Raw genomic sequence first — 56,649 nt, 5'->3', positions numbered from 1 at the left:
GAGATCGGCCAGCTCGAGCGAGGTTGTCGGGGTCTTGCCCGCCCACGTGCGGCCGAGCACTCCCCGCACGTCGGGGTACACATAGAACGCTCCGTGCGGTGTCGGCACGGTGAACCCGTCGATCTTCGACAGCTCGGCCACGATCAGCCGACGACGCCGGTCGAACGCCTGGCGGAACTGCTCCGGCTCGTCCTGCGGTCCGGTCAGGGCCGCGATCGCGGCGCGCTGGGCGATGTTGTTCACGTTGCTGCACAGGTGCGACTGCAGGTTGCCGGCGAGCTTGATGGCCTCGCGCGGACCGACCATCCACCCCAGACGCCACCCGGTCATCGCGTAGGTCTTGGCGACGCCGTTGACCAGGATCGTCTGTGCGGCCACGTCAGGGGCGGCCTCCACGATCGAGGTGGCGGCCACCCCGTCATAGGTGAGGTTCTGGTAGATCTCATCGGAGATCACCCAGATTCCGTGCTCGAGGGCCCACTCGCCGATCGCGCGCGTCTCGTCGCGGGTGTACACCGAGCCGGTCGGGTTGGATGGCGAGACGAACACCAGCGCGGTGGTGCGCTCGGTGCGCGCGGCCTCGAGCTGGTCGACGGTGACCTTGTAGTCCTGGTCGGCACCGGCGAACACCTCGACCGGGACGCCGTCGGCCAGGCGGATCGCCTCGGGATAGGTCGTCCAGTACGGCGCCGGCAGCAGCACCTCGTCGCCGGGGTTCACGACGGCCTGGAAGGCCTGGTAAACGGCCTGCTTGCCGCCGTTGGTGACGATGATCTGAGAGGCGTCGACGGCAAGGCCCGAATCGCGCAGCGTCTTGGCGGCGATCGCCGCGCGCAGTTCGGGCAGGCCGGCCGCGGGCGTGTAGCGGAAGTTCTTGGGGTCGCGCAGCGCGTCGGCTGCGGCATCCACGACGAACTGCGGGGTCGCGAAGTCGGGCTCGCCGGCGGCATACGAGATGACGGGCTTGCCTTCGGCTTTGAGAGCCTTGGCCTTCGCGTCCACCTTCAGCGTCGCGGACTCGGCGATGGCACTGAGTTTTCTTGAGAGCGAGTACTTGCGGGACAGGGGTGCGCGTTCGGTCACGCGTCCAGCGTACTCGCCGCGCGCCGTCGTCGTCAGCCGCGCAGAGGCGGGATGCCGCCTCTCACACGGCAGATTTCCGTACCTGACACTGAGTCTCGCGTAGACTGGCGCGCAGTCCCATACCTGAGGAGTCCGCCATGGCCGCCGAGACCGCCTATGTTCCCCCCGTCGCCGACTACGCGTTCCTGTATCGCGACGCGTTCGGTCTTGATCTGGTCGCCCGCGCGACCGGCGGCGAGCTGACCGCCGATGACGCCGTGGAGATCATCAGCGGCGCGGGCGAGTTCGCCGCATCGGTGCTCGCACCTCTTCAGACCGTGGGCGACCGCGAGGGTGCGCGCCTCGTCGACGGCGCCGTGCGTCTGCCCGACGGGTACGCCGAGGCGTACCGCGCGTTCGTCGAGGCGGGCTGGGTCACCGCCGAAGCGCCGGTCTCAGCCGGCGGCGACGGTCTGCCGGGGGTGGTCCGGGCGGGGCTGGGCGAGCTGTGGAACGGGTCGAACGCCGCGTTCGCGCTGTGCTGGCTGCTGACTGCCGGGCAGATCCATGCGCTGGATGCTGCAGCATCCGACGCTCTGCGCGAGACGTATCTGAGCAAGCTCGTGTCGGGGGAGTGGACCGGGACGATGAACCTCACCGAACCCGACGCGGGCACGGACCTCGGCGCCATCCGCACGGTCGCGGCCCCGCGCGGCGACGGCACCTGGTCGATCAAAGGGCAGAAGATCTTCATCACGTGGGGTGACCACGACATCGCCGAGAACATCGTGCATCTCGTGCTCGCGCGCACTCCCGACGCTCCGGCCGGCGCGAAGGGCCTGTCGCTGTTCGTCGCCCCGCGTCTGCTCGTGAACGAGGACGGCACGCTGGGAGAGCGCAACGCGATCGAGACCGTCGCGATCGAGCACAAGCTCGGCATCCACGGCAGCCCCACCTGCGTGCTCTCCTATGAGGATGCGACCGGCTACCTCGTCGGCGAAGTCGGCGGCGGACTTGCCGGGATGTTCGTCATGATGAATTCCGCGCGCACCGGCATGGGGTTCCAAGCCACCGGCATCGCCGACCGCGCCTACCAGCAGGCCGCAGCCTATGCCGCGCAGCGCCTGCAGGGTGCCGTCATGGACCGCCCCGCGGGCACCCCGATCGCCGAGCACCCGGACGTGCGGCGTCTGCTGCTGTCGATGCAGAGCCAGATCTTCGCGATGCGCGCCCTGGGCGTGTACGTCGGCGACCTGTTCGACCGAGAGCAGACGGCACTGGCCGAGTTCTTCGTGCCCATTCTGAAGGGCTGGACGACCGAAGATGCGGTGACCGTCACCAGCGAGGCCCTCCAGGTGCACGGCGGCATGGGCTTCATCGAAGAGACCGGCGCCGCCCAGCACTACCGCGACGCGCGCATCATGCCGATCTACGAGGGCACGACCGCCATCCAGTCCAACGACCTGGTCGGTCGCAAGGTGATCCGCGACGGCGGGGCGACCGCCGAGGCGCTGTTCGCGCAGATCGAGGCGACCGTGGAGACACTGCGCGGCCTCGAGCATCCCGTGGCCGCCCGCACAGCCGAACGCGTCGCACGGGCCGTCGAGGCATCCCGTCGCGCCACCGCGGACCTGCTCGCCTTCGGCTCCGGCCGCGACGCCTACGCGGTCAGCGTGCCGTACCTCATGCAGCTGGGCACCCTCGCCGGTGGGTGGATGCACGCGCTGGCCGTGGCGGCCGTGCTCGCCCATGGCACGCTGACCGACGAGGATGCTGCGCGCCTCGCGTCGGCGGACTTCTACGGCGCACACCACCTGCCGCGTGTGCACATGCTCGCCGAGACGGTGGCCGGGGGCGAGATCGTCTGATCCGCGTTGCCGTCCCGTGTCGCGTGGGATAGGCTCCGCGGAAATCGAGGAGGCGGCATGCGCGCGCTGCGGGCCACGCGGGGGTCGGCGCTGGGGCTGACGGCACGGCTGACGCTGGCCTTGGCGCTGGGTGCTGCCGCGCTGCTGCTCGCGGGATGCGCGGGAACAGTCGTGCCTCCGGGCGCCACCGAGAGGCCCGCGAGCCCCACGGCGAGTCCGTTCGCCGAGATCACGTGCGACCCGGCGGCTGCAGGCTCTGCCGCCACACGTGCACCGGTCGGATTCGACCCTGTCGTCGTGGTGCGCTGCAACGGGTTCGCACAGCACGACGATGTGCGCGGCACGTGGTCGGGCACGCAGCTGACGAGCTTCGAGGGCGACCTCGAGCCGCTGCTGACGGCGCTTGCGGCGCCCGACGCGCCCCGCACGAGCGGCGCCTGCTCGGCGATCGGATTCGCCGGCCCGATCCTGTGGCTGGGCGACGGCGCGGACCGATTCATCCCGGTCGCCTACCCAGTCGACGAATGCGGGATGCCTCGCACCGACGCCGTGTTCGCAGCGCTTTCGACCTTGACCGTTGCGGGAGAGGAATTCAGACCGCGCGACCTGGTCGACTCGTCGGCCGCGCGCGCAGCCGGATGCCCCTCGACCGGTCAGATGCTCAAGGCTCTGGGCGCGGTCGCGACCACTCCGCGGCTTCCCGCACCGGGTCCGTTGACGGTGTGCCGGTATGAGGCCGAGTCGATGCCGTCCGAGGCGCCGGAAGCCTCGAGCTCCGCGCCCGCGTTCGTCGACGCTCGCACTCTTGACGCCGCGGCGGCCCGCGCGGTGCTGGCTGCAGCATCCACCGCGACGCCGGCACCGGCGTGCGGCGCCGAGGCATCCCGCATCGTCGCCCTCGTGCCGGCCGCAGCGCACGACCACCCGATCATCGTGGAACTCGATGGATGCCGCCATTTCAGCGACCTCGACTACCGCGCGTTCGAAGTGCCTGACGCGTTGATCGGGCTGTTGAAGGGGTGAGCGGCTGACGCCGTGGCGTGGTGGCCGGCTGATGTACCACGCACGGTTGACGGGCCACGTACGGCTGGCGTGCCATGCGCGGCCCGGCGCGGCGCGGTGTTCAGAAGGGTGGGTCGTCGCTGGGGTCGGAGGAACCGCGGGGTGTCGCTGCGGGTTGTGCCGGGGGTTCGGGGAGCCCGAGTTTGTCGTGGAGGAGTCGGCGGAACGCGTCGTTGGGGTTCGTGGTGTGGTGTCCGGTGGGGTACCGGATCTGGATGGTGCCGTCATCGCGCCGGTGATGTTCCAAGAGGGTGACGTCTTTGAGTGTGTGGTCGGGGTCGCAGAGGGGGTCGAGGTTGGTGATGTCGGTGGTGCCGCGGGCGGGGCCGTGGTAGGCGCAGTGGTGGTCGATGTCGGCGTTCAGGGCGAGGCGGTGGCAGCCGTCGCGCAGGCAGGTGCCGAAGGTGAGGGCCAGCCACGCGCGTTGCGCGGCCGTGGCTGTGCGGGATCGGCGGTCCATGTCCAGGATGACCCCGGTGACCGGGTCGGTGATCACCCGGGTGAATACGCCGGCCTCCAGCAGGATCTGCCGTGCGGTGGCGTCGTCGATGGTGCCCTGCCCGGGGATCAGGCAGTCCCGGTTCAGATCCAGCCCCGCGGGCGGTGCGGTCCCGGTCCCGGCCTTGGTGTTGCGGGGGCGGACGGTGCTCTGGGCTGTCGGGGTGAGTTTGTTCAGCGGGATGGTGACGAACACTTTCGTTGTCACGATCGGGTGGTCGGTGTCTTCCCGGGTGAGCAGGGCGGTGGCCAGGTCCGCGCGGATCTGTTCCCGGGTGCGTCCGTCCCGTTCCCGCTCGGTCATGTTCTTGGCGGTCGCGGTCAGGGAATGGTCGATGGCGTGCGCGGTGCGGGTGGGCATCAGCAGGTGCAGCCACGACATCCCATCATCGGCGTCTTCGACGTACACGCAGCGTTTCGCGTGCGCGTCGGTGTGCCGGTCGGTGCGGGTGCGGGCGGTGAGCTGGTCGGCCAGCTCCCTCGCTTTGCGTTTCGTGTAGGACGCGGAGGCGCCCACCCCGACCTTCGTCATCACCTCGTCGAAGATGGTCAGCAGGTCGGGGCAGGCGGCGAACGCGTCGGCCTGGGCGAGCATGCCGTTCACGTGCGCGATCGTAAGCAGGCCCTCCCGGGCCGCGTGCCACGCGCGGGGCAGGTCCTGCCGGGCACGGTCGGCGGTCCCGGCCAGGGACCGGACCCGGTGTTCGGTCAGACACAGTCGGGACGCGGCCTCCCCGGCCGCGCACCGCACCGCGAGCTCGCCTTCCCCGCCCAGCAGCCCGACCGGGTCACGCCGCCGGGTGCGGTCCAGTCTCTTGCCCAGCGGATCATCCGCGTCCACGTCCGCCCGAACATAGACCTCCGGGTTGTTCCGCGCGAACGCGAGCGCATCGGCGAGCGCCTCACACCGGGCCGCGTCCCGCCGGTTCGACTCGTACTGGACCGCCTCGGCATCCTCGAACAACGCATTGAGCACGAACACGTCGTCCACGCGTACGGTGTCGGTGTGCTCGAGAAGATCCATACCCGAAGACTAGCACAAAGCTACGACATCAAGAAGAGGATAGATTCGAATATCTGTCATTCTCACTCGCGCAGCAGGGCCGGGCCGAAACACCGTCCGGCCCGGCCCTGCGCACGCATCACGTCGCGCGCCTCAGTCCGCTCCCGCGCGACTCACGCGCCCCGCTCGACGAGATGCCGCGAGTAGGCGACGGTCGTCAGGAACGGCGGGAACTCGTCGCGCAGCGCCACGTCGCGGAACACGTCTGCGGCGTCGTCGAAGCGGTCGCCGTCGAACCGGTCCGCCGACGAGAGCACGTCGTCGACCAGCTGCGACACCCACGCGCGCGTGATCGGAGTGGCCTCGGCGGTCTCGCGCTCCTGATGGATCCACTGCCAGATCTGCGACCGAGAGATCTCGGCGGTCGCGGCATCCTCCATGAGGTTGTCGATCGCGACCGCCCCCTGTCCGCGCAGCCACGCCTCGATGTAGCGGATGCCGACCGACACGTTGCCCTGCACTCCCGCCTCGGTGATGGGGCGTCCGATGTGCAGGTCGAGCAGCTGCCGCGCCTGGACCGACACGTCCTCGCGAAGCCGGTCCACCTGGTTCGGCCGGTCGCCCAGCACGGCGTCGAACTCGACCTGCGCTGCCGGGATCAGGTCGGGGTGGGCCACCCAGGTGCCGTCGAAGCCGTCGCCGGCCTCGCGCTTCTTGTCGGCGGTCACCTTCTCGAGCGCCCGGGTGGTGATCTCCGGGTCGCGCCGGTTCGGGATGAACGCGCTCATGCCGCCGATGGCATACGCTCCGCGACGGTGGCAGGTCTGCACGAGCAGTTCGGTGTATGCGCGCATGAACGGCACGGTCATGGTCACCTCGCTGCGATCGGGCAGCACGAATCGCGCACCGCGGCCGCGGTAGTTCTTGATGATGGAGAAGATGTAGTCCCAGCGCCCCGCGTTCAGGCCCGCGCAGTGATCGCGCAGCGCATAGAGGATCTCTTCCATCTCGAACGCCGCCGGCAGCGTCTCGATCAGCACCGTCGCCCGGATCGTGCCGTGCGCGAGCTGGGAGTACTGCTCGCTGAAGGTGAACACGTCGTCCCACAGCTGCGCCTCTTCGGCGCTCTCGAGCTTGGGCAGGTAGAAGTAGGGACCCGCGCCGCCGTCGATGAGCGCCTGCGCGTTGTGGAAGAAGTACAGCCCGAAGTCGACCAGCGATCCCGATGCCGGCTGTGTGCGTCCGGCACGGTCGGTGAAGCGCATGTGCTCTTCGGGCAGGTGCCAGCCGCGCGGCCGCATCACGATCGTGGGCGTGTGCTCGGCGGTCACCCGGTACTGCTTGCCGTCGGCGTTGGTGTGGCTGAGCTGCCCGCGGATCGCGTCGAACAGCGACAGCTGCCCCTCGATCACGTTGCGCCAGGTGGGGCTGGTGGCATCCTCCTGGTCGGCCAGCCACACCCGTGCACCGGAGTTGAGGGCGTTGATGGTCATCTTCGGATCGGTGGGTCCGGTGATCTCCACGCGCCGGTCTTCGAGCCCGGGCCCCGCTCCCGCGACGCGCCATGCGGGGTCCTCGCGGATGTGCGCCGTGTCGGAGCGGAAGTGCGGATCGTGTCCGTTGCCGATCTCGAAGCGGCGGCGCATGCGCTCGGCCAGCCGGTCGTGGCGCCGGTTGTCGAACCGGTCGTGCAGCGCGGTCAGGAACGCGAGCGCTTCGGGGGTCAGGATCCGCTCGTAGCCCTCGCGCTGCGGGCCGTCGACGATCAGTTCGGGCTGGTGGGTGGTGGTGGGGATGGGAGAGGTGGTGGGCGGTGCGCCCGTCGTGATGGTCATCATGTGCTCCTGCGGAAGAAGAGAGAAGGGTCGGATGCCTCGGCCCGAGGGATTCGGCGGGGCCGAGGCATCCGTGACCGGGGTCTCCGGTCGGTCTGGAGGGTCCGTGTCGGACCGGGCTGTGCGGGGCCGGGGCGGGGGACGGTCGCTCGGCGCGGCCGCCTCCGCACGACCGCTCAGTGGAACTGCGCGGCCTCGGTCGAGCCGGCCAAGGCCAGGGTCGCGCTGACCGGGTTCAGCGCGGTGGAGACCGCGTCGAAGTAGCCGGTGCCCGCCTCACGCTGGTGCTTGGTGGCGGTGTACCCGTCGGCCTCGGAGGCGAACTCGGCCTCCTGCAGCTCGACATAGGCGCTCATGGCGCGCTGGGCGTACCCCCGGGCCAGATCGAACATCGAGTGGTTCAGGGCGTGGAAGCCGGCCAGCGTGATGAACTGGAACGCGTAGCCCAGCTCGGCCAGCTCGGCCTGGAACGTCGCGATCTGCGCGTCGTCCAGGTGCCGCTTCCAGTTGAAGCTCGGCGAGCAGTTGTACGCGAGCTTCTTGCCGGGGAACTCGGCGTGGATCGCGGTGGCGAACTCGCGCGCCAGTTCGATGTCGGGCTCGCCGGTCTCCACCCAGAGCAGGTCGGCGTACGGTGCGAACGCCAGCCCGCGGGAGATGACCGGCTCGATGCCCGGCCGCACCCGGTAGAAACCCTCGGCCGTGCGCTCGCCGGTGAGGAACGGCCGGTCGCGCTCATCGACGTCGCTGGTGAGCAGGTCGGCGGCCAGTGAATCGGTGCGGGCGATCTGGATCGTGGGAACACCGGCCACGTCGGCGGCCAGTCGTGCCGCGTTCAGGGTGCGGATGTGCTGCTGGGTGGGCACCAGGACCTTGCCGCCGAGGTGGCCGCACTTCTTCTCGCTGGCCAGCTGGTCTTCCCAGTGGATGCCGGCGGCTCCGGCCTGGATCATCGACAGCGCCAGCTCGTACGCGTTCAGCGGACCGCCGAAGCCGGCCTCGGCGTCGGCGACGATCGGGGCGATCCAGTCGCGGGTGACGTCGCCCTCGGCGACTTCGAGCTGGTCCTGACGCAGCAGGGCGTTGTTGATGCGGCGCACCACCTGGGGCACCGAGTTGGCCGGATACAGCGACTGGTCGGGGTAGGTCTGCCCCGCCAGGTTCGCGTCGGCAGCGACCTGCCAGCCCGACAGGTAGATGGCCTTCAGCCCGGCGCGCACCTGCTGCACGGCCTGGCCGCCCGTATAGGCCCCGAGTGCGCGGACGTAGTCCTCGGTGTGGATGAGGTTCCACAGCGTCTCGGCTCCGCGGCGGGCCAGCGTGCTCTCTTCGCGCACCGAGCCGCGCAGCCGGATGACGTCTTCGGCGGTGTATGTGCGCTGGATGCCGTCCCAGCGCGGGTCGGTGTCCCACAGCTCCTGCAGCTGGGCCGCGGTCTGGACCTGGTCGCCGGCGCGGAGGGGCTGGGGGGTGACGTTCGGGGTCATGGCGTTCTCCTGACGGTGTCGGCGGATGCCGGGGGTCCGGCGTGTGACTCCACTCTGAGTGAAGGTCAAGGGTCGCTTCGACGGATTTGGACGTGAAGTTCGAGCGAATTTCTGTTTTTGTGAGAAGATCGCCAGATGACCGTCGCCGCTGAGCCCGAAAGCACCCCGTTCGTCACCGACGATGAGGGGGTGGATGCTCTGACCATCGGCCGTCGGATCCGCCAGGTGCGCACGGCCCGGGGGATGACCCTCGAAGAACTCGCGGCGGCCGTCTCGCGTGCGCCGAGCCAGCTCTCCATGATCGAGAACGGGCGGCGCGAGCCGAAGCTGACCCAGCTGCAGGCGATCGCCCGGGCGCTGGGCACGACGCTGGAGGCGCTGCTGGAGGCCGAGCCCCTCGACGAGCGCTCCGCGATGGAGATCGCCCTCGAGCGCGCGATGAGCGGGCAGACCTTCCGCACGCTGGGCATCGCGCCCTTCCGCATCGGACGGTCGGTTCCCGACGGCGTCCTGCGCGCCATGCTGGCGCTGCAGGGCGAGATCGACCGGCTCAAGGATGAGCGGTCGGCGACGCCCGAAGAGGCACGTCGGGCCAACCTCGACCTGCGCCGGCTCATGCGCACGCAGAGCAACTACTTTCCCGAGCTCGAGGCACAGGCCCGCGCCATCCTGGACGCCGTCGGTCACCCCGGGGGACCTCTGACGCAGCGCACGGCCTCCGACATCGCGGCGCACCTGGGGTTCACCCTGCACTATGTGCCCGACCTGCCCACCACCACGCGCAGCGTGGCCGACCTGCGCAATGGGCGGCTGTACCTGTCGAGCAGCCTGACGGCGAAGGGAGACTCGCGCACCGCGGTGCTGCAGGCGCTGTCGAGCCGGATCCTCGGGCACGCCGAACCCACCAGCTACGCCGAGTTCCTGCGCCAGCGCGTGGAAGCGAACTACCTGACCGGGGCGCTCCTGATCCCCGGGGCGCACGCAGTGCCCGTGCTGCAGGATGCGAAGAAGGAGCGGTCGATCTCGATCGAAGACCTGCGCGATGTGTACTCGGTGTCATATGAGACGGCCGCGCACCGGTTCACGAACCTCGCCACCGTTCACCTCGGCATCCCGGTGCACTTCCTCAAGGTGCACGAATCGGGCACCATCACCAAGGCGTACGAGAACGACGACGTGAATTTCCCGACCGACCGGCTCGGCTCGATCGAGGGCCAGATGTGCTGCCGCAAGTGGACCAGCCGCGAGGTGTTCGACATCCCCGACCGGTTCAACCCCTACTACCAGTACACCGACACCGGAAGCGGCACCTACTGGTGCACCGCACGCGTGCAGAACTCGAGTGAGGGCGCGCACTCGGTGTCGGTGGGGGTGCGCTTCGACGACACGAAGTGGTTCCTCGGGCGCGACACCACCAACCGCGGCGTCTCCAAGCACGCCTCCGAAGTGTGCTGCCGACGCGCGCCGGCCGAGCTCGAAGACGCCTGGCGCGGCAGTTCGTGGCCGAACGTGGCCACGCCCCGCACGCTGCTGGCGACCCTGCCCACCGGCGCGTTCCCCGGCATCGACGCCACCGACGTCTACGAGTTCTTGCAGGCGCACGCCCCGGCGTGACCTGTGCGCTCCGTGTGGCGGCGCGATCTACTTGGCCACGAGGGTCGTCTCGAACGCATACATGTCAGGCCGGTAGCAGTGCCGGCCGAACTCGATCGCGTGGCCCGACCCGTCGTAGGCGACGCGCTCCATGGTCAGCACGGGTCCGCCCTCGGCGATCTCGAGCAGCTTCGCTTCGTCGCCCCGGGCGCCGCGCGCGCCGATGCGCTGTTTGGCGACCCGGATCGCGACGCCGCGTGCGCGCAGGAGCTGATAGAGCCCGCGCTCCTCGAGCTGTTCTGTCGTGATGTCGGCGAACTCGACGGGCAGGAAGTTCTCCATGACCGCGACAGGGACGGCGTCGGTGCTGCGCTGTCGGCGCAGGTGGAGGACATCGGACCCGGAGGGGATCGCCAGGCCCTCGGCGACCCTGCCCGGTGCCGGCACGATCTTCTGCTCGAGCACGCGCGTGCCGGGAGTGTGGTGCGTGCTCTGCAGGTCCTCGTACAGGCTCGTCAGCTCGACCTGTCGTGTCACGCCGCTGCTGCCCTGAACGACCTGGGTGCCGATGCCGCGCCGCCGCACGAGCAGTCCCTTCTCGACCAGTTCCTGGATGGCGCGGCGCACTGTCGGCCGCGAGAGTCCCAGACGTTCGGCGATCGCGATCTCGTTCTCCAGGCGTGCGCCGGCGGGGAGGAGTGCCGATCGAATGGCGGATTCCAGCCGGCTCGAGATCTGGAAATACAGCGGGACGGGACCGGTGCGGTCGAGATCGGCGAACAGCTCGTCGGGCCACTGGCTCTTCTCTCGTGCCATGTGCGGGGTCAGCCCCTTCCTGCCATTGTGATAATGTCAGGACATAGTCAATCACAGGTCGGCTGCCGACTGTCCACTGAACGAGTGCGTGGAGCTCAACCGAAATGGCGTATGACCTGCTCGCGATCGGGCGTCTCGGCGCCGACATCTACCCCTTGCAAGACGGTGTCGGCCTGGAGGACGTCGAGACGTTCGGCAAGTTCCTCGGCGGCAGTGCGGCGAACGTGACCGTCGCCGCCGCACGGCATGGCCGTCGTGCGGCGCTCATCTCCGGCGTGGGGGACGATCCTTTCGGCCGATACCTGCTGCGAGAACTGACCCGGCTGGGAGTCGAGAACCGCTATGTGCGCACCGACCCGGTGTATCCGACGCCGGTGACGTTCTGCGAGATCTTTCCGCCTGATCGCTTCCCGCTCTACTTCTACCGCGAGCCGATGGCGCCCGATCTGGGCGTCGTGGCCGAAGAGCTGGACGCGGATGCCGTCCGGGATGCACGGGTGTTCTGGTTCACCGTCACGGGGCTGACGAAGCAGCCCAGCCGCGCCGCCCACCACGCGGCGCTCAAGGCTCGTGGTCGGCGCGAGCACACCGTCGTCGACCTCGATTACCGGCCCATGTTCTGGGAGTCGCCTGCCGAGGCATCTGCGCAGATCGCCCGCGTTCTTGACCACGTGACGGTCGCCGTCGGCAATCGAGAGGAATGTGAGGTCGCCGTCGGCGAGACCGATCCGCAGCGTGCCGCCGATGCGCTCATCGAGCGCGGCGTCGAGCTTGCCATCGTCAAGCAGGGGCCGCGCGGAGTGCTGGCCAAGACCCGAGAGCAGAGCGTGGAGGTGCCGGCGTATCCGGTGCGGGTCGTCAACGGCCTCGGCGCCGGCGACGCCTTCGGTGGCGCGCTGGTGCACGGCCTTCTGGAGGGGTGGGATCTCGAGCGCATCCTGCGCTTCGCCAACATCGCCGGTGCCATCGTCGCCTCCCGTCGCGAATGCTCCACAGCCATGCCCACCACGACCGAGGTCGAGGCGATCCTCGGTGGGGTGCACTGACATGCGGGATGGCGTCATCAACGCCGAGCGGTTCGCACAGCTGCGCGAGCTTCGCGCCACGCGCCCCGATCGCATCGCGGCAGCGCTTGTCGGCAGGGCGCGGCGCGACCTGCTGCGCGGAGACGGCCGACTGTTCATCGTCGCGGCCGATCACCCGGCGCGAGGAGCCCTGGCCGTCGGGTGCCACCGGACAGCGATGGCCGATCGGTATGACCTGCTCGAACGTCTGGCGATCGCGCTCAGCCGCCCGGGCGTGGACGGCGTGCTCGGCACCCCCGACATCGTCGACGACCTCGTGACCCTCGGGCTGCTGGAGGACAAGATCGTCGTCGGGTCGATGAACCGCGGCGGCCTGCACGGTGCGGCCTTCGAGATGGACGACAGGTTCACCGGCTACGACGTGGAGACCATGGTCGACTCGGGCATCGACGTCGCCAAGACGCTGCTGCGCGTCAACCTCGCCGATGCGGGCACGGCATCCACGCTGCAGAGCACTGCCGCCGTCGTCACTCAGGCAGCGCACGCGCGCCTGCCCATCATGCTCGAGCCCTTCATCAGCAGATGGGTCGATGGCCGCATCGTCAACGACCTGTCCACCGATGCCGTGATCCTCTCGATCGCGATCGCGTCGGGCCTGGGCGCCAGCAGCGCGTACACGTGGATGAAGCTGCCGGTCGTCGACGACATGGAGCGCGTCATGGCGGCGACCACGCTGCCGGTGCTGCTGCTCGGCGGAGACGCGGGCGACGATCTCGACGACACCTTCGCCGCGTGGGAGGCCGCACTGGCGCTGCCGGGCGTTCGGGGCCTGACCGTGGGGCGCACGCTGTTGTATCCGCGCGACGGCGACGTGGCCGCCGCGGTGGATGCAGCGGCAGCGCTCGTGCACGGCGAGATGCGCACCGGCACCGGAGAGCACCGAGCCGACTCGCAGACCGGACCGATCACGAAGGAACGAGTATGACCAGCACTCTGCCTGCCACCGACGCCACGATGCGCGCGGTCGTCAAGACCGGACCGGGACCCGAGAACGTTGTCGTCTCGACGGTGCCCGTGCCGCAGACTCCCGCGGGATTCGCCCGCGTGCACGTGATCGCCACCGGCATCTGCGGCACAGACGTCCACGTCGCGCACGATGAGTACGGCTATGAGGCCCCCGTGGTCATGGGACACGAGATCCTCGGGCGCGTCGCCGCGGTCGGCAGCGAGACGGATGCCGGCTGGGTCGGCACGCGGGTCGCCTGCGAGACGTACTTCTCGGCGTGCGAGAGATGCGACATGTGCCGGGCCGGACGCCGCAACCTGTGCACGCGGCGGCGCTCTCTCGGCTCGTTCGAGGACGGCGGCTTCGCCGAGCAGGTGGTGCTGCCCACGATGAATCTGCACGCGCTGCCCGAATGGCTCGGCGAATTCGACGGGGCGCTGTCGGAACCGCTCGCCTGTGTGGCGCAGTGCCTGATGGACCCGCCGGTGGTCGCCGCCGGTGACCGGGTGCTGGTGACCGGACCGGGAGCGATGGGGCAGCTGGCCGCGCAGGTCGCGAGCGCGCACGGCGGTCACGTGACGCTGTCGGGACTGGCCCGTGACGCCGAGCGGCTTCAGATCGCGCAGTCCCTGGGCATTCAGGTGACGACCGAACCGGTGGAGGAGGGCGCATTCGACGTCGTGCTGGAATGCTCGGGGAGTGCCGCCGGAGCCGCGACAGCGTTTCGGGCCGCACGGCGACGCGCGCGTTATGTGCAGATAGGCATCTTCGGTCGGGAGGTGTCGCTGCCCTTCGACGAGGTGCTCTACAAGGAGCTGACGGTCACGAGCGGATTCGCCTCGACCCCCACGTCGTGGCGACACGCGATGACGCTCATCGAACAGCAGCGCGTCCAGCTCGGCCCGCTGGTGACCCGACGTGTCGAGTTGGAAGACTTCGCGGCCGCGCTGCAGGCTGCCCAGTCGGGCGAAGGACTGAAGACGGTCGTCGTGCCGTCGCGCGCCTGACCGGGGCCCGGACGGAAGTATTGATGTCGAAGAGCGAGGAGATCTCATGGCAAAACCCCTGCGCGTGACCTGGATCATCGGCGCGACGTCGGGCGTCGGCCGGGCGTCGGCGCTTGCGCTGGCCGGCGCGGACCGGCACCTGGTGCTCAGCGGGCGTCGCGAAGCCGAATTGAGAGCGGTCGCCGACGAGGTGGCTTCGCTCGGCGGATCCGCGGACGTGCTCGCCGTCGACGCCTCGGACCAGAAGGCGATGGATGCCGCGACCCGGGCGGTCGCCACCGATCACGGCGACGTGGCAGAACTGCTCTTCTCGGCAGGGCTGAACGTTCCGAAACGCGCGTGGGCCGGGCTGCGGATGCCGGAGTTCCAGGCCGTCGTGGCGACGAACCTCACGGCCGCCGCCGGCGCCATCGCGGGAGTCCTGCCCGGGATGCGGCGGCGCGGCGCCGGGCGGGTCGTGGTGGTCTCGTCGTGGGCGGGGTGGACGTACGGGCGCGGCGCCGGCGTGGCCTATTCTGCGAGCAAGACAGCGCTGAAGTCGCTCACGGAGTCGTTGAACGATCAGGAGGGACCCGGTGGCGTCAGCGCGTGCCTGCTGTGCCCCGGTGACATCGACACTCCGCTGATCGACAATCGACCGGTCGTTCCGACGCGGGAGCAGCGAGACAAGATGCTCACCCCCGAAGACGTGGCGCGAGCGGTGCGATTCGTGTTCGAGATGCCCCGTCACGTCGCGATCAACGAGCTGGTCATCTCGCCGATCGAGAGCCACTCATACGGGCGGTGACGCCGGCGGGGGAGTGACGGCATCCACTTCTTTGAGCGTTTCGATGATGATCTCCCGCGCGAGCTCGGCCGCGCGCTCCGGGTCGCGCGCGTCGAGTGCGTCGGCGAGCGCGATGTGACGGTGCAGTGAGGCACGGGCCAGCCCCTGCGGGGAGTAGACCAGGGGGTTCGTCTCGCCGCGGATGCGCAGCAGCGCGGTCACCGTCTCGGCGAACTGGGCGAGCACGGCGTTCTCCGACCCTTCGAGCATGAGCCGATGCACCTCTTGATCGGCGCGGAAGTACGCGAAGGTGTCGTGGGCGTCCAGGGCGGTCTTCATCCGCGCGGCGGCGTCCTTCATCGCCGCCGCTGCGGCATCCGTTCTCCGCGTGGCCGCGAAGTACGCCGCCGCATGCTCGATCCCCAGGCGCAGCTCGAGAAGCTCTCGCATCTGTGTGAGCCGGTCGGGGCTCTGACCGCGCCAGCGGATGATGTACGGGCTCAGGAAGTCCCAGTTCGAGCGCGGGAGCACGCGCGTGCCTCGCTGCGGCCTGGACTGGATCAATCCGAGTGAGCTCAGGGTGCGCAGGCCTTCTCGCACGACCGGGCGGGAGATGTTCAGGCGCTCGCAGACCTGCTCGGCGAAGATCGTGTCGCCCACGGCGAGTTCGCCGTTGATGATGCGCTGCCCGATGTCTTCGACCACGCGCGAGTGCAGGTCGCCGCCACTGCTGGACCCTGCGCGCATCACGCGGGCGGACGGTCCGTGGCGTGGCGTCGACGGCACAGTTGCCCCAGTTTCAGCGGTTGACATCGGACAGAGCATATGCCTCATGCGGCAGCTGCGTGGCGAGCTTGCCCCCGCTGATGTCGATCAGGGCTCCGGTGATGTACGACGCGCGGTCGGAGGAGAGGAAGCAGACCAGGTTCGCGATGTCTTCCGGGCGACCCCAGCGGTGAAGCGTCAGAGTGCTCAGCAGCTCCTCCTGCTCCTGAGCGGGCCGTTCGGTGAAGTGGTTCATCTCGGTGGGGATCATCCCCGGCGCGTACGCGTTCACTGTGATCTCCCACGGCCCGAGCTCTCCGGCCAGCCCGCGTGTGAGCTGGACGACTGCGGCCTTCGAAGCGGCATAGACCACGCCGCCCACACGCGGGACGATCGCCGCGAACGAGGCGGCGTTGATGATCCGTCCCGACCGCTGCCGCTTCATCACCGGGATCACCGCCTTGCACATGAGGAAGGTGCCCTTCACGTTCACGTCCTGGACGAGGTCCCACCGCGCTTCGGCGACGGTCTCGATGACGCCCTCGTCGACCACTCCGGCGTTGTTGACCAGGATGTCGATGCGTCCGAGTGCCGCGACGGCATCGGCGATGACCGTGTCGATGCGGGCGGCGTCGCGGATGTCGCACGCGTAAGTGCGGGCCCGCGGGTCTATCTCGTGCAGATCGTGCGCGGTCGAGGCGAGCGCGGCTTCGGTGACGTCCAGCGCCACCACGATCACGCCTTCGCGAGCGAGGGACAGGCAGATCTCCTTGCCGATGCCGCGAGCGGCCCCGGTGACGATCGCCACCTTCTCGCTCAGGTCGATGTGCATGGCGCCACTCCTTCTCGGGCGATGCGGATGATCGTTATCTTGCCGTTATCGCCGATGATTCGTATGACTTATATGCTACCAACGAGGAGTCACCCTGTAAACGCGCTGTGCGCGCTCCTCCAGAACGCTGAAGGAAAGGTTGTGCAATGAAGCCCCATACCCTGATGAGGATCGCAGCGGTGGCCACCGCCACGCTGCTGACGGCCGGAATGGTCTCCGCGTGCAGCAGTGGCGGAGGCGGCGACAAGGCCGAATCCACGACGCTGAACGTCACCTTGGCCAACCACGTGTGGACGGACTCGCTGAAGAAGCGCATTCCCGACTTCGAGAAGGAGACCGGCCTGAAGGTCGTGGTCAACCAGCTCAGTGAGGATCAGCTCGCCGACAGCTACAAGGTGAAGCTGAACGCGGGGTCCGCCGACGTGGACGTGATGATGTATCGTCCGCTGCAGGTCGGCAAGCTGTTCGCGGCGAGCCACTATTTCGTGGATCTGACCAAGCACGTCTCCGACGATGCCACCTGGAACTGGAGCGACTTCCAGCCAGGACCGGTGAGCATCACGACGTACCAGGACAAGGTCGTCGGCGTGCCGATCGTCACCGAGAACGAGATCCTCTACTACCGCAAGGACCTGCTGCAGAAGGCGGGGCTGAGCGTCCCGACGACGATGGACGAGCTGCAGGCGGCGGCCAAGAAGATCAAGGAGCAGAATCCGGGAGTGGCCGGCTTCGTCTCGCGCACGCAGGCCTCGGCCGGTGTGACGCAGTTCTCCGGCTTCCTCTACAGCTTCGGCGGCGACTGGATGGATGCCGATGGCACGTCGACCGTCGGAACGGATGCCGCCAAGAAGGCCTACGCGTACTACGGCGGACTGCTGCGCGACTACGGTCCCGCGCAGGTGAACACCGACATGAGCTGGCCCGAGGCGATGGCGCTGTTCCAGCAGGGCAAGGCCGCCTTCGAGACGGATGCCTCCAGCCTGTACGACAACCTTGCCAACCCCGAGAAGTCCAAGGTGTCCGACCAGGTCGGCTACGCCGCGTTCCCGGCCGGCCCGGCCGGATCCAAGCCGTACAACGTCGCGGCATGGGCACTGGGCATCAACTCCGCCTCGAAGAACCAGGACAATGCCTGGAAGTTCATCAAGTGGGCCACCAGCCCCGAGATGACGCTGGCGCTGCAGGAGGAGGGCAACTCCGGTGCCCGCACGTCGGTGTGGGAGAACCCCGCCGCGACGGCCAAGTTCCCCGCCGAGCTGGTGAAGGCGATCGCTGAGAACGGCAAGAACGGCATCGGCTACGACCGCCCGCTGGTTCTGTCCGTCGCGCAGGCTCGTGAGATCGTCGGCGCGCCGTTCGTGGCGGCGATCACCGGTGGCGACTCGAATGCCGCCGCCGACAAGGCGAACACCGAGTTCCAGTCCCTGCTGGACTCCGAGAAGAAGTAGTCGGCCCAGTCTCGGTCAGGGCGAGGCGACGATCATTCGTCGCCTCGCCCCGACCGGAGACGGTTGCGATGGCAGGTGGTGCTATGACCGTTACATCCCCCCCTCGGCTCTCCCGACGGGAGACCGTGTCGCGGTGGGCGAATGATCACCGCAAGTGGTTGTTCGCCTCCCCGGCGATGATCTTCACGATCCTGTTGATCGCCTTCCCCCTGGGATGGACGATCTACCTCAGCTTCACCGACTCATTCGGCTCGGTGCGTGCGCCGTTCGACTTCGTCGGATTCGACAACTACGTGACGGCCCTCACCGACACGTCGCGGTTCTGGCCCGCCGTGCTGCGCACGCTGATCTTCACCGTCGGCGCGCTCGCCTTCGAGCTCGTCGCCGGCATGGCCATCGCACTGCTGCTCTGGCGCCCGTTCAAGGGACAGGCCTGGGTGCGTGTGGTCGTGCTGCTGCCGTTCGTGGCCACGCCAGTGGCGATCGCGATGATGTGGCGGCTGATCTTCGACCCGAACATCGGATTCGCCAACCAGGTGCTGGGATGGATCGGCATCCCTCCCCAGCCGTGGTTCTCCAGTCCCGAGACGACGCTGCCATCGCTGATCTTCGTGGATGTGTGGGAGTTCACGCCCATGATCGCCATCGTGCTGCTGGCAGGTCTCACGGCTTTGTCGGACGAGCCCGATGAGGCGGCACGGATCGACGGCGCGAACGCATGGCAGCGCTTCTGGCTGGTCACGCTTCCGCTGATGCGCCCGGTCGTGCTGGTGGCGATCATGCTGCGTGCGATCGACGCGCTGAAGACGTTCGACCTGCTCTACACCGTCAAGGGCCAGGGCGGAGGGTCGTTCCACGAGGCCGAGACGCTGAACATCTACGCGTACACGCTGAGCTTCCAATACAACAGCTTCGGGCTGGCCTCTGCCGTGCTGATCCTTTTCTTCCTGATGGTGCTGCTGTCGATGTGGTTGCTGACCCTGCGGCGAAAGGAGCGTACGAAGTGAGCACGACGACAGCCCCGGTGATCCGCCGCCGGCGCAAGAAGACCGCGTACCAGTCGTTCCGCGTCGTGATGCTTGTGCTGGTGGTCGTCACGTTCGTGGTGCCGCTGCTGTGGATGGTGGCCGCATCCTTCAAGAGCAACGTCGACATCCAGGACACCAGCCGACCGTTCACGTTCGTGCCGAACCTCGACAATTACGCCGAGGTGTTCGGCAACGACAACTATCTGCAGTTCGTCTTCAACAGCTTCATCATCGCGCTGTGCGCGGTGGTGATATCGCTGCTGCTCGGCGTGCCCGCCGCCTACGCGATGAGCCGGTTCAGCATGCAGAAGTCGGCGCTGGTCGTGCTGCTGGCACGCATCATCCCCGGTATCAGCCTGCTGGTGCCGTGGTATTACGTCTTCGCGAACCTCGGATGGGTGGGCAGCTACGGGGTGATGATCCTCTCGCACATGTTCATCCTGATCCCGGTGATCGTCTACATCCTGATGTCGTTCTTCGACTCCATGCCCCTGGAGCTGGAAGAGGCGGCACTGGTGGACGGGCTGACCCCGATCGGCGCGTTCTGGCGGATCCTGCTGCCGCTGTCGGTGCCCGGTGTGGCCACCGCGGCAATCCTCGCGTTCATCTTCTCGTGGAACAACTTCATGTTCGCCCTGGTGCTGACCGGCGCGCAGACGCGCACCCTCCCGGTGGCGGTGTTCGACTTCGTGTCCTACGCCAGCATCGACTGGGGCGCCATCATGGCCGCCTCCACGATCATGACGCTGCCCATCATCGTCATCGCGCTGTTCGCACAGCGCTACATCGTCTCCGGCCTCACCGCCGGTGCGACGAAGGGATGACGATGATCATCGACAAGGCCGAGGTCATCGTCACCAGTCCCGACCGCAACTTCGTGACACTGAAGCTCACGACCGACGACGGCCTGACCGGGTTGGGCGATGCGACGCTGAACGGCCGTGAGCTGGCGGTGGTCGCGTATCTGTCCGAGCATGTGGTGCCGCTGCTGGTCGGCCGAGACGCTGCGCAGATCGAGGACACGTGGCAGTTCCTGTACCGCTCGGCGTACTGGCGCCGCGGTCCGGTCACGATGGCCGCGATCGCCGCGGTCGACATGGCGCTGTGGGACATCAAGGGCAAAGCGGCCGGCATGCCCGTCTACCAGCTGCTGGGCGGGGCATCGCGGCGCGGGCTGCTGGCCTACGGGCACGCCTCGGGCAAAGACCTGCCCGAGCTGTTCGACAGCGTCCGTGCGCATCTCGCCCAGGGGTACCGCGCGATCCGGGTGCAGTCCGGTGTGCCCGGGCTGAAGGCGATCTACGGGATCGCCTCGCAGGGCGCCGATCAGGGGGAGCCGGGCGTGCGCTACGACCATGAGCCGGCCCGGCGCGGTGCCAAGCCCGTGGAAGAGGACTGGGACACCCGCGCGTATCTGCGGCACATGCCGACTGTGTTCGAGGCTGTGCGGGGCGAGTTCGGGCCGGAGATCCCCCTGCTGCACGACGGGCACCACCGGCTGACCCCGCTGCAGGCGGCGAAGTTGGGCAAGTCCCTGGAACCGTATGACCTGTTCTGGCTCGAGGACTGCACCCCGGCCGAGCACCAAGAGGCGCTGCGGCTGGTGCGCCGGCACACGACGACCCCGCTGGCGATCGGTGAGGTCTTCAACACGATCTGGGACTTCACTGACCTCATCCGCGACCAGCTCATCGACTACGTGCGCGGCGCGGTCACGCACATGGGCGGCATCTCGCCCTTGAAGAAGACGATCGACTACGCGGCGATGTACCAGATCAAGTCCGGCTTCCATGGGCCGACCGACATCTCGCCGGTCGGCATGGCCGCGCAGATGCATGTGGGCATGGCGATCCACAATTTCGGCATCCAGGAGTACATGCAGCACGGGCCCAGGACGAATGCCGTCTTCGAGCAGTCGTTCACCTGGAGCGATGGGATGCTGCATCCGGGCGACGAGCCCGGCCTGGGCGTCCAGCTGAACACGGACGAAGCAGGCAAGTACCCGTACGAGCAGGCGTACCTGCCGTACAACCGACTCGCCGACGGCACCGTGCATGATTGGTGATCCGCTGCCGCCGATCGTCGTGATGGGAGTGTCCGCGTCGGGCAAGAGCTCGGTGGGCACCGCCCTCGCCGCCAGGCTCGGCGTCCCGTTCGTCGACGGGGATGATCTGCATCCGCGGGCGAACGTCGTCAAGATGGCGTCGGGAGTGCCTCTCGTCGACGAAGATCGATGGCCGTGGTTGGATGCCGTCGCCGACCGTCTCGCGCAGGGCGCCGTCGTGGTCGCATGCTCTGCGCTGAAGCGCGCCTACCGCGATCGCCTGCGCACGCGTGCGCCGCACACGGTGTTCGTGCATCTGGCCGGCAGTGCCGACGTGCTCGAGCGGCGAATCGGAAGCCGTCCGGGGCATTTCATGCCGCCGAGCCTGCTGCAGTCCCAGCTCGACACGCTCGAGCCGCTCGGCCCGGACGAGACCGGCTTCGTCCTCGACTTCGCGCCGTCGCCCGCCGCCGTCGCCCAGGCCGCTCTCGAGCGTCTGGGTGCGGGCACGTCGGGTCCCGACGGTCTCTGACCGCGCTCACTCGAGGGTGCGCAGCGCCGCCCAGAGCTCGGCGCGGGCGGTGAACGAACCGAGGTCGACCCGCAGCAGCTGCTCGGCCTGCGCGATGCGGGCCCGCAGCGTGTGGCGGTGGATGCCGAGGCTTTCGGCCGCGATGTCGAAGCGGGCGTCGTGCTCGAGCCACGCTCGGGTCGAGGCCACCAGGGCGGTGCCGGCGGACTCGTCGTGATCCAGCAGCGAGGCCAGGGCGGCATGCGCGAGGGCGCGTCCCGCGTCTGAATCCAGTGCGCTGAGAACGCCGGCGGCCGCCACCTCGGCGAACCGCGAGACGGGTCCGTTGCCGCGCTGCAGGGCGAGGATCGCCTCGTCGGTCGCGCGCGGCAGCTCGGTGTAGGTCGCCGGATCGGACACGCCGAGCCGCACGCCGAAGCGGCGCGCGAGTTCACCCACGACGCGGTCCGCACGCGCGGGCACCACCAGCAGCACGCCGCGATCATGCCGGCCGAAGAACAGTTCGCCGCCGCGCTCGTGCGCGCGAAGCTCGAGCCATTCGGTGACGTCGTCGTGCCGGGCTTCGGCATCCGCCATCGCCACCAGCACGGGGGCGCCCGGCAGTCCGCCCCACATGTCGCGCGCGACGCGGCGGGCCAGCGTCGGGTCCTCGGCCAGCAGCGACTGCACGACCCCCGCACGCAGCAGCGACCGGGCCCGGGCCAGGCCCTGGTTCTGCTCGAGGGCGAGGCCGGCCATCGCGATCACCGAGGTGACGAGGTCGCGGCTCTCCTGGTCCAGCGATCCTGCGGCGATCGCGATCACACCGCGCAGGTGACCACCCCGGCCGAGGGTCTGCAGCGTGAACGGCACCTCGCCCACGTGCAGCGACGAACCGGCGCGCACACCCCGGCGCAGCACCGCCGAGACCTCTGCGGTCACGGTCGCCGCCTCCTCCGGGTCCAGCGCGCCGGCGGGGTGTTCGCGCGAGAGGACTCCGGCGGCGTCGAACAGCCCGACCCAGGCATCCAGCTGTCGCGACAGCTCGGCGATCGTGGCCGACAACCCATCGGGGCGCAGAGCGGCGAGGGCTATCGCGCGCTGTGCGGCAAGGGCCCAGGACCGCCGCGCGTAAGCCTGCGCGGCGATCGCTTCGGCGTTGGCGCGCGCGATCGCGATGAACGGCGTGCGATAGGGCACCTCGAACAGCGGCATGCGGTGCGCGCGGCACGCGTCCAGCAGCTGCGGGGGAATGCCCTCGCGTGCCACCTCGGTGCCGAACCCCAGGGCGTGCACACCGCGGCGCTGCAGCCGCGCGACATACGCATCGTAGTCGGTGGAGGCGTCGGAGAACTGGATGCCGGTGGTCAGCAGCGCCAGTCCGTCTGAGAGGAACGGAGTCGGGTCGACGAGGTCCGAGGTGTGCACCCACCGCACCGGGCGATCCAGTGCACCCGGGTCGAGGTCGGTTTCGTCCAGGGCCAGCCGCAGGTGCAGATCGGCGCGATCCAGCAGTGTGCGCACCGTCGCGGCATCCGTCTGCGCCACCTGGCTCATGCCGATACCTCCTTGGACGCGGCGTACATAATTCCTTTGAGAATCTACCTCACGGCGAGTGCACCGGGGGACGTGCGCGCTTACGCTCACCGGTATGAGCAATGCTGCTGTCATCACCCCCGTCGGCGGACCCACCCTCGCGCAGGAGCGTCGTCTGGTCACCGCCATCCCCGGTCCCCGCTCGCAGGAGCTGCTGGATCGCAAGGCCTCCTCCGTCGCCGCGGGCGTCGGGCACACCGCACCGATCGCGGCGGTCGCCGCCGGTGGCGGCGTCGTCGTCGATGCGGACGGCAACTCCCTGATCGACCTGGGCAGCGGCATCGCCGTGACCACCGTGGGCAATGCGCACCCCAAGGTCGTCGCGGCCGTGCAGGCGCAGGTCGCCCAGTTCACGCACACATGCTTCATGGTCTCGCCGTACGAGTCGTACGTCGCCGTCGCCGAGACGCTGAACCGGCTGACCCCCGGCGACTTCCCGAAGAAGTCGGCGCTGTTCAACTCGGGTGCCGAAGCCGTCGAGAACGCCGTCAAGATCGCCCGCAAGTACACCGGTCGCCCGGCCGTCGTCGCCTTCGACCACGCATACCACGGCCGCACGAACCTCACGATGGCCCTCACCGCCAAGGCGATGCCGTACAAGAGCGGGTTCGGCCCATTCGCCTCCGACATCTACCGCGCCCCGATGTCCTACCCCTTCCACGACAAGCTCACCGGGCCAGAAGCTGCTGCACGCGCCATCTCGATGATCGAGAAGCAGGTCGGCGCAGACAACGTGGCGGCCGTGATCATCGAGCCCATCCAAGGAGAGGGTGGCTTCATCGTCCCCGCCGACGGATTCCTGCCGGCGATCGTGGACTGGTGCCACGCGAACGGCGTGGTATTCATCGCCGACGAGGTGCAGGCGGGTCTGGCCCGTGCGGGCGCGATGTTCGCAAGCGAGCTGTTCGGCATCGTGCCCGACATGGTCACCACAGCCAAGGGCATCGCCGGAGGCATGCCGCTGTCGGGCGTGACCGGCCGCGCCGAGATCATGGATGCCGCCCACACGGGGGGCCTCGGCGGCACATACGGCGGCAACCCCGTCGTGTGCGCCGCGGCCTTGGCGGCGCTGGATGTCATCGAGCACGACGGCATGATCGAGCGCGCGCAGCAGATCGGCGAGATCCTGCTGGGCCGTCTGCGCGCACTGCAGGCGGGCGACCCGCGCATCGGCGACGTGCGCGGCGCGGGCGCCATGATCGCGGCCGAGTTCGTCGATCCGGCAACCGGCGAGCCCGATGCGGCGCTGACTGCCGCGGTCGCCAAGGAGTGCATCGCGCAGGGAGTGATCGTGCTCACATGCGGCACGTACGGCAACGTCATCCGATTCCTGCCGCCGCTGTCGATCGGCGACGAGCTGCTGAACGAAGGGCTCGAGGTCGTGGCATCCGTCCTCGCCGCCCACTGACGTGCGATCCGCAATGAACGAGAACAGCGAACAGGAGCAGCAAGTGACCGAGATCACCCGAGACGTCGTCGTCATCGGCGCCGGCGCGGCCGGCACCACCGCCGCGAACGAACTGAAGAAGGCCGGCCTGTCGGTCGCCGTGCTCGAAGCACGCGGCCGCGTGGGCGGACGCGTGTGGACCGACACGATCGACGGCGCGATGCTCGAGCTCGGCGGCCAGTGGGTCTCACCCGACCAGGACGCGCTGCAAGAGACCATCGCCGATCTGGGCCTGGAGACCTTCGATCGCTACCGCGACGGCGACTCGGTCTACATCGGCCCCGATGGGCGACTGACCCGCTTCACCGGCGAGATCTTCCCCGTGGGGCCCGAGACCGAGAAGATCATGATCGAGCTGATCGACAGGCTCGACGCCATGGTCGCGCAGGTCGATCCCGACCGGCCGTGGCAGTCGCCGGATGCCGCGGCGCTGGACAAGATCTCGTTCGAGGCGTGGCTGCACACCCAGACCGACGACCAGGAGGCGATCGACAACATCGCCCTGTTCATCGCCGGCGCCATGCTCACCAAGCCGGCGCACGCGTTCTCGACGCTGCAGGCGCTGCTGATGGCCGCCAGCGCCGGCAGCTTCTCGCACCTGGTCGATGCGGACTTCATCCTCGACAAGCGGGTCGTCGGCGGCCTGCAGCAGGTGCCGCAGCTGCTGGCCGAGCGCCTGGGGGACGACGTGTTCCTGCAGCAGCCCGTGCGATTCATCGAGTGGACCGACGACGGCGTCATCGTGCGTGCCGACGGGATGACCGTCAACGCCCGCTACGCGATCCTGGCCCATGCGCCGGTGCTGTACGAGCGCATCTCGTTCGCGCCGCCGCTGCCGCGCCGCCAGCAGCAGCTGCACCAGCACCTGTCGATGGGCTTCGTGATCAAGGTGCACGCGGTCTACGACCGCCCGTTCTGGCGCGAGCAGGGCCTGTCGGGCACCGCGTTCAGCCCCTACGAGCTCACGCACGAGGCGTATGACAACTCGAACCACGGCGACGAGCGCGGCACCCTCGTCGGCTTCGTCTCGGACCGGCACGCCGACGACGTGTTCGCGCTGCCGGCCGCCGAGCGCCGCGAACGCATCCTCGAGTCGCTGTCGCACTATTACGGGCCCGAGGCCAAGAACCCCGTCGTCTACTACGAGAGCGACTGGGGCACCGAGGAATGGACGCGCGGCGCCTACGCCGCAAGCTTCGACCTGGGCGGGCTCGAGCGTTACGGCGCCGACCTGCGCACCCCGGTCGGTCCGATCCACTTCGCGTGCAGCGACGTGGCCGGCGCCGGCTACCAGCACGTGGACGGCGCGATCCGCATGGGCCGCGCCGCCGCGGCCGCGATCATCGAGCGCGTCCGACCCTGAGGCGATCCGAGCCCATCGAGGCCGATCCGTCGAATACTGAAACTGACATCTCTGACCGAGGAGGAGAGCGCATGAGCGCCGAGCAGGAATCCGAACTGATGCAGCGCGTGCCCACCGGCTTGTTCATCGGCGGCGAGTGGGTCCAAGCCGAAGGCGGCAAGACCTTCGACGTGCACGATCCCAGCACGAACCGCGTCATCCGCACGATCGCCGACGCCTCACCGGCCGATGGCGTGCGCGCCCTGGATGCGGCCGTGGCCGCGCAGGACGGGTGGGCAGCCACCCCGCCGCGCACCCGCAGCGACATCCTGCGCCGCGCGTACGACCTCGTGCAGCAGCACAAAGAGGACCTCGCACTGCTGATGACCCTCGAGATGGGCAAGCCGCTGGCCGAATCGCGCGGCGAGGTGACGTACGGCGGTGAGTTCCTGCGCTGGTTCAGCGAAGAGGCCGTGCGCATCAACGGCCGTTACGGACTGAACCCGGAGGGCACGGGACGCATGGTCGTCTCACAGCGCCCGGTGGGTCCGTCGTTCTTCATCACGCCGTGGAACTTCCCGTTCGCGATGGCCACCCGCAAGATCGCCCCGGCCCTGGCCGCCGGCTGCACCGTGGTGGTCAAGCCCGCGCAGCTGACGCCTCTGACCACGATGTTCTTCGCGCAGCTGCTCGAAGAGGCAGGCCTTCCCGCCGGTGTGGTCAACATCGTGTCCACGACCACCTCGAGCAAGGTGTCGGGCCCGATCATCGCCGACCCTCGGTTGCGCAAGCTCTCCTTCACCGGCTCCACCCCGGTGGGCCGCCGGCTGATCGCCGACGCCGCGCAGAACGTGCTGCGGGTCTCGATGGAGCTGGGCGGAAATGCGCCGTTCGTCGTGTTCGAGGACGCCGACCTCGACAAGGCGGTCGAGGGCGCCCTCATCGCCAAGTTCCGCAACATCGGCCAGGCGTGCACTGCGGCCAACAGGTTCATCGTGCACGAAGCCGTGGCCGCCGAGTTCGCCGACCGCGTCACGGCCCGGGTCGATGAGATGCGGGTCGGGCGCGGCACCGACGACGGCGTCACGATCGGCCCCCTGATCGACGCCGATGCCGTCGCGAAGGCCGACGAACTGGTCAAGGATGCCGTCACCCGCGGTGCGACCGTGCGCACGGGCGGCAACGCCATAGCCTCCGACGGCACGTTCTTCGAGCCCACCGTCATCAGCGACGTGCAGGCCGGCAGCGACATCCTGCGCGAGGAGATCTTCGGACCCGTGCTGGCGATCGCGACCTTCCGCGACGAAGACGAGGCGGTGGCTCTGGCCAACGCCACCGAGTACGGCCTGGTCTCGTACGTGTTCACGCAGGACCTCGCCCGCGGTCACCGGATGATCGACCGCCTCGAGTCGGGCATGATGGGCCTGAACGTCGGGGTCGTCTCCAACGCCGCCGCCCCGTTCGGCGGTGTCAAGCAGTCCGGCATGGGACGCGAGGGCGGGCCCGAAGGCATCCACGAGTACCTGTCCACCAAGTACACACTCATTCCCGTCGAATGACGCCCCGCAGGTCGTGCGACCTGCCGACAGAGAGGACCGGAGATGACCGACTACGCCGTCGTCAATCCCGCCACCGGCCAGACCCTGGCCACATATGACACCTTCACCGACGCGCAGATCGACGAGGCGGTGACCGCGGCTGCGACCGCGTTCGCCACGTGGTCGCAGACCCCCGTCGCCGAGCGGGCGGCCGTCGTGCGCCGCATCGCCGAGCTGCACCGTGAGCGGCGCGACGAGCTCGCCGCGATCATCGTGCGCGAGATGGGCAAGCCGATCGCCGCGGCGGTCGGAGAGGTCGACTTCGCCGCCGACATCATCGAGTTCTACGCCGACAACGCCGAGAAGATCACGGCCGACAAGCCGATCGACATCCTCGGTGAGGGCACCGCCGTCGTGCGCCGCTCGCCGCTGGGTGCGCTCTTGGGCATCATGCCGTGGAACTTCCCCGCCTATCAGGTGGCCCGTTTCGCCGCACCCAACCTGGTGCTGGGCAACACCATCCTGCTCAAGCACGCACCGCAGTGCCCCGAGTCGGCGGCGCTGCTGGAGCGCATCTACGAGGATGCGGGGCTGCCGGCCGGCGGGTACGTGAACGTGTACGCGTCCAACGAGCAGGCGGCGGCGATCATCGCCGATCCGCGGGTGCAGGGTGTGTCGGTGACCGGCTCGGAGCGCGCCGGCGCCGCCGTGGCCGAGGTCGCCGGCCGCAACCTCAAGAAGGTCGCCCTCGAGCTGGGCGGCTCGGATCCGTTCATCCTGCTGTCCACAAACGACCTGGACGGCACGGTGCAGGCGGCCGTGGATGCGCGGCTGGACAACAACGGGCAGTCCTGCAACGGGGCCAAGCGCTTCATCGTCGCCGACGGTCTGTACGACGCGTTCGTGGAGAAGTTCACCGCGGCCATGGCGGCGGTGACCGCCGCCGACCCGACCGCCGAGGACACGATCCTCGGGCCTCTCTCCTCGGAGGCGGCAGCCGAGCGGCTGCAGGCCCAGATCGACACCGCCGTCGCCCAGGGCGCGACGGTGCTCACCGGCGGCACCCGCGAGGGCACCTTCTTCGCCCCGACGGTGCTGGCCGACGTCACCTCGGCGATGGACGTGTACCGCGAAGAGCTGTTCGGCCCCGCCGCGGTGGTCTATCGGGTCGCGGGGGAGGACGAGGCCGTGGCCCTGGCCAACGACACCTCGTACGGTCTCGGCTCGTACGTGTTCACCACCGACGCCGCCCAGGCCGAGCGTGTGGCCGACGGCATCCAGGCCGGCATGGTCTATGTGAACCTCGTGCTGGCCGACAGTCCCGAGCTGCCCTTCGGCGGCGTCAAACGCAGCGGCACCTCGCGCGAGCTCGGCCTGCTGGCTGCTGACGAGTTCGTCAACAAGAAGCTCGTGCGCATCGGCGCATAGCGAAGAGGCGACACGGCGCCATCCCGCCGCACAGATGACAGGATGGAAGCATGGACGAGGTGGATGCCGTCGTCACTCTCGACGAGGACCAGTGCTGGGACCAGTTGCGCACACAGGTGGTCGGTCGGCTGGTCACGCGCGTCGGCGAGCGGATCGACATTTTTCCGGTCAATTACGTCGTCGATGAGCGCACGGTCCTGTTCCGTACGGCCGAGGGCGGCAAGCTGTTCGGACTGACGGTGAACGATCAGGTGCTGTTCGAGGCCGACGGTCACACGGACGCCGACGCGTGGAGCGTGGTGGTGCGGGGCAGTGCCGAGCGGCTGGATACCGCAGCCGAGGTGGAACGCGCGGACGGGCTGGGCCTTCGGCCCTGGATACCCACGATGAAACGCAACTATGTGCGCGTGATTCCATCGACGCTGACCGGTCGCGCCTTCGGTCGTGCCCCCGAGCCGGACCGCGACGGCGTACAGCAGTACTGACCGGCTCGGTTCGCGACCCGGCGGGGCATGCCCTACACTGGAAGGGCAGTTGAAGTCTGCATTCTTTCGCCGTGCCCGCCGGTCGGGACGCGATCCTCACCCTCATGACACTGTGACAGAATGACGACTTCCCCTCGAGGCTTCCGGGCCTCTAGGGCGGTAGCTCAATTGGCAGAGCAGCGGTCTCCAAAACCGCAGGTTGCAGGTTCGATTCCTGTCCGCCCTGCGCGTCAGCGGCTTGCTGGCACACAGAAGACGATTCAGGTGGAGTCGATGGTCCAGGACGAGCCGAACGGCGAGGTCGTCGCCGCGAACGACCGGCCGCGCGAGAAGAAGCCCAACATCTTCCAGCGCATTGCCATCTTCGTCCGCCAGGTCTTCGCCGAACTGCGCAAGGTCGTCACGCCGACGCGGCAGGAGCTGGTCAAGTACACCATCGTGGTGCTCGGCTTCGTCGTGGTGATGATGGCCATCGTCTATGGGCTGGACGTCCTGTTCGTCTGGCTGACGACGTGGGTGTTCGGCTCGCCGGCCTCGTGACGCCCTTCGCGCGCACGCACCGGCTCACAGGAACGGAAGAGAACGCAAGTGTCTGAGAGATATGCCGACGACGTCGACTGGGCGACGGCAGCCGAGCAGTCCAGCGAGGACGACGAGGCGCAGGAGGGCAACGTCCTCGAGGCTGAAGAAGACGCGGTCCAGGCCGCCGAGCAGCGCGCCCTGCACGTCGAGGACGACGAGTCCGACGACGACGAATCAGACACCGATGACGACTCTTATGACATCGAAGACCCGGAGGCGGACGCGATCGTGAACGACGCACTGCACATCGACCAGACCGCTGAAGCCGAGGCTGCGGCCGAGGTCCTCAGCGACGACGCCGCGGAGGATGCCGCGCAGCGCGCGGCGTCGGAGGCGGATGAGGTCGCACCCTACGACGGCCCCGACGTCAACGGCGAAGAGGATCGCCCGGTGCTCGACGAGGACTTCGTCGCCGAGGTGGATGCCGCCGCCGCCGTGGTCGACGAGGCTGAAGAGGCCGAGGAAGCCGATGAGGCCGAGCGGGTCGACGAGGCCGAGCAGGCTGACGACGCCGAGACTGACGAGGACGCCGACGAGTCCGAAGAGGACCCGTACGAGGCGTTCCGCGCCGAACTGCGGTCGCTGCCGGGCAAGTGGTACGTCATCCACTCCTACGCCGGCTTCGAGCGCAAGGTGAAGGCCAACATCGAGCAGCGCAAATCGACGCTCGAGGTCGAAGAGGACATCTATCAGGTCGAGGTCCCGATGGAGGACGTCGTCGAGATCAAGAACGGGCAGCGCAAGATGGTCACGCACGTCCGGATCCCCGGCTACGTGCTCGTGCGCATGGAGCTGAACGAAGACACCTGGTCGGTCGTGCGGCACACGCCGGGCGTGACCGGGTTCGTGGGCAACGCGCACAACCCGACGCCGCTGCGCTTCGAAGAGGCCTTCACGATGCTGAAGTCCCTGGTCGAGGTGCGCGAGGTCGCAACGCCCAAGGCAGGAGCGGCGAAGTCCGGCCAGACGGCGGCCCGCGTCATCCCCGCCGAGGTCGACTTCGAGGTCGGCGAGACCATCACGATCAAGGAAGGCTCGTTCGCGGGCCTGCCCGGCACGATCAGCGAGATCCAGCCGGCCAGCGGCAAGCTGACGGTCCTCGTCTCGCTGTTCGAGCGCGAGACCCCGGTCGAGCTGAGCTTCGACCAGGTCACCAAGATGATGTGACGCGCGCAGCGCGTCTCACAGACACCGCACCCCGGAACGGCCGGGTCTGCGGGAGAACGGATGCTGCGGCATCCGATTCGTTGAAAGGAAGAACAGATGGCACCGAAGAAGAAGGTGACCGGCCTGATCAAGCTTCAGATCAAAGCCGGCGCCGCCAACCCGGCGCCGCCGATCGGGCCCGCGCTCGGTCAGCATGGCGTCAACATCATGGAGTTCTGCAAGGCGTACAACGCCGCGACCGAGTCGCAGCGCGGCAACGTCATCCCCGTGGAGATCACCGTCTACGAGGACCGCAGCTTCACCTTCATCCTGAAGACTCCGCCGGCTGCTGAGCTGATCAAGAAGGCCGCGGGCGTTGCGAAGGGTTCGAAGACCCCGCACACCGACAAGGTGGGCAAGCTCACCAAGGCGCAGGTCCGCGAGATCGCCGAGACCAAGCAGCCCGACCTGAACGCGAACGACATCGAGGCCGCGTCCAAGATCATCGCCGGCACCGCCCGTTCCATGGGCATCACGGTCGAGGACTGAGGGGAGTACGACAATGGCTACCAAGTCCAAGGCTTACAAGGCTGCCAGCTCGAAGATCGAGGCTGACAAGTTCTACACCCCGACCGAGGCAGTCGCCCTCGCGAAGGACACCGGGTCGAAGAAGTTCGACTCGACCGTCGAGGTCGCCCTCAAGCTCGCGGTCGACCCGCGCAAGGCCGACCAGATGGTGCGCGGCACCGTCATGCTGCCGCACGGCACGGGCAAGACCGCCCGCGTCATCGTCTTCGCCAACGGTCCGGCCGCCGAGGCCGCCATCGCCGCCGGTGCGGACGAGGTCGGCAGCACCGAGCTGATCGAGAAGGTCGCCGCCGGCTGGACCGACTTCGACGCGGCCGTGGCCACGCCGGAGCTCATGGGCCAGGTCGGACGACTCGGCAAGGTGCTCGGCCCCCGCGGCCTGATGCCGAACCCGAAGACCGGCACGGTGACCCCCAACCCGGCCAAGGCCGTCGAGGAGATCAAGGGCGGCAAGATCGAGTTCCGCGTCGACAAGCACGCCAATGTGCACTTCATCGTCGGAAAGGCCTCGTTCACGGCCGACCAGCTCGACGAGAACCTGAAGGTCGCGCTCGAAGAGATCGTGCGCCTGAAGCCGGCAAGCTCGAAGGGCCGTTACATCCAGAAGGGTGCCGTGTCGACCACGTTCGGCCCCGGCATCCCGCTGGACGTCAACGCCATCTGAGTCTGACGCTCACCGAGAGGCTCCACCTTCGGGTGGGGCCTCTCGTGCGTTCGAGGCCGGTTGCCGCCCGGCGTAGGCTGGCGGCATGACCGGGGTGGTGGGGGTGCTGCTGGCTGCCGGCGCCGGCACGCGCATGGGTGCGCCGAAGGCGCTGGTGCGCGATGCCGCGTCCCGCCCGTGGGTGGTCACGGCGGCACGTGCACTCTCGGACGGCGGCTGCGATCCGGTGCTCGTGGTCGTGGGCGCGCGGTCGGATGAGGTGCGCGCGGCGCTGGTGGACGAAGACGTCGAGGTGATCGACGCGCCCGACTGGGCCACGGGCATGGGTGCATCGCTGCGGGCCGGTGTGCGCACGGCCGCCCACCTCGACGCCGATGCGGCGATCATCCACCTCGTCGACGTGCCGGACGTGGGCGCCGAGGTCGTGCGTCGGCTGTGCGCGCAGGCCGCACCGGACGTGCTGGCCCGCGCCGGCTACGGCCCGCGCACGCACGGCCATCCCGTGCTGATCGGCCGCGAGCACTGGGTCGGCGTGGCCGGCTCCGCCCACGGTGACAGCGGTGCACGCGCGTACTTCTGTGACCATCCCGTCACCGTCATCGAGTGCGCAGATCTGGCCGCAGGCGTCGACGTCGACCGCGTCGAAGACCTGCCGGTGGGCTCTGCGGTCCCTAAGCTGAGCGCATGAGCGCGTCCGCCCCACTGTCAGCCGCACCATCGGCTCTGGAGCTGCCCGACTCGCCCGAGGCCGTCGCCGAGGCGCTGGGCGAGGTCGGCTATCTGAGCGATACGGGCCTTTCGACGGTGACCTATCTCGCCCTCGCCCTGCAACGGCCGCTGCTGCTGGAGGGCGAACCGGGCACGGGCAAGACGGCGCTGGCAGAGGCGCTGGCGCTGACCTGCGGCATCCCGCTCATCCGGCTGCAGTGCTACGAAGGCATCGATGCCACCCAGGCGCTGTATGACTGGGACTTCACCCGGCAGATCCTGCACCTGCGGGCGGCAGAGGCCTCCGGTTCCGGCGCCGCGGCGCCCGAGGGCACCGCGGAGCTGGAGCGCTCGCTGTTCGACGAGCGTTTTCTGCTGGCCCGACCGATCCTGCGCGCGCTGAAAGAAAGCCCCGCCGTACTGCTGGTGGACGAGATCGACCGCGCCGACGACGAGTTCGAGGCGTTCCTGCTCGAGGTGCTCTCCACCAATCAGGTGACCATACCGGAGCTCGGCACGATCACCGCCGCCGTGCCGCCGATCGTGGTGCTGACCTCGAACCGCACCCGCGAGCTGCACGATGCGCTCAAGCGCCGCTGCCTGTACCACTGGATCGAGCATCCGGGCCTTGCCCGCGAAGTGCAGATCCTGCGCACCCGGCTGCCGGACGTCGACGCACAGCTGGCCGCGCAGGTGGCCGCCGTGATCGCCGAGCTGCGGCGCGGCGCCGACATGCACAAACCGCCCGGCGTGGCCGAATCGCTGGATTGGGCGCGGGCACTGCATCAGCTGGGCGCGCAGACGATCGACCTCGAATCGGCGGCGGCCACCATCGGCGCGATCTGCAAATACCGCGAAGACATCGAGCGCGTGCGCGCGACGCTCGACGTGCTGCTGACGACCTGAGGACGACGCGATGGATGCCGGGCTCCGCGCGATCGGTGACGGCGCCGCGCCGATCACGCCATCGGCGGCCATGATCGGGTTCACGCACGCGCTGCGCGAGGCGGGTCTTGCCTCCGGTCCCGATCGTGCGCAGCTGTTCACCGTGGCCACCGCACGGCTGGGGGCGGGCAGCCGCTCGCATGTGTACTGGGCGGGCCGGGCAACGCTCTGCGCGAGCCCGGCCGACATCGTCGTGTACGACAAGGCGTTCGCGCACTGGTTCGGTGCGCTGCCGGTGCGCGCCGGCGGCCGGCGGCCGGCAGCGAAGACCGTCATCCAGGCGAGCCTGGACGTGGGCTCCGGAGACGCTGCGGCAGGCGACGCGCGCCCTGTCGCGGTTCTGGCCAGTGCCGATGAGTCGCTGGGGCAGCGCGACATCGCGACCCTCTCGGCGGGGGAGCGTCGACGCCTTGCGGCGATGTTCGCAGAGCTGGAGGTGCGCCTGCCGCAGCGGCGCGGCATGCGTCGCCGCCCGGCCCGCGCGGGCGGGCTCGATGCCGCCGCGACCGTGCGCGAAATGCTGCGGCACGCGGGAGAACCTGTGCCGCCGCGCCGTCGCCGCCGCATCCCGAGGTCGCGCAGGATCGTGCTGCTCGTGGACGTGTCAGGGTCGATGGCACCCTACGCCGACAGCCTGCTGCGGCTTGCGCACCGCATCGTGCAGGCTGCTGCCCAGACCACCGAGGTGTTCACGATGGGTACGCGCCTGACCCGGGTGACCGGCGCGCTGCGCGCCCGCGACGCCGACACCGCGCTTCGCCTGGTCGGCCAGACGGTGCCGGACTGGTCGGGCGGCACGCGGCTGGGAGAGCAGGTGCGCGCCTTCATCGACCGCTGGGGACAGCGCGGCTTCGCCCGGTCGGCCGTGGTCGTCGTCGCCAGCGACGGGTGGGAAGTCGGCGACGCCGCGCTGCTGGGTTCTCAGATGGCTCGGCTGCATCTGCTCGCGCACTCCGTGCTGTGGGCAAACCCGCACCGGGGCAAGCCGGGGTATGCTCCGGTTCAAGCCGGGATTGCGGCGTCGCTCCCGTGGCTGGACGGCCTGGTCGCCGGACACTCCATGGCGGCGTTCGCGGAGCTGTTGGAGGTGATCGGCCGTGCGTGAGATCCTCGCTGATCTGCGCGAGAGCTGGCAGACGGGCCAGACCATCGGCGTGGGCACGGTCGTGCAGACGATCCGCTCGGCGCCGCGCCCGCCGGGCGCATCGATGATGGTGACCGAAGACGGCACGGTGTCGGGGTCGGTGTCGGGAGGGTGCGTCGAGGGCGCGCTGTATGAGCTGTGCCAGGAAGTCGCCGACTCCGGTGTGCCGGTTCTGCAGCGATACGGGTTCAGCGACGACGACGCTTTCGCCGTGGGCCTGACCTGCGGCGGCATCATCGACGTGTTCGTCGAGCCGGTGTCGCAGACCGCCTTCCCCGACTTCGACGACGTGGCCGCCGACATCGCCGCAGGCCGCCCGGTCGCGGTCGCCACCGTCATCGAGCATGCTGATCCCGCCTTCCTCGGGCGGCGCCTGGTGGTGCGCCCCGACCGCGTCACCGGGACGCTCGGCGTGGACCGCATCGACGAGGCGGTCGCCGACGATGTGCGCGGAGTGCTGGCGTCGGGGGCGACGAGCGTGCTCACGTACGGCCTTGCCGGTGAGCGCATGGAGAGCGGAATGCGCGTGTTCGCGGCATCCTTCCAACCGAAGCCACGGATGATCGTGTTCGGCGCGATCGACTTCGCCGCGGCGGTGGCACGTCAAGGAGCGCTGCTCGGATTCCATGTCACCGTCTGCGACGCGCGATCGGTGTTCGCGACCCGGGCGCGCTTCCCCGGCGCCGACGAGGTCATCGTGTCGTGGCCGCACACCTACCTGCAGGCAGAGGTGGATGCCGGGCGCATCGACACGCGCACGGTCATCTGCGTGCTCACCCACGACCCGAAGTTCGACGTGCCCGTGCTGCAGGTGGCCCTGCGGCTGCGCGGTGGGCAGGAGCCCGCGTTCATCGGGGCCATGGGATCGCGCAAGACGCACGAAGACCGTCTGGTGCGGCTCGAGGAAGCAGGGCTCGAACCCGACGATCTGTCGCGGCTGATCAGCCCGATCGGGTTGGACCTGGGCGGGCGCACCCCCGAAGAGACGGCGGTCTCGATCGCCGCGCAGATCATCGGGCGCCGCTGGGACGGGACGAACGTGCCGCTGAACGAGACTGGCCGGCGCGTGCACCAGGGCGCCGACGGCTGAGTGCTCGCCGCGGGCCGGGCCGTTGTCTGGACCCGGCGGCACTGCTATACAGAGAGAACACGACGACGTGTGAACGGATCGGAGATGTGCCATGGCGCGCAGGACAATCACCGTGACGGTGGACGGGACGACCTACACCGACGATGTCGAGCCGAGAATGCTGCTTGTGCAGTATCTGCGGGAGGTGCTCGGCAAGACCGGGACGCTGATCGGCTGCGACACCAGCAACTGCGGCGCCTGCACGGTGCATCTGGACGGAATGAGCGTCAAGAGCTGCACGATGCTGGCCGTGCAGGCCGACGGGCGAGAGGTCACCACGATCGAGGGGATCGCCGACGGCGACACGCTGCATCCCATGCAGCAGGCCTTCCACGAGCACCACGCTCTGCAGTGCGGCTTCTGCACACCCGGCATGATCATGGAGTCCATCGACCTGCTGAACGAGCATCCCGATCCCGACGAGCAGACGATCCGCGAAGGGCTGGAAGGCAACCTCTGTCGGTGCACGGGCTATCACAACATCGTGCGCGCGGTGCAGGCGGCCGCGCACGCCGACGCGGGGGAGAAGGCCACCGAGATGGTTGAGGAGCCGGCATGACCACCGCCGAGATCGGGGCCCCGCGCACCCGAAAAGAAGACCAGCGGCTGATCACCGGCCACAGCCGGTACACCGACAACATGGTGCTGGCCGGCATGCTGCACATCGCGCTGCTGCGCAGCCCCTTCGCCCACGCGAAGATCACGTCGTTGAACGTGGATGCCGCGCGCAGGGCACCGGGGGTCGTCTCGGTGCTGACCGGGCAGGATGTCGCCGCAGAGCAGGGCAGCATCCCGTCGGCGTGGCCGGTCACTCCCGACCAGAAGGCCGCACCGTACCTGCCGATCGCGATCGACCATGTCGCCTTCTCGGGCGAGATCGTCGCCTGCGTGATAGCGCGCACCGCGGCGCAGGCCCGCGACGCGCTGGATGAGATCGACGTCGACTACGAAGAGCTGCCGGTCGTGCTCGACCTCGAAGAGGCCTTCACCGACGAGGTGCTCGCCCAGCCCTCGCTGGGCACGAACCTGTCGGCGCGCTGGGTGTTCGACTCCGCCCAGGCCGGCACCGGCGGCGACGCCGAGAAGGCACTGGCCGACAGTGAGGTCGTGCTCGAGCGCACGTACTACCAGCAGCGGCTGATCCCGGCGTTCATGGAGCCGCGTTCCACGGTCGTGGACCCCACCGGCGATCAGCTCACGATGTGGTCGGCCACGCAGGTGCCGCACATCCTGAAGCTCATGCTGTCGCTGGCCCTCGGCATCCCGGAATCGAAAGTGCGGGTGATCGCGCCCGACGTGGGCGGAGGGTTCGGCGGCAAGCTGGCAGTGACGACCGAAGAGTTCATCACCGTGCTGGCGGCCCGCCACACCGGCAAGCCGTGCAAGTACACCGAGACCCGCACCGAATCGCTGATGGGCGCCCACCACGGCAGGGCCCAGGTGCAGCGCATCAAGGTCGGCGCGAAGCGCGACGGCACTGTCACGGCGCTCAGCGTGAACCTGCTGGCCGACATGGGCGCGTACCAGAGCCTGATCGGCGGCGGCATCCCGATCCTCGGGGCGTTCATGTTCAACGCGATCTACAAGTTCCCCGCATATCGGTTCGAATGCAACAACCTGTTCACGAACAAGGTCGTCACCGGCGCCTACCGCGGTGCGGGCCGCCCCGAGGCGACGTACGCGATTGAACGGGCGATGGACGATCTGGCGGCCGAGCTGGGCATGGACCCGATCGAGCTGCGGCGCAAGAACTGGATCCGGCACGAGGAGTTCCCGTTCACGACCGTCGCCGGCCTCGAGTATGACTCGGGCAACTACGAGGCGGCCACCGACAAGGCGCTGGAGATGTTCGGCTACGACGCGCTGCGGGCCGAGCAGAAGGAGCGTCGCGAGTCCGGGGACGTCGTGCAGCTGGGCATCGGCGTGTCCACCTACACCGAGATGTGCGGTCTCGCCCCCTCGCGCGTCCTGGGGTCGCTGGACTACGCCGCCGGCGGCTGGGAGCACGCGCAGGTGCGGATCCTGCCCACCGGTCAGGTCGAGGTGGTCACCGGCATCAGCCCGCACGGGCAGGGCCATGAGACCTCGTACAGCCAGATCGTCGCCGACCGGCTGGGCGTGGCCTTCGACGACGTCATCATCCTGCACGGCGACACGCAGGTGGCGCAGAAGGGCATGGACACGTATGGCTCGCGGTCACTGGTGGTCGGCGGCATGGCGGTGGTGGCCGCGGCCGACAAGGTGATCGAGAAGGCCAAGACGGTCGCCGCTCACCTGCTGGAGGCCAACCGCGACGACATCGAGTTCGCCGACGGACGGTTCGGTGTGAAGGGGACCGACGCGGGGATGACGCTCGCCGAGATCGCGTTCGCGACGTTCGCCGCGCACAACATGCCCGACGGGTTCGAACCGAGTCTGGACTCGGACGCGACGTTCGACCCGGTGAACTTCAACTTCCCGCACGGGACGCACCTGGCGGCCATCGAGGTCGACACCGAGACCGGTCGTGTGAAGCTGCGCAACTACGTGTGCGTCGACGACATCGGCAACGTCATCAACCCGCTGCTGGTGGACGGCCAGGTGCACGGCGGCCTCGCCCAGGGCATCTCGCAGGCGCTGTTCGAAGAGGCGGTGTACGACGACGCGGGCACGCTGGTGTCGGGGTCGTTCGTCGACTACCTGCTGCCCAGCGCCGCCGATCTGCCCTCGTTCACGACGGCGCGCACGGTCACCCCGGCCCTGACCAACGCCCTCGGAGTCAAGGGCGTGGGCGAGGCGGGGACCATCGCCTCGACGCCGGCCATCATCAACGGCATCGTCGACGCGCTGCGGCCGTACGGCGTCGGCGACATCCACATGCCCGCCACACCGGCGCGGGTCTGGCATGCCATCCAAGACGCGAGAGCCGATACCGGCTCACCGGCCGAGACGACGACGGGAGGTGCGTCATGATCCCCGTGGCGTTCGACTATGCGGCACCCACGACGCTCGACGAGGCGCTGGCAGCTCTCGCCGAGGCCGGCGACGACGGCAAGCTGCTGGCGGGCGGGCAGAGTCTGATCCCGGTGCTCAAGCTGCGGATGGCGGCGCCGTCGGTGCTCGTGGACCTCGGCCGGATCGACTCGTTGCGCGGCATCCGTGAAGACGGCGATGCGCTGGTGATCGGGGCGATGACCACGCACCACCAGGTCGCGAACGATCCGCTGGTCGCGCGCTTCGCGGGACTGATCACCCAGGCGGCGCGGGTGATCGCCGATCCGCAGGTCCGGCACCGCGGCACGTTCGGCGGCGCGCTCGTGCACGCCGACCCGGCAGCCGACCTGCCGGCGCCCACGCTGGCGCTGGACGCCGAGTTCGTCGTGGTCGGACCGGGAGGCACCCGCACGATCGCCGCCGCAGACTTCTTCGAGGACCTGTTCACGACCGCCGTGGGCGAGGACGAGATCCTCACCGAGGTGCGCATACCCAAACGCGAAGGATGGGGCACCCACCACGAGAAGTTCACCCGCACGGCGCAGCAGTGGCCGGTGGTCGGCGTCTCTGTGGCCGTCCGGGTGCAGGACGGAGCGATCGCCGAGGCCCGCATCGGCATGGCCAACATGGCGTCCGTTCCGGTGCGCGCCACCGCGACCGAAGCCGCTCTGGCCGGCATCGCCGTGGGCACCGACGTGGCCACCGAGGCCGCGATCGGTGCGGCGGTGGCCGGTGTCGCCGAGGGGACCAACCCGCCCGATGACGCGAACGGCGACCCCGCCTACCGCCGGCACCTGGCCGAAGTGCTCACCCGCAAGGCCGTTGTGGCCGCGATGATGGGGGCGGCCGGATGAAGCTCGAGCACCGCTTCGTCGTGCCTGCACCGCCCGAGGCGGTGTGGGAGGCACTGGACCACCTGGACGAGTACGCGCCCTGCTTGCCGGGGGCGGCGCTGACCGGTGTGGACGGTGACGAGTTCACCGGCACCGTGAAGGTCAAGCTCGGCCCGGTCTCGATGACCTACAGCGGCACGGGACGCTTCATCGAGCGCGACACCGGAGCAGGCCAGGTCGTGGTCGAAGCCAAGGGAAAAGACAAGCGCGGCAACGGCACCGCCGGGGCGACGGTCACCGCGCACATCGTGGCTGAGGGCGATGGCACCGCCATCGACATGGTCACCGACCTCTCCGTGACCGGCAAGCCGGCCCAGTTCGGGCGTGGAGTCATCCAGGACATCAGCGACAAGCTGCTCGGCCAGTTCGTCGAGTGCTTCTCGGCGAAGCTTGCTGCAGCCGCGTCGGGCGAGGATGCCGCGGGCGCGTCCGGCGGCGATGCGGCGGCGGTCGGCGACGACGGGACGAACCCCGCCGCCCCTGCCGCACCGGTCACCGCCGCCGGCGCGAAGAAGCCGTCCGCTCCGACGGCGGCGGAGCAGCCCGCCACCGCGGCGAAAGCGGGCGCGCCGGCGAGCACTCCCGCTCCAGCCGCCCGTCCGACTCCGCACCCGGTGCCGCCGGCGCCGGCTGCCGAGCTCGACCTCATGTCCACGGTCATGCCGGTCATCCTTCGGCGCTACGCGCCGGCGATCGCCTTCGCCGCGGGCCTGCTGCTCGGCCTGCTGCTGCGCCGTCGCTCCCGCTGACGCGACCTGCCCCTCGGCATCCGCGACTTGCCCCTCGGCATCCGCGGCCTGCCCCTCGGCGCCCGCGACCTGCCCCTCTGCACCCGCGACCTGCCCCTCTGCACCCGCGACCTGCCCCTGCGGGCGGGCCTCACACGGTCGGGTGCACCTGGAAGCCGACGGTCTCGGGGGCTGTGGGCTTCAACACACGCGCGTCGGCGACATGCGCGCTGGCGACCAGCGCGCCGGGCGGGCCTTCGGCCATCCAGGCGAGCACGGCATCCACCTGCTCGGCTGTGCCCTGGATCTCGGCCTCCACGGTGCCGTCACGCCGATTGCGCACCCACCCTGTGACGCCGGCATCGTCGGCGACCAGGCGCAGCGTGTAACGGTAGCCCACCCCCTGGACCGCTCCCGAGACGATCACGTGCACCCGGCGCATACGGCCCATCATCGCAGGCATCGCCCGCATCCCGGTCGGCCCGTCGGCGCAGCCCCGCGGCGCTCACGCCGCCACGACGAGGTTCGTCGCCAGCGCCAGCATCACGACTCCGATCACGCCGTCGAGGATGCGCCATGCCCGACGAGTCGACAGCCACCGGCCCAGGTACCGCGCACCGTACGCCAGCGTGAAGAACCACAGGGCGCTCGCGCAGGCGGACCCCAGCGCGAACCACCAGCGCATGTCGCCGTGCGTGGAAGACACCGAGCCGAGCAGGAACACCGTGTCGAGGTAGACGTGCGGGTTCAGCCACGTCAGCGCCAGGCACGTCGCCAGCACGGGGGCCAGCCGCGCGGTGGTCGCCGTCGCCGTCCGACCCGTTGCGGCGACGCCAGCCCGACCCGCGGTCGGGTCCGCGGCATCCACCCGCAGCGCTTGGCCGTTCGGCCGCCACGCGCGCCTCAGCGCGAGGATCGCATACACCACGAGGAAGGCCGCCCCCGCGTAGCGCATGACCGCGGCCAGCCACGGCGCCGTGTGCAGGATGAGCCCGATCCCCGATACGCCCACGACGATGAGCACAACGTCCGACACGGTGCACACCAGGGCGATGGCCAGCACGTGCTCGCGTCGCAGGCCCTGTCGCAGCACGAACAGGTTCTGCGCGCCGATGGCGACGATGAGCGAGAGGCCGAGACCGAGTCCGGCGAGCAACGACGAGAGCACGCTTCCACGCTAGAAGGCCTCACTAATGAAGTACAGCTCATATATCTGCAGCACCATTAGCATGGCTTATGATGCACATTCCGGTCGAACTGGCACAGACCCTCGCCGTCGTGATCGACGAAGGGACGCTGGATGCCGCGGCGCGCCGCCTGCATGTGACCCCATCGGCGGTCAGTCAGCGCATCAAAGCGCTCGAGGAGCAGCTCGGCCGCGTGTGCCTGATCCGGGCGAAGCCTGCGCGCGCGACCGAGGCCGGCGCCGCCGTCGTGCGCCTCGCCCGACAGCTGGCCCTGCTCGAGCGCGATGCGCTCGGTGAACTGGGCGTCGACGACGACCACGTGCGCTTCAGTGTCGCACTGGCGGTGAACGCCGACTCGCTGGGCACGTGGTTCCTCGAGCCCCTCGCGCAGCTCGTGCAGCAGCATCCGGTCGTCTTCGAACTGCACCGCGACGATCAGGACTTCACGGCAGAGATGCTCGAGTCCGGCACCGTGGTGGGCGCGGTGACCTCGCGTGCGCAGCCGGTCGCCGGCTGCCGCGTGGTGCCGCTGGGGGTGATGCGATACGAGGCGGTGGCCACTCCTGAGTACGTCTCGCGCTGGTTCGCCGATGGGGTGACGCCGGCGGCGCTGGCGGCAGCGGTGCGCGTGGACTACGACCGTCGTGACGATCTGCAGAGTGAGTGGCTGCGCGGCCGCGGCGTCGACACGCAGCCGCCGCGCCACTATGTCCCCGCCTCCAACGACTTCGCACGCGCGGTGCTGCGGGGGATGGGGTGGGGGCTGCTGCCGCTCTTTCAGTCAGACGCGGCGCTGGCCGACGGGTCTCTCGTGCGTCTGGGCGGCGCGCCGGCAGATGTGCCGCTGTACTGGCAGCAGTGGAACCTGCGCTCTGCGCTGTTGGATGCGGTGGCCGACGCGATCGTGTCGGAAGGCCGTCGCGTCCTGCGCGGGTGAGGTCAGGCCTCGGGCACGTCGCCGGAGGCCAGGGCCTGCAGCAGCACGGTGAGCCTGTCGATCTGCTCGACCGGCCACTCGTCCAGCACGTCGCCGAGGCGGTCCATGTAGGGGTAGCGCACCGACTCGAGTCGGCTCCGACCGAGTGCGGTGATGCTGATCAGGCGGATGCGCCCGTCGCTGGGGTCGGCGGTGCGTTCGATCAGGCCGAGCCCCTCCAGCTCGCTGACCGAGCGGCTGATCAGGCTCTTGTCGGAGTCCATGCGCTCGGCCAGCGTCGAGACGGTGACCGAGCCCATCCGCTCGATGACGGTGAACACCTTGAAGGTGCCCGGCATCATGCCGGGGCTGACCGCTTCGGCCGCCTGCGCATAGACCCGGCGCAGCTGGGTGAAAAGCTGCGAGAACGCGCCCTCGAGGGAGCGCACGGCGAGCCGCCGGGGGTCGTCCCCCGCGGCGCCGCCGGTGGCAGCCCCCTCGGCGGGAGCTGCCACCGTGCGGATGGAGGTGATCATCGCCCGCTCGATCCCGGAGCGTCGCCGGCGGGACCGGATGTCGCGGCTGCGGCATCCACCTCGTCCACGACGCCGATGCTCCCGGTGGCCGTCAGCACGCTCATGCCTTCTTCGACCGAGACGGTCGCGAGGTCGGCCTCACCGGCATGCAGACGCTCGTCGTTGGTCATGCGCGTGAGCGACACGTTCGGCAGGAAGAGGATGGCCAGCAGGCTGACCACGGCGAACGGCACGCCGATCAGGAACGAGTGCGAGATGCCCTGGGCGTAGATGTCCTCGATGATCGTGCTCAGCGCGTGCGGCATGTCCGACACCTTCGGCAGCGCACCGCTGGCCAGCTGCGCCTGCCAGTACGGGGCCTTGTCGCCGAGGCTCATGATGGCCTTGACGAGGTCGGGCATGTGCTCCTTCATGAGGTCGGTCACCTTGGCGGCCAGGGCCGCACCCATCACCGCGACGCCCACCGTGCCGCCCAGGCTGCGGAAGAACGTGACGCCCGAGCTGGCCACGCCGATCTCACTCGGTTTGCACGTGTTCTGCACGATCAGCACGAGGTTCTGCATCGTCATCCCCACGCCCGCGCCGAGCAGGAACATGAAGAGCGAGACGAGAACGAAGTCCGTGTCGTAGTGGATCGTGGACAGCAGATACGAGCCGGCGATCAGCAGCGCACCGCCGAGGATCAGGTAGGGCTTCCAATGTCCGTACTTCGAGACCAGCCAGCCGATGAGCACGGATGCCACGAGCAGGCCGCCGATCATCGGGATGGTCATGAGCCCTGCCTGGGTCGGTGTGGCGCCGCGGGCCAGCTGCATGTACTGGCTCAGGAACACCGAGGCGCCGAACATCGCGATGCCGGTGGAGATGGAGGCGACCACGGCGAGGGTGAAGGTGCGGTTGCGGAACATCGACAGCGGAACCAGCGGCTCCTTCGAGCGCAGCTCGACGATGATGAACACCACGGTGGCAAGCGCCGCGCCCCCGACCATGAGGTAGCTCTGCCAGCTGTTCCAGGGGAACCCGGTGGCGGTGCCGGCGATCGACACCCAGATCAGCAGCAGCGACACCGCCGCCGACAGCAGCACGATGCCGGTGTAGTCGATGGAGACCTTGCGGCGTGCGTGCGGCGAGAGGCGCAGGGTCTTCTGCACGAGGATCAGCGCGATGATGGCCACAGGAAGGGCGACGTAGAAGTTCCAGCGCCAGCTCCACGCGTCCGTGAGCACACCGCCCAGCAGCGGGCCGCCGACGGTGGCGACGGCCATCACGGCGCCGAACAGGCCCATGTACTTGCCGCGCTCGCGGGGGCTGAGGATGTCGGCCATGATGACCTGGCTGAGGGCGGCGAGGCCGCCGGCGCCGATGCCCTGCACCGCACGGAATGTGATGAGCATCTCGGGGTTCTGCGAGAACCCGGCGCCCGCCGTGGCCAGCACGAACACGACGATCGCCAGCTGGTAGAGGAACTTGCGGTTGAACAGATCGGCGAGCTTACCCCAGATGGGGGTCGAGATCGCGGTGGTGAGCAGGGTCGCGGTGATGACCCAGGTGAAGGCAGCCTGGTCGCCGTCGAGGTCGTGGATGATGACCGGCAGCGAACTGGAGACCACGGTGGAGGCCAGCATCGACACGAACATGCCGAGGATCAGGCCCGACAGGGCCTCGAGCACCTGGCGGTGGTTCATCGCCGGCGGGGCGCCGGCAGGGGAGACGGTTTCAGACATGGGTTCCTTACGGATGATCGAGTGCGTGATCGGAAGAGGTGCGCTCAGGACGTGCGACGACGACGGCGCAGATGGTTGACATTCCTCAATAGTTGAGAACGGTCAACTATATATCGATGATTGACCCATGTCAACTATCGGTGAGGAGCGATCCTTGAGCGAGCGCAGCGCGTCGAAACGCGGTCAGTCGGCCAGCGCGAGGGCGCGATACGCCTCGCGCGCCGGCTGTGGGTGGGTGCGCCGGTGCAGCTCGTCGATGAGCGCCGTGGCCAGCCGCACGAGTGAGCGGATCTCGGCGTCGTCGCGGTCGACCCACGCGCAGCGGGGCTCGTCGTCGATCGGCACGAACCCGCTGTGCTGTTCCCAGGCCACGAGCGTGCGCTCGGCCCCGAGCACGTGCTGCTGCCACCACACCTGGCGAAGATACGAGCGCGGGATGCTGCGCCACGCCTTGTTCGTGGTCTTGATCTCTGCGAGCGTGACGCGACCCGCGGCATCCTGCATCAGACCATCGGGGGTGGCGAGGTGCCGCGGCTCGACGACCGCGCGGAAGAGCGCAGAGGAGGGCTGGATGCCGTGGGTGGCGGCGACCCACGCCGCGATCTGGGGCTCACGGCGCCGGCCGTGGTCGGTGTAGGCGTTGCCGGTGAAGCCACTGCCCTGCAGCTTGGTGTGCGCGGCGCGGGCAATGGCTCGTTCGCTCGTGAGCGCCGCCACGTCGGTGGCGGTGATGCCGCGCGACCGCGCCCGAAGCCAGCTCACCCTGTCGCGGGAGTCCGCGACGATGCGGTCGGCCAGTTCGGGGGTCACTCTCCGAGCGTACGCCGAGGCCCGGTTCGTGCCCGGCGCGACGCGGTCTTCGGTCGCAGGGGGTTGCATTGTGCGCGCGTCGTGGCATGGTCGGTGACATGGACACCCTCACGACCGATCAGTTCCGCGCGTTCGACGGGGTCGAGCATTGGCGCTTCGACGGCGATGCGGTGACCGCCCAGTTCGCGACCGGGGACTTCGCCACCGGCGCCCGCCTGTTCTCGGCGATCGCCGAGCTCGCCGAGGCCGCGAACCACCATCCCGATGTGACGGTCACCTACCCCCGCGTGCAGGTGCTGCTGACCAGCCATGACTCGGGGGGAGTGACCGCGAAGGATGCCGCGCTGGCCGCCGCGATCTCTCGCGCGGCCGACCAGCTGGGCATCCACGCCGGCTGAGGCTACGACGCGGCAGGCCCGTCCGCCTGTGGAGGAGGCGCCGCCGGCGATTTGGGGGAACCGCCGGCATCCCATAAGCTGGAGTCAACCGAAGACCGCCGGTCATCGTCGTGCGCGAGCATGACGATCGAAGCACTGCTGAGCAGAGGCCCGCGCAGGTGACACCGAACGATTGGATCGCTCCGTGCGCTTGCGCCGGAGCGTTTTTGTTTGCCAGGAGCCGGGGGTCTGCGGCTCACGCTCCGCCACCGCGGAGCGTGGAGCATAGACAAGGAGTGGCCATGGCGCAGAAGGACCAGGCGGTCGCCGAGCTCGCGAAGAACTTCGAGGACTCGACTGCCGTTCTGCTCACTGAGTACCGCGGTCTGACGGTTGCGGAGCTCAAGGAGCTTCGCAACAGCATTCGTCAGGACGCGGAATACGCCGTGGTGAAGAACACGCTGACCAAGATCGCCGCCAACAAGGCGGGGATCTCGGCGCTGGACGACGACCTGAAGGGTCCGTCGGCCATCGCATTCGTGCACGGCGACCCGGTCGCCGTCGCGAAGGGTCTGCGCGCCTTCGCCAAGGCGCACCCTCTTCTGGTCATCAAGGGCGGCTACTTCGACGGTGCCCCCCTGAGCCCGGAAGAGGTCACCAAGCTCGCCGATCTCGAGAGCCGTGAAGTCCTGCTGGCGAAGCTCGCCGGTGCGATGAAGGCCACGATGACCAAGGCGGCATACGTCTTCAACGCGCTTCCCACGAAGGCCGTCCGCACGGTCGACGCGCTGCGCGAGAAGCAGGAGTCCGCGGCCTGAGACGGGCCCCGGCGTAGCAAAACCCCAATCAAGGAGAATCATCATGGCAAAGCTCAGCACTGACGAGCTGCTCGACGCCTTCAAGGAGCTCACCCTCATCGAGCTCAGCGAGTTCGTCAAGGCGTTCGAGGAGACCTTCGACGTCACCGCCGCCGCCCCGGTCGCGGTTGCCGCTGCCGGCGCCCCCGCCGGTGGTGCCCCCGCCGAAGAGGCCGAGGAGAAGGACGCGTTCGACGTCATCCTCGAGACCGTCGGCGACAAGAAGATCCAGGTCATCAAGGTCGTCCGCGAGCTCACCTCGCTGGGCCTCGGCGACGCGAAGGCCGTCGTCGACGGTGCTCCCAAGGCCGTCCTCGAGGGCGCCAACAAGGAGACCGCCGAGAAGGCCAAGGCTTCTCTCGAAGAGGCCGGCGCCACGGTTACGCTCAAGTAATCTCGTCGCATTCCTCGAGGGCCCCGGGCGCGCTGCGCTCGGGGCCCTCGTGCGTCGGGATCACTCGCCCGATTCGGTATGCTGGTCTCTTCCCCGAATCGATTCGACGACTGATGCCCGAGCCTTCTTCCACCGAACCCGACCGCGACGTGCTGCAGCCGGGTGAGACCCGTACCGCGACCGGGACGATTCGCACCGCGACGGGCTCGATCCGCATCCCCGCGGCCACCGCCGCCATCCGCACGCTCGGCCCGGATCCGGCCACTGCGCCGATCATGCTGCACCCGGGCGATGCGATCTCGGCCGCACGCCGCGTGCTGTACATCGTGCTGCTGGGTGCGCTGACCGCCCTCGGTCCGTTCACCGTCGATCTGTATCTGCCGGCGTTCCCGGTGCTCGAGCAGGACTTCCAGACCACCGCTGCCGCTGTGCAGCTGACACTGACCGGCACCATGATCGGCTTCGGACTCGGGCAGCTGATCGTCGGTCCGCTCAGCGACAAGGTCGGCCGCCGCATCCCGCTTCTGATCGTCACCGCGGTGCACGTGGCGGCCAGCGTCCTGGCGGCGATCGCGCCCACACTGCTGCTGCTGGGCGCGGCGCGTGTGCTCATGGGTGTCGGTGCAGCCGCCGGCGGCGTCGTGGCCATGGCGATCGTGCGCGACCTCTTCGGCGGCAGACGCCTCGTGGTCATGCTCAGCCGTCTGGCGCTGGTCACCGGCGCCGCCCCGGTGATCGCGCCGCTGGTCGGCTCGGCACTGCTGGCGGTCATGGACTGGCGCGGCATCTTCGTCGTGCTGGCCTGCTACGGCATCGTGATGCTCGCGTGCGCGATCTTCGTGCTGCCTGAGACGCTGCCGGCGGCCCGCCGCGCGGGCGGGGGCGGCGGCAGCACGACCGTGTGGCAGCGCTATGGCGCGGTGCTGCGCGATCGCATCTTCATCGGCGTGCTCATCATCGGGGCGATGACCTTCAGCGGACTGTTCTCGTACCTGTCCAGCTCGTCGTTCCTGTTCCAGGAGTCGTACGGGTTCTCGGCGCAGCAGTACGGGATGCTGTTCGCGGCCAATTCCGTCGGCCTGGTCATCGGCAACCAGATCGCGGCGCGGCTGGCGGCCCGGTTCGGGCCGCAGTGGGTGCTGTCGTTCTCGACGGCGGTCCTGGTGCTCTCGGCCACGGCGATCGTGGTGTGCGATCAGCTGCAGCTCGGCCTGTGGGGGACGATCATCCCTCTGTTCGTTTTCATGTCGTCGTGCGGATTCACCTTCCCGTGCGTGCAGGTGCTCTCGCTCGACCGGCACGGGCGGGCCGCCGGCACCGCCGCCTCGCTCATCGGATTCTCCAACAACGCGGTCGCGGGTCTGGTCTCACCGCTGGTGGGCGTCCTCGCCGCCGAAGCGGGCATCACCGCCACGACGATGGCGGTCGTGATGATCGGCTGCGCCGTGGTGGGGGTGCTGTCGCTGTGGCTGATCGTCAGGCCGTGGACGGTGCCGCAGCTCACACCCTGATCACGCACAGTTTTTCGAGGTGAGAGCGCTCTCACGAGTTATGAACACGTTATCGGGCGCAGTTGAAAACGCTACACGTCGTCAGTACGTTGGCATGGAAGCGCTTGCGCAGATCCTGTGGACGAGCGCGCATCCGTTCCGACGAGGAGGACCCGATGGGTATGTCCATGAAACGCTCCGTGCTGGCACCGCTTGCCATCATCGGTGTAGCCGGGCTCGCTTTGACCGGCTGTGCCGAGGGCGGCACAGGTGACGGAGGAAGTGGCGATGTCAAGGGCCAGACCGTCCACCTCTCGGGTGGCATCACCGGCTCTGAAGCCGACCTGCTGAACAAGTCGTTCGACCAGTTCACCAAAGACACCGGCATCAAGGTCGAGTACACCGGTGACAAGAGCTTCGAAGGCAACATCGTCACGAAGGTGCAGGGCGGCTCCGCACCCGACATCGCGATCGTGCCGCAGCCGGGCCTGCTGAAGTCCCTCATCGGCACCGGCGAGGTCAAGAAGGCCGATGACACGGTCAGCGCGAACGTCGACAAGTACTGGGGACCGGACTGGAAGAAGTACGGCAGCGACGGCGGCACTTTCTACGCCGCGCCGATGCTGGCGAACGTCAAGGGCTACGTCTGGTACTCGCCGTCCGAGTTCAAGAAGTGGGGCGTCGAGGTCCCCAAGACCTGGGACGACCTGCTCGCCCTGACCAAGACGATCCAGTCCAAGACGGGCAAGGCGCCGTGGTGCGCCGGCTTCGCCTCGGGCGACGCGTCGGGCTGGCCGGGCACCGACTGGATCGAGGACCTCGTGCTGCGCCAGTCCGGCCCGGACGTCTACGACCAGTGGGTCGACGGCAAGGTCAAGTTCACCGATCCGCAGATCAAGCAGGCCTTCGACGCCACGGGCAAGATCCTGCTCGACAAGAGCTACGTGAACGCGGGCTTCGGCGACGTCAAGTCCATCAACTCGACGGCCTTCGCCGATGTCGCGGCCAAGGTCGCCGACGGCACCTGCGCGCTGACCCATCAGGCGTCGTTCCTGTCGTCGAACTTCCTCGATGTGAAGACCAAGGACGGCAACGCGCCCAAGGTGGCCCCTGACGGCGACGTCTACGCCTTCGTCCTGCCGGGCATCCAGGAGGGCGCGAACGCCGTCGAGGGCGGCGGCGAGTTCGTCGCGGCCTTCTCGGACTCGGCCGCGGTCAAGAAGGTGCAGGAGTTCATGACGACGCCGGAGTTCGCCGACGCGCGCGTCGAGCTCGGCGGTGTGATCTCGGCCAACAAGGGCGCCGACCCGACGAAGGCGTCGAGCCAGTTCCTCACCGACGCGATGAAGCTGCTGCAGGACCCGAACACGGTCATGCGCTTCGACGCCTCGGACCTGATGCCTGCCACCGTCGGCTCGGGCTCCTTCTGGAAGGGCATGGTCAGCTGGATCGACGGCATGCCCACCGACCAGGTGCTCAACGCCATCCAGGCGGGTTACGAGAACTGATCTGCCCCGCAGACGACACGGCCGGGCGAGTCTTGACGACTCGCCCGGCCACGGTCGTCGCAGGGCGGGGCACGACGGCGTGCCCAGGAAAGGCGGAAACATGACGACTGCGTCTGCGCCGACGGCCACGTCCTCGGCTCGCACCGGCCGGAACCGGCTCTCACGCCGGACCACCGGCATCCTCATCTCCATCGCGGCGGTCCTGGCCGTCGCGCTGTTCCTGTTCATGGTCACCCGGCCGCCGGCGGAGGGGGCCCGGCCCACGACGCTCGGCTTCTCTCTGAACAGCTTCTTCGTGTGGCTCGGCGACCTCGGTCCGCTCGTGCAGATTCCCATCGTCGTGGTGGCCTTCGGCGTCGTCGTCGGCGTGATCCTGCTGCTGATCGAATATGCGCCGCGCCCCGGCATCGGCTACTTCTGGATGCGCGTGGCAGCGTGCTTCGTGATTCCCGTGCTCGCATTCATGGTGCTGCGGCCCTACCAGAACGCCGTGGTCTACGTCGTCGCGATCGCGCTGCTGGCCGGTGCCATCCTGTTCTTCGCCGACTACCGGGCGCGCGAGGGCGCGGGCTACGTGTTCCAGCTCATCATCTTCATGGCGCCGGCGGCGATTCTGCTGCTGACGGGGCTGGTCTACCCTGCCATCGCGACCGTCGTGCAGTCGTTCTTTGACAAGACCGGCAAAGAGTTCGTCTGGTTCGACAACTATGTCTGGACGTTCACGAACGCCTACGGCTTCTGGTCGGTGATCAACACCATCATCTGGGCGCTGTTCGCCCCGATCATCGCGACGGGCATCGGCTTGGTCTACGCGGCCTTCGTCGACCGCGCCCGCGGCGAGAAGTTCCTGAAGCTCTGGGTGTTCATGCCGGTCGCGATCTCGTTCGTCGGCGCCGGCATCATCTGGAAGTTCGTCTACGACTACCGGCAGGGTCAGCAGATCGGTCTGCTCAACGCCATCATCACCTGGTTCGGCGGTCAGCCGGTCGGGTGGCTGGATGCGCAGCCGCTGATCAACACGTTCTGCCTGCTGGCGGTGTTCATCTGGAGCCAGACCGGCTTTGCCATGGTGATCCTGTCCGCCTCGATCAAGGCCGTGCCCATAGACCAGCACGAAGCGGCGCAGCTGGACGGCGCCAACGCGCGCCAGCGGTTCTTCAACGTCACGATCCCCGGGATCCGCGGCTCGCTGATCGTCGTGCTGACCACCATCACGATCGCGGCGCTGAAGGTCTATGACATCGTCGCGGTGATGACCGGTGGCCGTTCGAACAGCTCGGTGCTGGGCTTCGAGATGGTCAACCAGCAGCAGCGGTTCCAGAGCTACGGCCACTCCTCGGCGCTGGCGGTCGTGCTGTTCCTGTTCGTGCTGCCGCTGATCATCTACAACGTGCATCAGATGCGCAAGCAGAAGGAGGTGCGATGATGGCCACCGCAGAGCTCGACCTTCCGACCGAGCAGACCTCACCGCGCCGCCCCCGCAGCGAACGCAGGATCGCCCGCGACGCACAGAAGAGGCTCACCTCGCGCGGGGCGACGCTGGCGGCCGCGATCATCGCGGTGATCTGGACGATTCCCACCTTCGGACTGTTCGTCACCTCGTTCCGTCCCGGTGCAGACTCGAACACGACCGGCTGGTGGACGTTCTTCGTCAACCCGGGCTTCACGCTGCAGAACTATTTCGATGCGCTGACGGCGGGTGGCACGGCGCTGACCCTGGGCCAATCGTTCATCAACTCGCTGGCCATCGCGATCCCGGCCACGGTGATCCCGATCTCCATCGCGGCCCTTGCCGCGTACGCGTTCGCGTGGATCCCGTTCAAGGGCCGCGGCATCCTGTTCGTCTTCGTGTTCGCTCTGCAGATCGTGCCGATCCAGATGGCGCTCGTGCCGCTGCTGAGCCTCTTCTCACGCGGGCTGTCGATCGGCGAGGTCGGAATCTTCCCCGGGTTCACGCTGCGCGACGTCGACCACAGCTTCGCGACGGTGTGGATCGCGCACGCGATCTTCGCTCTGCCGCTGGCGATCTTCCTGCTGCACAACTTCATCGCCGAGATCCCCAGCGAGCTGATCGAAGCCGCCCGGGTGGACGGGGCAGGACACGGGCAGATCTTCTTCCGCATGATCGTGCCGCTGGCGATGCCGGCGATCGCGTCGTTCGCGATCTTCCAGTTCCTGTGGGTGTGGAACGACCTGCTGGTGGCCACGATCTTCGCGCCCAGTTCCTCTCTGCCGTTGACACAGACGCTGAACTCGCTGTCGGGCACGTGGGGCGACCGCTGGTACCTGCAGTCGGCCGGTACCTTCATTTCGATCATCGTGCCGCTGATCGTGTTCTTCGCGCTGCAGCGGTTCTTCGTGCGGGGGCTGATGGCCGGCGCCACGAAGGGCTGATCCGCCCGAGTCAGAGGCGGCCGAGTTCGGCGGTGGGCACGAGACGGTACAGGCGCACGGCGCGGCCGGACTGCCGCTCATACGAGCGGTAGTTCGGCCACTGCGCCTCGATGCGCGCCCAGGCGGCGTCCCGCTCGTCATCGCCGACGGGTTCCGCGCGGACGGCGAGTCGCCGGCCCCGCACGATGATCTCGGCGTCGGGGTGGGCGCGCAGGTTGACGGTCCAGGCAGGATGCCGCGTGCCGGCGAAGTTCGTTCCCGCAACGATCGCGCAGCCGGCCCCGTCGGGCGTGTACATGAGCTGCACCTCGCGCACCTGGCCGCTCTTCGCGCCGATCGTGTGCAGCGTGAGTGAGGGGACCAGGATGCCGCTGATCGGCATCCGCCCCCGGCCGACGACGCGGAACCCGGCCTCCAGGACCGGCATGATCCGCCGCCCGAACCGGCGGAAGGCCGGTGTCTGGGTGAGTGGGGCGAGCAGGTGACGCACGGCGGTGCGGATAGGGGGCATGCCGCCATTGTGGCCTACCGGATGCGATGACGAGACCGGGACGGCATCGTTAGGCTGTGCGCATGACTGTGCCCGAAGACGCCGGTGTCTCTGCTGCCGAACTCGCGCGCCTGCGCGCGGAATCCGAAGCCGCCGATGCGGCGCTGAAAGCCGCCCAGGCCAAGGCCGCGCTCGCAGCGGCTGAAGCGGCTGCGGCGGCTGCATCCGCGAAAGAGACCCCCGCGGTCGAGGAGGCGCCCGCGCCGGACGAGGCACCGCCCGAGGCGGCGGCAGCGCCGGTGGAGGATCCGGGGGATGGCCGCAAGCCCGCACCGGCCGAGACTGCGGCACCGGCCGCGGCTGCGGCATCCGGTCCGCTGACCGCCGATGAGGTGCAGGCCGTGGTCGACGGCTACACGTTCGCCCAGACCTCGCTCGCGCTCGGCGCGCTTGTGAACACCGACCCGCTGCCGCAGGCGCAGATCCGCATTCCACTGGCGATGTTCAACCGGCACGGGCTGGTGGCCGGGGCCACCGGCACCGGCAAGACCCGCACTCTGCAGGGTCTGGCCGAGCAGCTGGCCGCCGCCGGAGTCCCGGTGTTCGCTGCCGACATCAAGGGCGACCTGTCGGGGATCGCGACCGCCGGCGAGTCCAGCGACAAGCTGCTGGCGCGCACGAAGGGAATTGGTCAGGACTGGAAGCCCGAGGCGTTCCCCACCGAGTTCTTCGCCCTCGGCGGAGTGGGCAAGGGTGTGCCGGTGCGCGCCACGGTGTCGGGGTTCGGCCCGCTGCTGCTGAGCAAGGTCCTGGGCCTGAACCAGACGCAGGAATCGAGCCTGGGTCTGGTGTTCCACTACGCCGACGCGCAGGGCCTTGCCCTGGTCGACCTCTCGGACCTGCGCGCCGTGCTCACCTATCTCACCGGCGATGACGGCAAAGACGAGCTCAAGGGCATCGGCGGGCTGTCGGCGGCGACGGCGGGCGTCATCCTGCGCGAGCTGATCACCTTCGCCGATGCCGGAGCCGACGTGTTCTTCGGCGAGCCGGAGTTCGACGTCAAGGACTTCCTGCGCACCGCCCCCGACGGTCGCGGCATCATCAGCCTGCTCGAGGTGCCCGGCATCATCGACAAGCCGACCCTGTTCTCGACGTTCCTGATGTATCTGCTGGCCGAGCTGTTCGAGATCCTGCCCGAGGTGGGGGATGCCGACAAGCCCAAGCTCGTGTTCTTCTTCGACGAGGCGCACCTGCTGTTCAGAGACGCGTCGAAGGACTTCCTCGCCGCGATCACGCAGACCGTTCGGCTGATCCGCTCCAAGGGTGTGGGGGTGTTCTTCGTCACGCAGACGCCGAAGGACGTTCCCTCCGATGTCCTCGGTCAGCTCGGTTCGCGCGTGCAGCACGCGCTGCGCGCGTTCACGCCCGACGATGCCAAGGCGCTGAAGGCGACGGTGGGCACGTACCCGACCTCGGGCTACGACCTCGAGCGCGTGCTGCAGGAGCTGGGCACCGGCGAGGCGATCATCACCGTCATGAGCGAGAAGGGCGCGCCCACGCCCGTCGCATGGACGCGCATGCGTGCGCCGCAGGCACTGATGTCGCCCACGCCCGATCCGCAGATCACCGCGGCGGTCAAGGCATCCCCCCTGCTGGCCGAATACGGGACGGCCATCGATCCCGAATCTGCGCGCGAGATACTGACCGCGAAGATGAATGCGGCCGCCCAGGCGCATGCCGCCGCAGATGCGGCCGCCGAGAAGGAGAAGGCCGACGCCGCGGCGGCCAAGGAGCAGGCGGCAGCCGACAAGAAGGCCAAGGCCGAGTATGACCGCATCATGCGCCAGACCCAGGGCTCTTCGCGCACGTCCCGATCGAAGAAGTCGCCGCTGGAGCAGATCCTCGGCTCACGCACCACCCAGACGATCCTCACCGGGGTGATCCGCGGCATCTTCGGCACCGGCAAGCGCTAGATCGTGACAGTGAAGTCGCCGAGATGGGTGGTGCTCTCGCCTAGGCTGGACCCATGCAGTATTCCGCAGCTGTGATCACGGTGTCGGACCGCTCTTCGCGTGGCGAGAGTGAGGATCTCAGCGGCCCGCTGGCCGTTGCCGCGTTGCGTGAAGCGGGTTTCGCGTGTGACGATCCGATCGTGATCCCCGACGGTGCCGACAGCGTCGAGCAGGCGCTGCGTGCGGCCATCACCGACGGCATCCGGGTGATCGTTACCACGGGCGGCACGGGTGTGGGCCCTCGCGACGAGACACCCGAGGGAACCCGTCGCGTGCTGACGGTCACGATCCCCGGCATCGCCGAAGAGCTGCGACGGCGGGCGACCGCTGAGCGTCCGGCCGGCATGCTCTCGCGGGGAGTGTCGGGTGTGGCCGAGGCCGCCGTCATCGTCAACCTGCCGGGAAGCCCGGCCGCCGTCGCGTCGGGCATGCCGGTCGTCCTCTCGGTCGCACCGCACCTGCTCGGCCAGCTGCGCGGGGATGACCACAGATGAGCACTCCCGCACACACGTCGCCCAGCACGCGTCTGGCGCGCATCAGCGGCGAGCCGCTCGACGTCGCCGCGCACGAGGCCGCCGTCGACGATGCGCACATGGGAGCGGCGATCACGTTCGTGGGTCGTGTGCGCGATCATGATCCGGATGCCGCGACCGCCGTGGTCGCGTTGGAGTACTCGTCGCACCCTGACGCAGAGAAGGCCCTGAACGGCCTGATCGATGAGGCCGTCGGCGACACCGGCGCCCTGGTCGCCGCCAGCCATCGGATCGGGCGGCTCGAGGTCGGCGACGTCGCGATCGTGGTCTCGGTGGCCGCGGCCCACCGCGGCGAGGCCTATGAGGTCTCGCGCGCGCTGGTGGAGGCCATCAAGCACCGCCTGCCGATCTGGAAGCGTCAGATCGAGGCCGACGGCACCACCGCGTGGAAGGGCCTCGGCGGCTGACGCAGCCGTCTCCGAGCAGCGC

General features: G+C 68.8%; 54 protein-coding genes and 1 tRNA gene (1 of these 55 running past the window's edge). 41 read left to right on the top strand and 14 right to left on the bottom strand.

What is annotated here, in order from left to right; all coding sequences use genetic code 11:
- Nucleotides 1-1,083, bottom strand: partial view of a pyridoxal phosphate-dependent aminotransferase gene (locus tag QU603_RS12375; RefSeq protein WP_308491686.1) — the 5' portion only. The gene continues 135 nt to the left of window position 1, outside the view; only the first 1,083 of its 1,218 coding nucleotides appear in the window; its start codon is at nt 1,081-1,083; the stop codon falls past the left edge of the window.
- A 137-nt stretch (nt 1,084-1,220) separates the two neighbouring features.
- On the opposite strand from QU603_RS12375, the gene QU603_RS12370 reads away from it, so the two are divergent.
- Nucleotides 1,221-2,930 carry an acyl-CoA dehydrogenase family protein gene (locus QU603_RS12370; RefSeq protein WP_308491685.1) on the top strand — a complete coding sequence of 570 codons (1,710 nt, stop codon included), beginning with the start codon at nt 1,221-1,223 and terminating at the stop codon, nt 2,928-2,930.
- 57 nt (nt 2,931-2,987) lie between these two features.
- Nucleotides 2,988-3,953: a hypothetical protein gene (locus tag QU603_RS12365; RefSeq protein WP_308491684.1), complete on the top strand. Its 966-nt coding sequence runs from the start codon at nt 2,988-2,990 to the stop codon at nt 3,951-3,953.
- Nucleotides 3,954-4,053: 100 nt separating this feature from the next.
- On the opposite strand, the gene QU603_RS12360 is transcribed toward QU603_RS12365, so the two are convergent.
- The 3 genes from QU603_RS12360 to aceA form a co-directional block, all read right to left on the bottom strand.
- Nucleotides 4,054-5,481: a DUF222 domain-containing protein gene (locus tag QU603_RS12360; protein ID WP_308491683.1), complete on the bottom strand. Its 1,428-nt coding sequence runs from the start codon at nt 5,479-5,481 to the stop codon at nt 4,054-4,056.
- A gap of 185 nt (nt 5,482-5,666) precedes the next feature.
- Complete coding sequence (aceB, locus tag QU603_RS12355; protein ID WP_308491682.1) at nt 5,667-7,328, bottom strand: malate synthase A; 1,662 nt, start codon at nt 7,326-7,328, stop codon at nt 5,667-5,669.
- A gap of 176 nt (nt 7,329-7,504) precedes the next feature.
- Nucleotides 7,505-8,815, bottom strand: coding sequence for an isocitrate lyase (gene aceA / locus QU603_RS12350; RefSeq protein ID WP_308491681.1), 1,311 nt, complete (start codon nt 8,813-8,815; stop codon nt 7,505-7,507).
- Between the two features lie 135 nt (nt 8,816-8,950).
- Here aceA and QU603_RS12345 point away from each other — a divergent pair, with 135 nt between their 5' ends.
- On the top strand, nt 8,951-10,429 hold the full coding sequence (locus tag QU603_RS12345) for a helix-turn-helix domain-containing protein (RefSeq protein WP_308491680.1): 1,479 nt from the start codon (nt 8,951-8,953) through the stop codon (nt 10,427-10,429).
- 27 nt (nt 10,430-10,456) lie between these two features.
- Here QU603_RS12345 and QU603_RS12340 read toward each other — a convergent pair whose 3' ends face one another.
- Nucleotides 10,457-11,224, bottom strand: a complete 768-nt coding sequence (locus QU603_RS12340) for a GntR family transcriptional regulator (protein WP_308491679.1) — start codon at nt 11,222-11,224, stop codon at nt 10,457-10,459.
- Between the two features lie 104 nt (nt 11,225-11,328).
- On the opposite strand from QU603_RS12340, the gene iolC reads away from it, so the two are divergent.
- The 4 genes from iolC to QU603_RS12320 are packed head-to-tail and all read left to right on the top strand — an operon-like array spanning nt 11,329 to nt 15,049.
- On the top strand, nt 11,329-12,270 hold the full coding sequence (gene iolC, locus QU603_RS12335) for a 5-dehydro-2-deoxygluconokinase (RefSeq protein WP_308491678.1): 942 nt from the start codon (nt 11,329-11,331) through the stop codon (nt 12,268-12,270).
- A 1-nt stretch (nt 12,271) separates the two neighbouring features.
- Complete coding sequence (locus QU603_RS12330) at nt 12,272-13,234, top strand: Cgl0159 family (beta/alpha)8-fold protein (RefSeq protein ID WP_308491677.1); 963 nt, start codon at nt 12,272-12,274, stop codon at nt 13,232-13,234.
- Entirely contained in the window at nt 13,231-14,262 is a 1,032-nt protein-coding gene (locus QU603_RS12325; RefSeq protein ID WP_308491676.1) for a zinc-dependent alcohol dehydrogenase, read from the top strand. The genes QU603_RS12330 and QU603_RS12325 overlap by 4 nt, the downstream gene beginning before the upstream one ends.
- Nucleotides 14,263-14,308: 46 nt before the next feature.
- Nucleotides 14,309-15,049, top strand: a complete 741-nt coding sequence (locus QU603_RS12320) for an SDR family oxidoreductase (RefSeq protein WP_308491675.1) — start codon at nt 14,309-14,311, stop codon at nt 15,047-15,049.
- On the opposite strand, the gene QU603_RS12315 is transcribed toward QU603_RS12320, so the two are convergent.
- Both QU603_RS12315 and QU603_RS12310 read right to left on the bottom strand, forming a co-directional pair.
- Complete coding sequence (locus tag QU603_RS12315; protein ID WP_308494014.1) at nt 15,035-15,775, bottom strand: FadR/GntR family transcriptional regulator; 741 nt, start codon at nt 15,773-15,775, stop codon at nt 15,035-15,037. The two genes, QU603_RS12320 and QU603_RS12315, sit on opposite strands and share 15 nt — an antisense overlap.
- Before the next feature lie 52 nt (nt 15,776-15,827).
- Nucleotides 15,828-16,625, bottom strand: coding sequence for an SDR family NAD(P)-dependent oxidoreductase (locus tag QU603_RS12310; RefSeq protein ID WP_308491674.1), 798 nt, complete (start codon nt 16,623-16,625; stop codon nt 15,828-15,830).
- A gap of 164 nt (nt 16,626-16,789) precedes the next feature.
- Between QU603_RS12310 and QU603_RS12305 the strand changes: the two genes are divergently transcribed.
- From QU603_RS12305 to QU603_RS12285, 5 genes are all read left to right on the top strand, one after another.
- Nucleotides 16,790-18,073, top strand: coding sequence for an ABC transporter substrate-binding protein (locus QU603_RS12305; RefSeq protein ID WP_308491673.1), 1,284 nt, complete (start codon nt 16,790-16,792; stop codon nt 18,071-18,073).
- Nucleotides 18,074-18,249: 176 nt separating this feature from the next.
- On the top strand, nt 18,250-19,080 hold the full coding sequence (locus tag QU603_RS12300; protein ID WP_308491672.1) for a carbohydrate ABC transporter permease: 831 nt from the start codon (nt 18,250-18,252) through the stop codon (nt 19,078-19,080).
- Nucleotides 19,077-19,925: a carbohydrate ABC transporter permease gene (locus QU603_RS12295; protein WP_308491671.1), complete on the top strand. Its 849-nt coding sequence runs from the start codon at nt 19,077-19,079 to the stop codon at nt 19,923-19,925. The genes QU603_RS12300 and QU603_RS12295 overlap by 4 nt, the downstream gene beginning before the upstream one ends.
- 2 nt (nt 19,926-19,927) lie before the next feature.
- Nucleotides 19,928-21,166: a D-mannonate dehydratase ManD gene (gene manD / locus QU603_RS12290; protein ID WP_308494013.1), complete on the top strand. Its 1,239-nt coding sequence runs from the start codon at nt 19,928-19,930 to the stop codon at nt 21,164-21,166.
- Complete coding sequence (locus QU603_RS12285; RefSeq protein ID WP_308491670.1) at nt 21,156-21,677, top strand: gluconokinase; 522 nt, start codon at nt 21,156-21,158, stop codon at nt 21,675-21,677. Before manD ends, QU603_RS12285 begins: the two co-directional genes overlap by 11 nt.
- A gap of 6 nt (nt 21,678-21,683) precedes the next feature.
- On the opposite strand, the gene QU603_RS12280 is transcribed toward QU603_RS12285, so the two are convergent.
- Nucleotides 21,684-23,213, bottom strand: coding sequence for a PucR family transcriptional regulator (locus QU603_RS12280; protein ID WP_308491669.1), 1,530 nt, complete (start codon nt 23,211-23,213; stop codon nt 21,684-21,686).
- Between the two features lie 94 nt (nt 23,214-23,307).
- On the opposite strand from QU603_RS12280, the gene gabT reads away from it, so the two are divergent.
- The 18 genes from gabT to QU603_RS12190 all read left to right on the top strand — a co-directional run bounded on the left by gabT (nt 23,308) and on the right by QU603_RS12190 (nt 41,013).
- Complete coding sequence (gene gabT, locus QU603_RS12275) at nt 23,308-24,660, top strand: 4-aminobutyrate--2-oxoglutarate transaminase (RefSeq protein WP_308491668.1); 1,353 nt, start codon at nt 23,308-23,310, stop codon at nt 24,658-24,660.
- Nucleotides 24,661-24,703: 43 nt separating this feature from the next.
- Complete coding sequence (locus QU603_RS12270; RefSeq protein WP_308491667.1) at nt 24,704-26,062, top strand: flavin monoamine oxidase family protein; 1,359 nt, start codon at nt 24,704-24,706, stop codon at nt 26,060-26,062.
- A 71-nt stretch (nt 26,063-26,133) separates the two neighbouring features.
- Nucleotides 26,134-27,600, top strand: a complete 1,467-nt coding sequence (locus tag QU603_RS12265; protein WP_308491666.1) for an NAD-dependent succinate-semialdehyde dehydrogenase — start codon at nt 26,134-26,136, stop codon at nt 27,598-27,600.
- Between the two features lie 42 nt (nt 27,601-27,642).
- On the top strand, nt 27,643-29,007 hold the full coding sequence (locus QU603_RS12260; protein WP_308491665.1) for an NAD-dependent succinate-semialdehyde dehydrogenase: 1,365 nt from the start codon (nt 27,643-27,645) through the stop codon (nt 29,005-29,007).
- A gap of 50 nt (nt 29,008-29,057) precedes the next feature.
- Complete coding sequence (locus QU603_RS12255) at nt 29,058-29,492, top strand: pyridoxamine 5'-phosphate oxidase family protein (protein ID WP_308491664.1); 435 nt, start codon at nt 29,058-29,060, stop codon at nt 29,490-29,492.
- Nucleotides 29,493-29,645: 153 nt separating this feature from the next.
- Nucleotides 29,646-29,718, top strand: a tRNA-Trp gene (locus tag QU603_RS12250).
- A gap of 47 nt (nt 29,719-29,765) precedes the next feature.
- Nucleotides 29,766-30,032, top strand: coding sequence for a preprotein translocase subunit SecE (gene secE / locus QU603_RS12245; protein ID WP_308491663.1), 267 nt, complete (start codon nt 29,766-29,768; stop codon nt 30,030-30,032).
- A 48-nt stretch (nt 30,033-30,080) separates the two neighbouring features.
- Nucleotides 30,081-31,241 (top strand): transcription termination/antitermination protein NusG, encoded by a 1,161-nt coding sequence (nusG, locus tag QU603_RS12240; protein ID WP_308491662.1) that lies wholly within the window; start codon nt 30,081-30,083, stop codon nt 31,239-31,241.
- Nucleotides 31,242-31,337: 96 nt separating this feature from the next.
- Entirely contained in the window at nt 31,338-31,769 is a 432-nt protein-coding gene (rplK, locus tag QU603_RS12235) for a 50S ribosomal protein L11 (protein WP_308491661.1), read from the top strand.
- Nucleotides 31,770-31,782: 13 nt separating this feature from the next.
- Entirely contained in the window at nt 31,783-32,472 is a 690-nt protein-coding gene (rplA, locus tag QU603_RS12230; protein ID WP_308491660.1) for a 50S ribosomal protein L1, read from the top strand.
- An 85-nt stretch (nt 32,473-32,557) separates the two neighbouring features.
- Nucleotides 32,558-33,160 (top strand): nucleotidyltransferase family protein, encoded by a 603-nt coding sequence (locus tag QU603_RS12225; RefSeq protein ID WP_308491659.1) that lies wholly within the window; start codon nt 32,558-32,560, stop codon nt 33,158-33,160.
- Nucleotides 33,157-34,086 carry an AAA family ATPase gene (locus tag QU603_RS12220; protein WP_308491658.1) on the top strand — a complete coding sequence of 310 codons (930 nt, stop codon included), beginning with the start codon at nt 33,157-33,159 and terminating at the stop codon, nt 34,084-34,086. The genes QU603_RS12225 and QU603_RS12220 overlap by 4 nt, the downstream gene beginning before the upstream one ends.
- 10 nt (nt 34,087-34,096) lie before the next feature.
- On the top strand, nt 34,097-35,230 hold the full coding sequence (locus QU603_RS12215) for a vWA domain-containing protein (protein ID WP_308491657.1): 1,134 nt from the start codon (nt 34,097-34,099) through the stop codon (nt 35,228-35,230).
- Entirely contained in the window at nt 35,223-36,359 is a 1,137-nt protein-coding gene (locus QU603_RS12210; RefSeq protein ID WP_308491656.1) for an XdhC family protein, read from the top strand. Before QU603_RS12215 ends, QU603_RS12210 begins: the two co-directional genes overlap by 8 nt.
- Before the next feature lie 91 nt (nt 36,360-36,450).
- Nucleotides 36,451-36,957 (top strand): (2Fe-2S)-binding protein, encoded by a 507-nt coding sequence (locus QU603_RS12205; RefSeq protein ID WP_308491655.1) that lies wholly within the window; start codon nt 36,451-36,453, stop codon nt 36,955-36,957.
- Nucleotides 36,954-39,350 carry a xanthine dehydrogenase family protein molybdopterin-binding subunit gene (locus QU603_RS12200; RefSeq protein ID WP_308491654.1) on the top strand — a complete coding sequence of 799 codons (2,397 nt, stop codon included), beginning with the start codon at nt 36,954-36,956 and terminating at the stop codon, nt 39,348-39,350. The genes QU603_RS12205 and QU603_RS12200 overlap by 4 nt, the downstream gene beginning before the upstream one ends.
- On the top strand, nt 39,347-40,225 hold the full coding sequence (locus QU603_RS12195) for an FAD binding domain-containing protein (RefSeq protein ID WP_308491653.1): 879 nt from the start codon (nt 39,347-39,349) through the stop codon (nt 40,223-40,225). The genes QU603_RS12200 and QU603_RS12195 overlap by 4 nt, the downstream gene beginning before the upstream one ends.
- Nucleotides 40,222-41,013, top strand: coding sequence for an SRPBCC family protein (locus QU603_RS12190; protein WP_308491652.1), 792 nt, complete (start codon nt 40,222-40,224; stop codon nt 41,011-41,013). Before QU603_RS12195 ends, QU603_RS12190 begins: the two co-directional genes overlap by 4 nt.
- Before the next feature lie 130 nt (nt 41,014-41,143).
- Here the strand turns inward: QU603_RS12190 and QU603_RS12185 are convergent, their stop codons facing one another.
- Complete coding sequence (locus QU603_RS12185) at nt 41,144-41,455, bottom strand: acylphosphatase (RefSeq protein ID WP_308491651.1); 312 nt, start codon at nt 41,453-41,455, stop codon at nt 41,144-41,146.
- A gap of 42 nt (nt 41,456-41,497) precedes the next feature.
- A complete protein-coding gene (locus tag QU603_RS12180; RefSeq protein WP_308491650.1) occupies nt 41,498-42,160 on the bottom strand; it encodes a LysE/ArgO family amino acid transporter in 663 nt (220 codons plus the stop codon).
- Nucleotides 42,161-42,228: 68 nt separating this feature from the next.
- Here QU603_RS12180 and QU603_RS12175 point away from each other — a divergent pair, with 68 nt between their 5' ends.
- On the top strand, nt 42,229-43,116 hold the full coding sequence (locus QU603_RS12175; protein WP_370655303.1) for a LysR family transcriptional regulator ArgP: 888 nt from the start codon (nt 42,229-42,231) through the stop codon (nt 43,114-43,116).
- A gap of 2 nt (nt 43,117-43,118) precedes the next feature.
- Here the strand turns inward: QU603_RS12175 and QU603_RS12170 are convergent, their stop codons facing one another.
- The 3 genes from QU603_RS12170 to QU603_RS12160 form a co-directional block, all read right to left on the bottom strand.
- The gene (locus tag QU603_RS12170) at nt 43,119-43,631 is read right to left on the bottom strand and encodes a MarR family winged helix-turn-helix transcriptional regulator (protein ID WP_308491648.1); all 513 of its coding nucleotides are present in this window, start codon (nt 43,629-43,631) and stop codon (nt 43,119-43,121) included.
- Entirely contained in the window at nt 43,628-45,355 is a 1,728-nt protein-coding gene (locus tag QU603_RS12165) for an MDR family MFS transporter (protein ID WP_308491647.1), read from the bottom strand. Before QU603_RS12165 ends, QU603_RS12170 begins: the two co-directional genes overlap by 4 nt.
- A gap of 183 nt (nt 45,356-45,538) precedes the next feature.
- Nucleotides 45,539-46,165, bottom strand: coding sequence for a YqaJ viral recombinase family protein (locus QU603_RS12160; RefSeq protein ID WP_308491646.1), 627 nt, complete (start codon nt 46,163-46,165; stop codon nt 45,539-45,541).
- Nucleotides 46,166-46,263: 98 nt separating this feature from the next.
- On the opposite strand from QU603_RS12160, the gene QU603_RS12155 reads away from it, so the two are divergent.
- From QU603_RS12155 to QU603_RS12125, 7 genes are all read left to right on the top strand, one after another.
- Complete coding sequence (locus tag QU603_RS12155; RefSeq protein WP_308491645.1) at nt 46,264-46,563, top strand: 4a-hydroxytetrahydrobiopterin dehydratase; 300 nt, start codon at nt 46,264-46,266, stop codon at nt 46,561-46,563.
- Nucleotides 46,564-46,844: 281 nt separating this feature from the next.
- Nucleotides 46,845-47,360 carry a 50S ribosomal protein L10 gene (rplJ, locus tag QU603_RS12150; RefSeq protein ID WP_308491644.1) on the top strand — a complete coding sequence of 172 codons (516 nt, stop codon included), beginning with the start codon at nt 46,845-46,847 and terminating at the stop codon, nt 47,358-47,360.
- 43 nt (nt 47,361-47,403) lie between these two features.
- Nucleotides 47,404-47,793: a 50S ribosomal protein L7/L12 gene (rplL, locus tag QU603_RS12145; RefSeq protein ID WP_308491643.1), complete on the top strand. Its 390-nt coding sequence runs from the start codon at nt 47,404-47,406 to the stop codon at nt 47,791-47,793.
- A 275-nt stretch (nt 47,794-48,068) separates the two neighbouring features.
- Nucleotides 48,069-49,304 (top strand): multidrug effflux MFS transporter, encoded by a 1,236-nt coding sequence (locus QU603_RS12140; protein ID WP_308494012.1) that lies wholly within the window; start codon nt 48,069-48,071, stop codon nt 49,302-49,304.
- 155 nt (nt 49,305-49,459) lie between these two features.
- On the top strand, nt 49,460-50,791 hold the full coding sequence (locus QU603_RS12135) for an ABC transporter substrate-binding protein (RefSeq protein WP_308491642.1): 1,332 nt from the start codon (nt 49,460-49,462) through the stop codon (nt 50,789-50,791).
- Nucleotides 50,792-51,017: 226 nt separating this feature from the next.
- Nucleotides 51,018-52,217 carry a carbohydrate ABC transporter permease gene (locus QU603_RS12130; RefSeq protein WP_370655357.1) on the top strand — a complete coding sequence of 400 codons (1,200 nt, stop codon included), beginning with the start codon at nt 51,018-51,020 and terminating at the stop codon, nt 52,215-52,217.
- The gene (locus QU603_RS12125) at nt 52,217-53,185 is read left to right on the top strand and encodes a carbohydrate ABC transporter permease (RefSeq protein ID WP_370655356.1); all 969 of its coding nucleotides are present in this window, start codon (nt 52,217-52,219) and stop codon (nt 53,183-53,185) included. Before QU603_RS12130 ends, QU603_RS12125 begins: the two co-directional genes overlap by 1 nt.
- 10 nt (nt 53,186-53,195) lie before the next feature.
- On the opposite strand, the gene QU603_RS12120 is transcribed toward QU603_RS12125, so the two are convergent.
- Entirely contained in the window at nt 53,196-53,696 is a 501-nt protein-coding gene (locus QU603_RS12120) for a nitroreductase family deazaflavin-dependent oxidoreductase (protein WP_308491639.1), read from the bottom strand.
- Nucleotides 53,697-53,758: 62 nt separating this feature from the next.
- Here QU603_RS12120 and QU603_RS12115 point away from each other — a divergent pair, with 62 nt between their 5' ends.
- Genes QU603_RS12115 through QU603_RS12105 form a run of 3 tightly spaced genes read left to right on the top strand, consistent with a single transcriptional unit; the run spans nt 53,759 to nt 56,627 of the window.
- A complete protein-coding gene (locus tag QU603_RS12115) occupies nt 53,759-55,648 on the top strand; it encodes a helicase HerA-like domain-containing protein (protein ID WP_308491638.1) in 1,890 nt (629 codons plus the stop codon).
- 53 nt (nt 55,649-55,701) lie between these two features.
- Nucleotides 55,702-56,181, top strand: a complete 480-nt coding sequence (locus tag QU603_RS12110; protein WP_308491637.1) for a MogA/MoaB family molybdenum cofactor biosynthesis protein — start codon at nt 55,702-55,704, stop codon at nt 56,179-56,181.
- The gene (locus QU603_RS12105) at nt 56,178-56,627 is read left to right on the top strand and encodes a molybdenum cofactor biosynthesis protein MoaE (RefSeq protein WP_308491636.1); all 450 of its coding nucleotides are present in this window, start codon (nt 56,178-56,180) and stop codon (nt 56,625-56,627) included. The genes QU603_RS12110 and QU603_RS12105 overlap by 4 nt, the downstream gene beginning before the upstream one ends.
- Nucleotides 56,628-56,649: the final 22 nt, after the last annotated feature.

The organism is Microbacterium terrisoli, assembly GCF_030866805.1.
Lineage (GTDB): Bacteria > Actinomycetota > Actinomycetes > Actinomycetales > Microbacteriaceae > Microbacterium > Microbacterium terrisoli.
The sequence above is the reverse complement of the archived record's forward strand: the minus strand, read 5'-3'. Positions and strand labels throughout refer to the sequence as shown.

Coding starts and splice junctions, on each gene's coding strand:
- QU603_RS12370 (WP_308491685.1), top strand. CDS start 1,221: ATGGCCGCCGAGACCGCCTATGTTCCCCCCGTCGCCGACTACGCGTTC.
- QU603_RS12365 (WP_308491684.1), top strand. CDS start 2,988: ATGCGCGCGCTGCGGGCCACGCGGGGGTCGGCGCTGGGGCTGACGGCA.
- aceB (WP_308491682.1), bottom strand. CDS start 7,328: ATGACCATCACGACGGGCGCACCGCCCACCACCTCTCCCATCCCCACC.
- aceA (WP_308491681.1), bottom strand. CDS start 8,815: ATGACCCCGAACGTCACCCCCCAGCCCCTCCGCGCCGGCGACCAGGTC.
- QU603_RS12345 (WP_308491680.1), top strand. CDS start 8,951: ATGACCGTCGCCGCTGAGCCCGAAAGCACCCCGTTCGTCACCGACGAT.
- QU603_RS12340 (WP_308491679.1), bottom strand. CDS start 11,224: ATGGCACGAGAGAAGAGCCAGTGGCCCGACGAGCTGTTCGCCGATCTC.
- iolC (WP_308491678.1), top strand. CDS start 11,329: ATGGCGTATGACCTGCTCGCGATCGGGCGTCTCGGCGCCGACATCTAC.
- QU603_RS12330 (WP_308491677.1), top strand. CDS start 12,272: ATGCGGGATGGCGTCATCAACGCCGAGCGGTTCGCACAGCTGCGCGAG.
- QU603_RS12325 (WP_308491676.1), top strand. CDS start 13,231: ATGACCAGCACTCTGCCTGCCACCGACGCCACGATGCGCGCGGTCGTC.
- QU603_RS12320 (WP_308491675.1), top strand. CDS start 14,309: ATGGCAAAACCCCTGCGCGTGACCTGGATCATCGGCGCGACGTCGGGC.
- QU603_RS12315 (WP_308494014.1), bottom strand. CDS start 15,775: ATGCGCGCAGGGTCCAGCAGTGGCGGCGACCTGCACTCGCGCGTGGTC.
- QU603_RS12310 (WP_308491674.1), bottom strand. CDS start 16,625: ATGCACATCGACCTGAGCGAGAAGGTGGCGATCGTCACCGGGGCCGCT.
- QU603_RS12305 (WP_308491673.1), top strand. CDS start 16,790: ATGAGGATCGCAGCGGTGGCCACCGCCACGCTGCTGACGGCCGGAATG.
- QU603_RS12300 (WP_308491672.1), top strand. CDS start 18,250: ATGATCTTCACGATCCTGTTGATCGCCTTCCCCCTGGGATGGACGATC.
- manD (WP_308494013.1), top strand. CDS start 19,928: ATGATCATCGACAAGGCCGAGGTCATCGTCACCAGTCCCGACCGCAAC.
- QU603_RS12285 (WP_308491670.1), top strand. CDS start 21,156: ATGATTGGTGATCCGCTGCCGCCGATCGTCGTGATGGGAGTGTCCGCG.
- QU603_RS12280 (WP_308491669.1), bottom strand. CDS start 23,213: ATGAGCCAGGTGGCGCAGACGGATGCCGCGACGGTGCGCACACTGCTG.
- gabT (WP_308491668.1), top strand. CDS start 23,308: ATGAGCAATGCTGCTGTCATCACCCCCGTCGGCGGACCCACCCTCGCG.
- QU603_RS12265 (WP_308491666.1), top strand. CDS start 26,134: ATGAGCGCCGAGCAGGAATCCGAACTGATGCAGCGCGTGCCCACCGGC.
- QU603_RS12260 (WP_308491665.1), top strand. CDS start 27,643: ATGACCGACTACGCCGTCGTCAATCCCGCCACCGGCCAGACCCTGGCC.
- QU603_RS12255 (WP_308491664.1), top strand. CDS start 29,058: ATGGACGAGGTGGATGCCGTCGTCACTCTCGACGAGGACCAGTGCTGG.
- secE (WP_308491663.1), top strand. CDS start 29,766: ATGGTCCAGGACGAGCCGAACGGCGAGGTCGTCGCCGCGAACGACCGG.
- rplK (WP_308491661.1), top strand. CDS start 31,338: ATGGCACCGAAGAAGAAGGTGACCGGCCTGATCAAGCTTCAGATCAAA.
- rplA (WP_308491660.1), top strand. CDS start 31,783: ATGGCTACCAAGTCCAAGGCTTACAAGGCTGCCAGCTCGAAGATCGAG.
- QU603_RS12225 (WP_308491659.1), top strand. CDS start 32,558: ATGACCGGGGTGGTGGGGGTGCTGCTGGCTGCCGGCGCCGGCACGCGC.
- QU603_RS12220 (WP_308491658.1), top strand. CDS start 33,157: ATGAGCGCGTCCGCCCCACTGTCAGCCGCACCATCGGCTCTGGAGCTG.
- QU603_RS12215 (WP_308491657.1), top strand. CDS start 34,097: ATGGATGCCGGGCTCCGCGCGATCGGTGACGGCGCCGCGCCGATCACG.
- QU603_RS12205 (WP_308491655.1), top strand. CDS start 36,451: ATGGCGCGCAGGACAATCACCGTGACGGTGGACGGGACGACCTACACC.
- QU603_RS12200 (WP_308491654.1), top strand. CDS start 36,954: ATGACCACCGCCGAGATCGGGGCCCCGCGCACCCGAAAAGAAGACCAG.
- QU603_RS12195 (WP_308491653.1), top strand. CDS start 39,347: ATGATCCCCGTGGCGTTCGACTATGCGGCACCCACGACGCTCGACGAG.
- QU603_RS12190 (WP_308491652.1), top strand. CDS start 40,222: ATGAAGCTCGAGCACCGCTTCGTCGTGCCTGCACCGCCCGAGGCGGTG.
- QU603_RS12185 (WP_308491651.1), bottom strand. CDS start 41,455: ATGCCTGCGATGATGGGCCGTATGCGCCGGGTGCACGTGATCGTCTCG.
- QU603_RS12175 (WP_370655303.1), top strand. CDS start 42,229: ATGATGCACATTCCGGTCGAACTGGCACAGACCCTCGCCGTCGTGATC.
- QU603_RS12170 (WP_308491648.1), bottom strand. CDS start 43,631: ATGATCACCTCCATCCGCACGGTGGCAGCTCCCGCCGAGGGGGCTGCC.
- QU603_RS12165 (WP_308491647.1), bottom strand. CDS start 45,355: ATGTCTGAAACCGTCTCCCCTGCCGGCGCCCCGCCGGCGATGAACCAC.
- QU603_RS12155 (WP_308491645.1), top strand. CDS start 46,264: ATGGACACCCTCACGACCGATCAGTTCCGCGCGTTCGACGGGGTCGAG.
- rplJ (WP_308491644.1), top strand. CDS start 46,845: ATGGCGCAGAAGGACCAGGCGGTCGCCGAGCTCGCGAAGAACTTCGAG.
- rplL (WP_308491643.1), top strand. CDS start 47,404: ATGGCAAAGCTCAGCACTGACGAGCTGCTCGACGCCTTCAAGGAGCTC.
- QU603_RS12140 (WP_308494012.1), top strand. CDS start 48,069: ATGCTGCACCCGGGCGATGCGATCTCGGCCGCACGCCGCGTGCTGTAC.
- QU603_RS12135 (WP_308491642.1), top strand. CDS start 49,460: ATGGGTATGTCCATGAAACGCTCCGTGCTGGCACCGCTTGCCATCATC.
- QU603_RS12130 (WP_370655357.1), top strand. CDS start 51,018: ATGGTCACCCGGCCGCCGGCGGAGGGGGCCCGGCCCACGACGCTCGGC.
- QU603_RS12125 (WP_370655356.1), top strand. CDS start 52,217: ATGGCCACCGCAGAGCTCGACCTTCCGACCGAGCAGACCTCACCGCGC.
- QU603_RS12120 (WP_308491639.1), bottom strand. CDS start 53,696: ATGCCCCCTATCCGCACCGCCGTGCGTCACCTGCTCGCCCCACTCACC.
- QU603_RS12115 (WP_308491638.1), top strand. CDS start 53,759: ATGACTGTGCCCGAAGACGCCGGTGTCTCTGCTGCCGAACTCGCGCGC.
- QU603_RS12110 (WP_308491637.1), top strand. CDS start 55,702: ATGCAGTATTCCGCAGCTGTGATCACGGTGTCGGACCGCTCTTCGCGT.
- QU603_RS12105 (WP_308491636.1), top strand. CDS start 56,178: ATGAGCACTCCCGCACACACGTCGCCCAGCACGCGTCTGGCGCGCATC.